The sequence below is a fragment of the Arthrobacter sp. B0316-1-20 genome (genome assembly GCF_059091865.1).
The window spans coordinates 341,513-397,737 of sequence record NZ_JBNHHC010000004.1 but is presented as its reverse complement, the minus strand read 5'-3'; the positions used below and the strand labels follow the sequence as shown (position 1 = coordinate 397,737).

General features: G+C 66.2%; 54 protein-coding genes and 1 other RNA gene (2 of these 55 running past the window's edge). 21 read left to right on the top strand and 34 right to left on the bottom strand.

Annotation, left to right across the window (positions count from 1 at the left end; translation table 11 throughout):
- From AC5RW2_RS09245 to guaB1, 6 genes are all read right to left on the bottom strand, one after another.
- On the bottom strand, window positions 1–822 hold the 5' portion of the coding sequence (locus AC5RW2_RS09245) for a metal ABC transporter permease (protein WP_493962845.1). 72 nt of this gene lie to the left of the window's left edge; the window shows 822 of its 894 coding nt (coding positions 1–822); it begins with the start codon at window positions 820–822; its stop codon lies off the left edge, out of view.
- A 2-nt stretch (window positions 823–824) separates the two neighbouring features.
- A complete protein-coding gene (locus AC5RW2_RS09240; RefSeq protein WP_493949829.1) occupies window positions 825–1,631 on the bottom strand; it encodes a metal ABC transporter ATP-binding protein in 807 nt (268 codons plus the stop codon).
- Window positions 1,628–2,569: a metal ABC transporter solute-binding protein, Zn/Mn family gene (locus AC5RW2_RS09235; protein WP_493949828.1), complete on the bottom strand. Its 942-nt coding sequence runs from the start codon at window positions 2,567–2,569 to the stop codon at window positions 1,628–1,630. Before AC5RW2_RS09235 ends, AC5RW2_RS09240 begins: the two co-directional genes overlap by 4 nt.
- A gap of 172 nt (window positions 2,570–2,741) precedes the next feature.
- A complete protein-coding gene (locus tag AC5RW2_RS09230; RefSeq protein WP_494073898.1) occupies window positions 2,742–3,800 on the bottom strand; it encodes a hemolysin family protein in 1,059 nt (352 codons plus the stop codon).
- Complete coding sequence (locus AC5RW2_RS09225) at window positions 3,800–5,140, bottom strand: hemolysin family protein (RefSeq protein ID WP_493962847.1); 1,341 nt, start codon at window positions 5,138–5,140, stop codon at window positions 3,800–3,802. The genes AC5RW2_RS09230 and AC5RW2_RS09225 overlap by 1 nt, the downstream gene beginning before the upstream one ends.
- Before the next feature lie 298 nt (window positions 5,141–5,438).
- On the bottom strand, window positions 5,439–6,893 hold the full coding sequence (guaB1, locus tag AC5RW2_RS09220; RefSeq protein WP_493962848.1) for a GMP reductase: 1,455 nt from the start codon (window positions 6,891–6,893) through the stop codon (window positions 5,439–5,441).
- A gap of 354 nt (window positions 6,894–7,247) precedes the next feature.
- On the opposite strand from guaB1, the gene AC5RW2_RS09215 reads away from it, so the two are divergent.
- From AC5RW2_RS09215 to AC5RW2_RS09195, 5 genes are all read left to right on the top strand, one after another.
- Complete coding sequence (locus AC5RW2_RS09215; RefSeq protein WP_493962849.1) at window positions 7,248–11,021, top strand: multifunctional oxoglutarate decarboxylase/oxoglutarate dehydrogenase thiamine pyrophosphate-binding subunit/dihydrolipoyllysine-residue succinyltransferase subunit; 3,774 nt, start codon at window positions 7,248–7,250, stop codon at window positions 11,019–11,021.
- Window positions 11,022–11,119: 98 nt separating this feature from the next.
- Window positions 11,120–11,719, top strand: coding sequence for a GDSL-type esterase/lipase family protein (locus AC5RW2_RS09210; protein ID WP_493949823.1), 600 nt, complete (start codon window positions 11,120–11,122; stop codon window positions 11,717–11,719).
- 220 nt (window positions 11,720–11,939) lie between these two features.
- A complete protein-coding gene (locus AC5RW2_RS09205; protein ID WP_493962850.1) occupies window positions 11,940–12,764 on the top strand; it encodes a DUF4097 family beta strand repeat-containing protein in 825 nt (274 codons plus the stop codon).
- Window positions 12,764–13,360 (top strand): PadR family transcriptional regulator, encoded by a 597-nt coding sequence (locus AC5RW2_RS09200; RefSeq protein ID WP_493962851.1) that lies wholly within the window; start codon window positions 12,764–12,766, stop codon window positions 13,358–13,360. Before AC5RW2_RS09205 ends, AC5RW2_RS09200 begins: the two co-directional genes overlap by 1 nt.
- A 92-nt stretch (window positions 13,361–13,452) precedes the next feature.
- Entirely contained in the window at window positions 13,453–13,527 is a 75-nt protein-coding gene (locus AC5RW2_RS09195) for a 50S ribosomal protein bL37 (protein WP_394940783.1), read from the top strand.
- A gap of 126 nt (window positions 13,528–13,653) precedes the next feature.
- Here the strand turns inward: AC5RW2_RS09195 and rsrA are convergent, their stop codons facing one another.
- Window positions 13,654–13,917, bottom strand: a complete 264-nt coding sequence (rsrA, locus tag AC5RW2_RS09190) for a mycothiol system anti-sigma-R factor (protein WP_493949820.1) — start codon at window positions 13,915–13,917, stop codon at window positions 13,654–13,656.
- Window positions 13,914–14,618, bottom strand: coding sequence for a sigma-70 family RNA polymerase sigma factor (locus AC5RW2_RS09185; protein ID WP_493962852.1), 705 nt, complete (start codon window positions 14,616–14,618; stop codon window positions 13,914–13,916). The genes rsrA and AC5RW2_RS09185 overlap by 4 nt, the downstream gene beginning before the upstream one ends.
- 330 nt (window positions 14,619–14,948) lie before the next feature.
- Between AC5RW2_RS09185 and AC5RW2_RS09180 the strand changes: the two genes are divergently transcribed.
- The 10 genes from AC5RW2_RS09180 (at window position 14,949) to AC5RW2_RS09135 (ending at window position 24,470) form a co-directional block, all read left to right on the top strand.
- The gene (locus AC5RW2_RS09180; RefSeq protein ID WP_493962853.1) at window positions 14,949–15,530 is read left to right on the top strand and encodes a DoxX family protein; all 582 of its coding nucleotides are present in this window, start codon (window positions 14,949–14,951) and stop codon (window positions 15,528–15,530) included.
- A gap of 5 nt (window positions 15,531–15,535) precedes the next feature.
- On the top strand, window positions 15,536–16,861 hold the full coding sequence (aroA, locus tag AC5RW2_RS09175; protein WP_493962854.1) for a 3-phosphoshikimate 1-carboxyvinyltransferase: 1,326 nt from the start codon (window positions 15,536–15,538) through the stop codon (window positions 16,859–16,861).
- A gap of 2 nt (window positions 16,862–16,863) precedes the next feature.
- Window positions 16,864–17,967 carry a ribosome small subunit-dependent GTPase A gene (gene rsgA / locus AC5RW2_RS09170; protein WP_493949816.1) on the top strand — a complete coding sequence of 368 codons (1,104 nt, stop codon included), beginning with the start codon at window positions 16,864–16,866 and terminating at the stop codon, window positions 17,965–17,967.
- 66 nt (window positions 17,968–18,033) lie between these two features.
- The gene (hisN, locus tag AC5RW2_RS09165) at window positions 18,034–18,915 is read left to right on the top strand and encodes a histidinol-phosphatase (RefSeq protein ID WP_493962855.1); all 882 of its coding nucleotides are present in this window, start codon (window positions 18,034–18,036) and stop codon (window positions 18,913–18,915) included.
- A 25-nt stretch (window positions 18,916–18,940) separates the two neighbouring features.
- A complete protein-coding gene (locus AC5RW2_RS09160; protein WP_493962856.1) occupies window positions 18,941–19,699 on the top strand; it encodes a class I SAM-dependent methyltransferase in 759 nt (252 codons plus the stop codon).
- Window positions 19,700–19,765: 66 nt separating this feature from the next.
- Window positions 19,766–20,680, top strand: coding sequence for a metal ABC transporter substrate-binding protein (locus AC5RW2_RS09155; RefSeq protein ID WP_493962857.1), 915 nt, complete (start codon window positions 19,766–19,768; stop codon window positions 20,678–20,680).
- Window positions 20,677–21,456: a metal ABC transporter ATP-binding protein gene (locus tag AC5RW2_RS09150; RefSeq protein ID WP_493949812.1), complete on the top strand. Its 780-nt coding sequence runs from the start codon at window positions 20,677–20,679 to the stop codon at window positions 21,454–21,456. Before AC5RW2_RS09155 ends, AC5RW2_RS09150 begins: the two co-directional genes overlap by 4 nt.
- Window positions 21,443–22,339, top strand: coding sequence for a metal ABC transporter permease (locus AC5RW2_RS09145; protein WP_493949811.1), 897 nt, complete (start codon window positions 21,443–21,445; stop codon window positions 22,337–22,339). Before AC5RW2_RS09150 ends, AC5RW2_RS09145 begins: the two co-directional genes overlap by 14 nt.
- Before the next feature lie 42 nt (window positions 22,340–22,381).
- Window positions 22,382–23,107 (top strand): metal-dependent transcriptional regulator, encoded by a 726-nt coding sequence (locus tag AC5RW2_RS09140; protein WP_493949810.1) that lies wholly within the window; start codon window positions 22,382–22,384, stop codon window positions 23,105–23,107.
- A 262-nt stretch (window positions 23,108–23,369) separates the two neighbouring features.
- Window positions 23,370–24,470, top strand: a complete 1,101-nt coding sequence (locus AC5RW2_RS09135; RefSeq protein ID WP_493949809.1) for a carboxylate-amine ligase — start codon at window positions 23,370–23,372, stop codon at window positions 24,468–24,470.
- A gap of 11 nt (window positions 24,471–24,481) precedes the next feature.
- On the opposite strand, the gene AC5RW2_RS09130 is transcribed toward AC5RW2_RS09135, so the two are convergent.
- Entirely contained in the window at window positions 24,482–25,240 is a 759-nt protein-coding gene (locus tag AC5RW2_RS09130) for an AfsR/SARP family transcriptional regulator (RefSeq protein ID WP_493949808.1), read from the bottom strand.
- A 508-nt stretch (window positions 25,241–25,748) separates the two neighbouring features.
- On the opposite strand from AC5RW2_RS09130, the gene AC5RW2_RS09125 reads away from it, so the two are divergent.
- Window positions 25,749–27,425, top strand: coding sequence for an amino acid adenylation domain-containing protein (locus AC5RW2_RS09125; protein WP_493962858.1), 1,677 nt, complete (start codon window positions 25,749–25,751; stop codon window positions 27,423–27,425).
- A gap of 103 nt (window positions 27,426–27,528) precedes the next feature.
- The gene (locus AC5RW2_RS09120) at window positions 27,529–27,900 is read left to right on the top strand and encodes a hypothetical protein (RefSeq protein ID WP_493962859.1); all 372 of its coding nucleotides are present in this window, start codon (window positions 27,529–27,531) and stop codon (window positions 27,898–27,900) included.
- 68 nt (window positions 27,901–27,968) lie between these two features.
- Here the strand turns inward: AC5RW2_RS09120 and ssrA are convergent.
- Window positions 27,969–28,338, bottom strand: a transfer-messenger RNA (tmRNA) gene (ssrA, locus tag AC5RW2_RS09115).
- Window positions 28,339–28,470: 132 nt separating this feature from the next.
- Here ssrA and AC5RW2_RS09110 point away from each other — a divergent pair.
- Window positions 28,471–29,610 (top strand): carboxylate-amine ligase, encoded by a 1,140-nt coding sequence (locus AC5RW2_RS09110; RefSeq protein WP_493962860.1) that lies wholly within the window; start codon window positions 28,471–28,473, stop codon window positions 29,608–29,610.
- A gap of 49 nt (window positions 29,611–29,659) precedes the next feature.
- Here AC5RW2_RS09110 and smpB read toward each other — a convergent pair whose 3' ends face one another.
- The 14 genes from smpB to prfB all read right to left on the bottom strand — a co-directional run bounded on the left by smpB (window position 29,660) and on the right by prfB (window position 43,830).
- On the bottom strand, window positions 29,660–30,133 hold the full coding sequence (smpB, locus tag AC5RW2_RS09105; protein ID WP_127511404.1) for an SsrA-binding protein SmpB: 474 nt from the start codon (window positions 30,131–30,133) through the stop codon (window positions 29,660–29,662).
- An 82-nt stretch (window positions 30,134–30,215) separates the two neighbouring features.
- Window positions 30,216–31,595 carry a peptidoglycan DD-metalloendopeptidase family protein gene (locus AC5RW2_RS09100; protein ID WP_493962861.1) on the bottom strand — a complete coding sequence of 460 codons (1,380 nt, stop codon included), beginning with the start codon at window positions 31,593–31,595 and terminating at the stop codon, window positions 30,216–30,218.
- Window positions 31,596–31,695: 100 nt separating this feature from the next.
- The gene (ftsX, locus tag AC5RW2_RS09095) at window positions 31,696–32,610 is read right to left on the bottom strand and encodes a permease-like cell division protein FtsX (protein ID WP_493938780.1); all 915 of its coding nucleotides are present in this window, start codon (window positions 32,608–32,610) and stop codon (window positions 31,696–31,698) included.
- The gene (gene ftsE, locus AC5RW2_RS09090) at window positions 32,607–33,308 is read right to left on the bottom strand and encodes a cell division ATP-binding protein FtsE (RefSeq protein WP_493962862.1); all 702 of its coding nucleotides are present in this window, start codon (window positions 33,306–33,308) and stop codon (window positions 32,607–32,609) included. The genes ftsX and ftsE overlap by 4 nt, the downstream gene beginning before the upstream one ends.
- 89 nt (window positions 33,309–33,397) lie before the next feature.
- Window positions 33,398–34,333: an alpha/beta fold hydrolase gene (locus AC5RW2_RS09085; protein ID WP_493962863.1), complete on the bottom strand. Its 936-nt coding sequence runs from the start codon at window positions 34,331–34,333 to the stop codon at window positions 33,398–33,400.
- The gene (locus AC5RW2_RS09080) at window positions 34,330–35,082 is read right to left on the bottom strand and encodes a 3-hydroxybutyrate dehydrogenase (RefSeq protein ID WP_493962864.1); all 753 of its coding nucleotides are present in this window, start codon (window positions 35,080–35,082) and stop codon (window positions 34,330–34,332) included. The genes AC5RW2_RS09085 and AC5RW2_RS09080 overlap by 4 nt, the downstream gene beginning before the upstream one ends.
- Window positions 35,075–35,719: a TetR/AcrR family transcriptional regulator gene (locus AC5RW2_RS09075; protein ID WP_493962865.1), complete on the bottom strand. Its 645-nt coding sequence runs from the start codon at window positions 35,717–35,719 to the stop codon at window positions 35,075–35,077. Before AC5RW2_RS09075 ends, AC5RW2_RS09080 begins: the two co-directional genes overlap by 8 nt.
- A complete protein-coding gene (locus AC5RW2_RS09070; RefSeq protein WP_493962866.1) occupies window positions 35,716–37,323 on the bottom strand; it encodes a class I adenylate-forming enzyme family protein in 1,608 nt (535 codons plus the stop codon). The genes AC5RW2_RS09075 and AC5RW2_RS09070 overlap by 4 nt, the downstream gene beginning before the upstream one ends.
- Window positions 37,320–38,540, bottom strand: a complete 1,221-nt coding sequence (locus AC5RW2_RS09065; RefSeq protein WP_493962867.1) for a branched-chain amino acid ABC transporter permease — start codon at window positions 38,538–38,540, stop codon at window positions 37,320–37,322. Before AC5RW2_RS09065 ends, AC5RW2_RS09070 begins: the two co-directional genes overlap by 4 nt.
- Window positions 38,537–39,412: a branched-chain amino acid ABC transporter permease gene (locus AC5RW2_RS09060; RefSeq protein WP_493949798.1), complete on the bottom strand. Its 876-nt coding sequence runs from the start codon at window positions 39,410–39,412 to the stop codon at window positions 38,537–38,539. Before AC5RW2_RS09060 ends, AC5RW2_RS09065 begins: the two co-directional genes overlap by 4 nt.
- Window positions 39,409–40,290: an ABC transporter ATP-binding protein gene (locus tag AC5RW2_RS09055; protein ID WP_493962868.1), complete on the bottom strand. Its 882-nt coding sequence runs from the start codon at window positions 40,288–40,290 to the stop codon at window positions 39,409–39,411. The genes AC5RW2_RS09060 and AC5RW2_RS09055 overlap by 4 nt, the downstream gene beginning before the upstream one ends.
- Window positions 40,287–41,051 carry an ABC transporter ATP-binding protein gene (locus AC5RW2_RS09050; RefSeq protein ID WP_493963150.1) on the bottom strand — a complete coding sequence of 255 codons (765 nt, stop codon included), beginning with the start codon at window positions 41,049–41,051 and terminating at the stop codon, window positions 40,287–40,289. Before AC5RW2_RS09050 ends, AC5RW2_RS09055 begins: the two co-directional genes overlap by 4 nt.
- A gap of 134 nt (window positions 41,052–41,185) precedes the next feature.
- Window positions 41,186–42,391 (bottom strand): substrate-binding domain-containing protein, encoded by a 1,206-nt coding sequence (locus AC5RW2_RS09045; RefSeq protein WP_493962869.1) that lies wholly within the window; start codon window positions 42,389–42,391, stop codon window positions 41,186–41,188.
- Between the two features lie 320 nt (window positions 42,392–42,711).
- Window positions 42,712–43,830 (bottom strand): peptide chain release factor 2, encoded by a 1,119-nt coding sequence (prfB, locus tag AC5RW2_RS09040; protein ID WP_493962870.1) that lies wholly within the window; start codon window positions 43,828–43,830, stop codon window positions 42,712–42,714.
- A 396-nt stretch (window positions 43,831–44,226) separates the two neighbouring features.
- Between prfB and AC5RW2_RS09035 the strand changes: the two genes are divergently transcribed.
- On the top strand, window positions 44,227–45,528 hold the full coding sequence (locus AC5RW2_RS09035; protein WP_493962871.1) for a S8 family peptidase: 1,302 nt from the start codon (window positions 44,227–44,229) through the stop codon (window positions 45,526–45,528).
- A 118-nt stretch (window positions 45,529–45,646) separates the two neighbouring features.
- A complete protein-coding gene (locus AC5RW2_RS09030) occupies window positions 45,647–46,528 on the top strand; it encodes an alpha/beta fold hydrolase (RefSeq protein ID WP_493962872.1) in 882 nt (293 codons plus the stop codon).
- Window positions 46,529–46,574: 46 nt separating this feature from the next.
- On the opposite strand, the gene AC5RW2_RS09025 is transcribed toward AC5RW2_RS09030, so the two are convergent.
- From AC5RW2_RS09025 to AC5RW2_RS08995, 7 genes are all read right to left on the bottom strand, one after another.
- Window positions 46,575–47,075, bottom strand: coding sequence for a pilus assembly protein TadG-related protein (locus tag AC5RW2_RS09025; RefSeq protein WP_493962873.1), 501 nt, complete (start codon window positions 47,073–47,075; stop codon window positions 46,575–46,577).
- The gene (locus tag AC5RW2_RS09020; RefSeq protein WP_494073897.1) at window positions 47,072–47,617 is read right to left on the bottom strand and encodes a hypothetical protein; all 546 of its coding nucleotides are present in this window, start codon (window positions 47,615–47,617) and stop codon (window positions 47,072–47,074) included. The genes AC5RW2_RS09025 and AC5RW2_RS09020 overlap by 4 nt, the downstream gene beginning before the upstream one ends.
- A complete protein-coding gene (locus AC5RW2_RS09015; RefSeq protein WP_493962875.1) occupies window positions 47,592–48,002 on the bottom strand; it encodes a TadE family protein in 411 nt (136 codons plus the stop codon). The genes AC5RW2_RS09020 and AC5RW2_RS09015 overlap by 26 nt, the downstream gene beginning before the upstream one ends.
- Window positions 48,003–48,030: 28 nt before the next feature.
- On the bottom strand, window positions 48,031–48,228 hold the full coding sequence (locus tag AC5RW2_RS09010) for a hypothetical protein (protein ID WP_494073899.1): 198 nt from the start codon (window positions 48,226–48,228) through the stop codon (window positions 48,031–48,033).
- Between the two features lie 85 nt (window positions 48,229–48,313).
- A complete protein-coding gene (locus AC5RW2_RS09005) occupies window positions 48,314–49,255 on the bottom strand; it encodes a type II secretion system F family protein (RefSeq protein WP_493962876.1) in 942 nt (313 codons plus the stop codon).
- On the bottom strand, window positions 49,252–50,109 hold the full coding sequence (locus AC5RW2_RS09000; RefSeq protein ID WP_493949787.1) for a type II secretion system F family protein: 858 nt from the start codon (window positions 50,107–50,109) through the stop codon (window positions 49,252–49,254). The genes AC5RW2_RS09005 and AC5RW2_RS09000 overlap by 4 nt, the downstream gene beginning before the upstream one ends.
- Complete coding sequence (locus tag AC5RW2_RS08995; RefSeq protein ID WP_493949786.1) at window positions 50,106–51,332, bottom strand: TadA family conjugal transfer-associated ATPase; 1,227 nt, start codon at window positions 51,330–51,332, stop codon at window positions 50,106–50,108. Before AC5RW2_RS08995 ends, AC5RW2_RS09000 begins: the two co-directional genes overlap by 4 nt.
- Window positions 51,333–51,538: 206 nt before the next feature.
- On the opposite strand from AC5RW2_RS08995, the gene AC5RW2_RS08990 reads away from it, so the two are divergent.
- Window positions 51,539–53,356 (top strand): ABC transporter ATP-binding protein, encoded by a 1,818-nt coding sequence (locus AC5RW2_RS08990; protein ID WP_493962877.1) that lies wholly within the window; start codon window positions 51,539–51,541, stop codon window positions 53,354–53,356.
- Between the two features lie 142 nt (window positions 53,357–53,498).
- Here the strand turns inward: AC5RW2_RS08990 and fdhA are convergent, their stop codons facing one another.
- The 3 genes from fdhA to AC5RW2_RS08975 all read right to left on the bottom strand — a co-directional run.
- On the bottom strand, window positions 53,499–54,713 hold the full coding sequence (gene fdhA, locus AC5RW2_RS08985; RefSeq protein ID WP_493949784.1) for a formaldehyde dehydrogenase, glutathione-independent: 1,215 nt from the start codon (window positions 54,711–54,713) through the stop codon (window positions 53,499–53,501).
- Window positions 54,714–54,796: 83 nt separating this feature from the next.
- On the bottom strand, window positions 54,797–55,582 hold the full coding sequence (locus AC5RW2_RS08980) for an MIP/aquaporin family protein (protein WP_493962878.1): 786 nt from the start codon (window positions 55,580–55,582) through the stop codon (window positions 54,797–54,799).
- Window positions 55,583–55,800: 218 nt separating this feature from the next.
- On the bottom strand, window positions 55,801–56,225 hold the 3' end of the coding sequence (locus tag AC5RW2_RS08975) for a glycosyltransferase (RefSeq protein ID WP_493962879.1). The gene runs 556 nt beyond the window's last position; the window shows 425 of its 981 coding nt (coding positions 557–981); the start codon falls outside the window, past its right edge — the gene reads right to left on this strand; its stop codon occupies window positions 55,801–55,803.

Below are 56,225 nucleotides of genomic sequence, written 5' to 3'. Positions count from 1 at the left end.
GACGAGCCGGCACACCACGTAGATCAGGAACGAAATCGTGGTCACGTAGGGGCTAATCGGCAGGCTGCCGCCCAGTGCCAGCAGGATCCCGCCCAGGGTTGCGGTCACGGCGAACAGCACGCTGAGCAGCACCACCACCCGCGGCGAACTGCTCACCCGGAGCGCGGCGGCCGCCGGCGTAATCACCAGCGACAGCACCAGCAGGGCACCGACCACCTGAATGGACAGCGCCACGGCCAGCCCCAGCAGGAACATGAAAACAATCGCCAGCGCACCCACCGGCACGCCGCGGGCCTCGGCCAAGTCCGGATCGGCGCTGGCAAAGGTCAGCGGACGCCAGATGGCCAGCAGCCCCAGGACCACTACCGCCGACCCTGCAGCCAGCAGGTTCAACTGCACGGTGTCCACGGAGACGATTTGCCCGGTCAACAGGCCAAACTTGTTCGCCGAGCGGCCCTCGTAGAGCGAAAGGAACAGGATGCCCAGGCCCAGACCGAAGGACATGATCACACCGGTGATCGAGTTTCGGTCCCGGGCGCGCATGCCCAGAACGCCCAGCACGACGGCGGCAATCACCGAGCCCACCAGCGACCCGAACACCACGTTGGCGCCGATCAGCAGGGCGAAAGCCGCCCCGGCGAAGGACAGCTCGGCGATGCCGTGAACCGCAAAGGCCAGGTCCCGCATCATCACGAACACGCCGATCAGCCCGCCGACCAGGCCCAGGATGGCGCCGGCGATCAGCGAGTTGCGCACCAGCGGAAGCAGGTCGCCGTAGTCGCTGAAATTGAAGACCGCGTTCAGCAGCTCCGAGGGATCCATGGTTACTCTCCCTCGCCGTGATGGTGCGTGGTGGCGTCCGGCAGGCCCACCACGACGATGCGTCCCTGGTTGTGGATGACTTCGACGTGGCTGTTGTACATCCGCGACAGCACCTCGGTGGTCATCACTTCTTCCGGCGTGCCCACCCGGAACTGCCCGCCCGCCAAGTACAGCACCCGGTCCACGTAGTCGATGATCGGGTTGATTTCATGCGTCACGAAGACCACGGCACTGTTCTTTTCGTGGCATTGCCGGTTGATCATCGCGCTGACGGCCTGCTGATGGTGCAGGTCCAGTGAAAGCAACGGCTCGTCGCAGAGCAGGACTTGCGGGTCGGAGGCCAGCGCCTGGGCCGCCCGCAGCCGCTGTTGCTCGCCGCCGGACAGCTGCCCGACCGGGGCTTCCGCGTACCCGGAGGCGCCCACCATCTCCAGCAGTTCATCCACCCGCCGGCGATGCTTGCGGGTGTTCAGACGGATCCCCCACCGGTGACCGTCCAGGCCCAGGCCCACCAGATCGCGGGCCCGCAGCGGCGTCTCCGGGGCGAAGGTCTTCTGCTGCGGAATGTAGCCGATGTCCCGGCTGCCGCGTTCCAGCGGCCGGCCATTGATCTCGGCGGTACCGTGGGTCAGCGGCTGCAGGCCCAGCAGCACGCGCAGGAAGCTGGTCTTTCCCGAGCCGTTCGGTCCCAGCACCGCAAAGAACTCCCCCGGCTCGATGGTCAGATCCAGGTCATGCCACAGCACGCGCTGGCCGAAGGACAGCGAAGCTCCCTGCAGGCGGACGGCGGCGGACGCAGCCCCGCTCATCCGCGCAGCGCCTTCTCCACCGCGTGGAGGTTGTCGCCCATCCAGCCCAGGTAGTCCTGGCCTTCGGGCAGGGTCTCGGTGAAGTTGACGACGGCGAGGCCCGCCTTGTCCGCCAGAAGGCGGAGGCGCTGTGTCTGCGGGCCCTCGGTCTGTTCGTTGTAGGCGACGAACCGGACCGACCCACCGGTCACCAAATCTTCGGCTTCTTTGAGGGCTTGCGGGGCCGCGTCGTTGCCTTCCTCGGCTGCCTCCATGAAGTCCTCGGGAGTCTTGTTCTCCAGCCCGAGGGCATCGAACAGGTGCAGCGGCACCGGATCGGTGGCCGCTACGGCTTCCCCGTGGGCGGATCCGGCGAGTGCGTCCACCTCGGCGTGCAGCTTGTCCAGTCCGGCATGGAACTTCCCGGCGTTGGCTTTGAAGGTGTCGGCCTGCTCCGGGTCCAGCGCGGACAGCTTCCCGGCAACGGCATCGGCGACCTTGGCCATGGTGGGGAGGTCGTACCAGACGTGTTCGTTGAAGCCGCCGTGGCTGTGGTCCGCATGGCCGTGGTCCGCGTGGCCGGCGTCGGAGCCGGTGGCAGCGGCGTGCGGTGCCTCATCTCTCGCACCAGGCAGCGGCGACAGTTCCACCGCAGTGATGATGTGGTTGTGGTCGACGCCGGTGTCGTCGGCGAGGGTGTGCATGAACGTGTCATAGCCGCCCCCGTTTTCCAGCACTAGGTCAGCCTTGGAAACCGCCAGCTTGTCGCGGGCGGTTGCTTCATAGGAGTGCGGGTCCTGGGCCATCCGGTCGATGATCGACGTGACCTCGACCTGGTCGCCGCCGATGCTGCGGGCCAGGTCTCCGTAGACGTTCGTGGAGGCGACCACGCTCAATCTGCCGTCCGCTTCGCCCTCGCCCCCGGCAGCGGCGCAGCCGGACAGCAACAATGCCGTCACGGCTAGACCTGCCAACACGGGGGTGGTACGGGAGTGCCTCACGGGCGACCTCGGTTCTACTCGCAGATGAGAATCAGTAACAATAAGGATTCCAGCTTAGCGCATTGCGAACCGTTCGCATTACCGCGGCCGAGGGCGCGGAACCGTCCAGCAGTTCCGCGCCCTCGAGTGCTTATTCGCCGGTCCGGCGCAGTCCCTGGGCCTGCGTCTCGTCGCGGATCTCGCCCACCAGCACTTCGATCACATCCTCGAGGAACAGCACGCCGTGGGTGCTGCCGTCGTTGCCCAGCACACGGGCCAGGTGCGAGCCGGTCCGCTGCATGACGCCCAGCGCGTCCTCGATCTCTTCGTCCAACGCCAGATTGGCCAGCGTACGGACCTTGGTGACCGGGATCGTTTTGTTGAACCGGTCCTCCGGGATGGTCATGACGTCCTTCAGGTGCAGGTACCCGGTCAGGTTGTCGTCGGCGTCGGCCACCGCAAACCGGGAGAACCCGGTCCGGCCCACCACCCGCTCGAACTGCTCCGGCGTGGTGTCGACGCCGATGGTCACCAGCTGGTCAAGGGGCACCATCACGGTGGCCGCCGTGACGGCCGAAAACTCCAGCGAACTGGAGATCAGTCCGGCGTCGTCGTCAACCAGTCCGTGCTTGGTGGACTCCTGCACGATCGACTGGACTTCCTCCAGCGTGAAGGTGGAGGTCACCTCGTCCTTCGGCTGGATCCGCACGGCCCGGAGAATGTGGTTGGCCGACCAGTTCAGCGTGGCGATCACCGGCCGCACCACCTTGGACACGGCCACCAGCGGTGGAGCCAGCAGCAACGCGGCCTTGTCCGCCACCGAAACGGAAATGTTCTTCGGCACCATTTCGCCAAACGTCACGTGCAGGAAGGTCACCACCAACAGCGCCACGGCGAAGGAAATCCCATAGGAGACCTCATGCGGAATGCCCAGCCAGCCCTCCAACGGGAGCAGCAGCAGTTCCTTGATCGCCGGTTCAGCCACGTTCAAAATCAGCAGCGAACACACGGTAATGCCCAACTGGGCACAGGCCAGCATCAGGGAGACGTGCTCCATCGCCCACAGGGTGGTCTTGGCACGCTTGGAGCCGGCTTCCGCCAACGGTTCGATCTGGCTGCGGCGAGCGGACATGACGGCGAACTCTGCGCCGACGAAGAAGGCGTTGCCGAGCAGCAGCACGACCAACCAGAAAATACCCATGGCCGCCATCAGAGCTCACCTGCCTTGCCGGCATCGGGCAGAACGGCACCCGCGGCCGGATCGGGAATGAAGCGCACCCGGTCCACCCGCCGTCCGTCCAGCCGCTCGACCTCGAGGGTGCCGCCGTCCACCGGGACCCTATCGCCAACGACGGCAATCCGGCCCAGTTCGGCCATGATGAAGCCGCCAACCGTTTCATAGCTGGCCTCGTCGGGCACGGTCAGCTGCGGGATCTGTTCGGTGACCTCGTCCGGGCGCATCAGACCGGGGAAATACCAGTTTCCGGCGGCGCTCTGCAGCACTCCGGGCTTGACCCGGTCGTGTTCGTCGGCGACCTCGCCGACGATTTCCTCCACCAGGTCCTCCAGCGTGACCACCCCCGCGGTTCCGCCGTATTCGTCGAGGACCACGGCGAACTGCAGGTTCGCGGCACGCAGTTCGGAGAGCAGCGAATCCAAGTGCACGGTCTCGGGCACGCGCAGCACGTCGGTCATGATGGTGGCCGCGGGCAGCACCGCACGCTTCTGGCGCGGGACGCCGATGGCTTTTTTGATATGCGCGACGCCGCGGACGTCGTCGGGCGATTCACCCAGCACCGGGAACCGGGAGAAGCCGGTGCGACGGGCCGCGGCGATCAGGTCTGCCACGGTCTGGTCCGCATCGATGAACTCAACGCGGATCCGCGGAGTCATCACATCCGCCGCAGTCCGGCCGGAGAAGGACAGCGTCTTGGCCAGGAAGTTCGCGGTGCCCGCGTCCAGCGTGCCCATTTCGGCGGAGCGGCGCACCAGCGATGCCAGTTCGGAGGGAGTCCGGGCCCCGGAGAGCTCTTCCTTGGCCTCCAGCCCGAACAGGTGGAGCACTTTGTTGGCAAAGCCGTTGAGCATCAGCACGAAGGGCTTGAAGACCGCGGTGAAGACCAACTGGGGCCGTGCCACCAGCTTGCCGACTGCCATCGGCAAGGCAATGGAAGCGTTCTTTGGTACCAGTTCGCCCAGCAACATGGAGAGCAGGGTGGCGATCACCATGGCGATCACAGCCCCGATGGGCTGGATGACCGCCTCGGCCAGGCCGAGCGCCGCCATCGGCGGACGCAGCAGGCTGCTGATAGCCGGCTCCATCAAGAAACCGGTCAGCAGTGTGGTCAAGGTGATGCCGAGCTGGCAGCTGGAGAGCTGCGTGGACAGCGACTTCAGGCATTTCATCAGCGGTACTGCGCCGCGGTCGCCGTTGTCGACGGCGCGCTGCACAGTGGGCTGGTCAAGGGCCACCAGGGCGAATTCAACGGCGACGAAGAAGCCGGTGCCGAGGATCAGCAGCAGGCCGGCGGCGATTTGGATCCATTCCATCAGCGCGCCGCCGTCCTGCAGGTCAGGCGGTCAGATGGAGGGTGGTCATCCGAGCCCGGACTAGAGGGCTCCTGACCGGCCGCGGTGGCGGACGGGGTGTGATGGGCACGTGCGCGGGATTTGCCGGTGCTGGGTGACGCCTCGCAGCCGGCAGCCGTTTGGGCTGCCTGTGCTCCCGCAGTGCGGCATGCACCTGCGGGGCGCGTCACGGACCGGCTCCTAGAATAGCTGTCCATTATGGGCACTAGCGTAGCAGTCACACCCCCGGGTCGGACCGCGGCGCCGACCCTCGGCGCCGCTACCAGCTCTGCGGAACCGGGCGGCCTTCTTCATAGCCGGCGGCGGACTGCACGCCGACAATCGCCCGTTCGCGGAACTGCACCAGGTTCTGCGCACCGGCGTAGGTCAGCGAGCTGCGCAGGCCGGCGGTGATCTCGTCCAGCAGGTCCTCGACACCGGGGCGCAGCGGGTCAAGGTACATCTTCGAGGACGAAATGCCTTCTTCGAAGAGCGCCTTGCGCGCCCGCTCGAACGCGTCCTCGCGCCGGGTCCGGTTCTGCACGGCACGGGCTGATGCCATGCCGAAACTCTCCTTGTATTTCCGGCCGCTGCTGTCGGTGAGCAAATCCCCCGGGCTTTCGTGCGTCCCGGCGAACCAGGAGCCGATCATCACCTGGCTGGCGCCGGCTGCCAGCGCCAGGGCAACGTCCCGCGGATAGCGGACCCCGCCGTCGGCCCACACATGCGCGCCAAGTTCCCGCGCGGCCTCCGCGCATTCCTGCACGGCCGAGAACTGCGGACGGCCCACGGCGGTCATCATCCGGGTGGTGCACATGGCGCCCGGCCCCACACCGACCTTGACGATGTCCGCGCCGGCTTCCACCAGGTCGCGCACTCCTTCGGCGCTGACCACGTTGCCGGCCACCACGGGTACCTGCGGATCCAGGCTGCGCACGGCGTCCAGCGCGTCGAACATCTTGCGCTGATGCCCGTGCGCGGTATCCACCACCAGCACATCCACGCCTGCCTGCAGCAGTGCCTCGGTCTTGCCCTTGACATCGCCATTGATGCCGACGGCAGCCGCCACCTTCAGTCTGCCCTGCGGGTCCAGCGTGGGGGTGTAAATGGTGGACCGGAGCGCGCCCGAACGGGTGAGCGCGCCCAGCAGCACGCCGTCGTCGTCCACCACCGGTGCGAAGTTCGCCGAGGCCGAGTCGAACAAATCGAAGGCCTGGCGCAGCGAGGTGTCCGCCCCGGCGTCGAACATGGAAGCCTCCAGCAGCAGCGGCTGGGCCGCCATCACCGACTCGAGCGAGGCGTAGCGGTCCACGCCTTCGCAGTCCTCAGCGCGCACCACGCCGAGGCACTTGCCGGCGTCGTCCACCACCGCAACAGCGCCATGCGCGCGCTTGTCCATCAGGTGCAGGGCGTCAATGACGGTGCTGCCGGCGGTCAGTTTCAACGGTGTTTCGAAGACAGTGTGGCGGCTTTTGACCCAGCCGGTGACCTCCGTGAGTACCTCCGACGGCACATCCTGCGGCAGCACCGCGAGTCCGCCCCGGCGCGCCATCGTCTCCGCCATGCGGCGTCCGCTCACGGCGGTCATGTTCGCCACCACCAGCGGGATCGTGCTGCCCGTGCCGTCGCCGGCGGACAAGTCCACGTCCAGCCTGGACGTGACGTCGGAGCGCGAAGGCACCAGGAAGACGTCCGAATACGTCAGGTCGGTCATGGGCTGGTTGATCAGGCGCATGGATGCTCACTTTCCTCGTCGCTGTGCCGGCCGGCGGAACGTCCGGGTACAGGTGGGTCGGGAACCGCATAGTGCCCGGGGGCCTGCGGCAGCGCACCGCAGTTGAACGGCGCAGCTCCCCCGGAAAGTCTAGAGGCACCTGCGCCGGGATCGAATCGGAGTGCTGTTCGGCGGCACAGGTGGTAAAGATTAGCCTGCGTTGCGAAAGTGTCATTAGACTGGCTACTGGTCCAGATCTAGTGCGCGCCAGACGCGCACTCGCAATTCCGCTGCTAGCCGGCAGGTCCGGAAGGCAGTCAGGGAAGCGTGTGATCTGCAGGGCAAGCGGCAACTCACGGAAGAGGCGTATTACAAGTGCCAGAGCATCCCAACCTTCGTCTACCCGAGGAATTTGGCGGTAACGAATGGCTCGTCGACGAAATCTACGAGCAGTACCTCCGAGATAAGAATTCCGTGGACAAGAAATGGTGGAGCATCTTCGAAGCAGCCAATGGTGCCGACAGTTCAAACGCTGCTTCTGCGCCGTCCCCGTCCCGCCCCGCTCCGGTGAAGGACACGCCCAAGGCCTCGGGTGAGAGCACTGCCACCCATCGGGCCGAAACCAAGCCGATTCCAGCCGACAACGAGCCGGCCCCTAACACCTCCACCGACACGGCCGCTGCCCCGGCCAAGCCCGCCGCGAAGGCGGAGCCGAAGCCGGCACCGATCCCGGCCCAGCTGCCCAAGTCAGCGCCCAGCGCAGTCGCCGAAGAAGACACCGTCTCCGTGCTCCGCGGACCGGCCAAGGCCATCGCCACCAACATGGACGCCAGCCTCAGCGTGCCCACCGCGACGACGGTTCGTGCCGTTCCGGCCAAGCTGCTGATCGACAACCGCCTGGTGATCAACTCCAATCTGGCCCGTGCCCGTGGCGGCAAGGTCTCCTTCACCCACCTGATCGGCTACGCCGTGGTCAAGGCGCTGGGCCAGTTCCCCAGCATGAACGTCCACTACGAGGAGATCGACGGCAAGCCGGCGGCGGTCCAGCCGGCCCACGTGAACTTCGGCATTGCCATCGACATGCCCAAGCCCGACGGAAGCCGCCTGCTGGTGGTGCCGAACATCAAACGCGCCGAGACCATGAACTTCTCCGAGTTCTGGCATACCTATGAGGACCTGATCAAGCGGGCCCGCGCCGGCAAGTTGACCGCCGACGACTACGCAGGCACGACCGTCTCGCTGACCAACCCGGGCGGCATCGGGACCGTGCACTCCGTGCCCAGACTGTCCAAGGGCCAGGCCGCCATCATTGGCGTTGGTGCCCTGGAGTACCCGGCCGAATTCCGCGGTGCCAGCGAAAAGACCATTGCTGCCCAAGGCGTCGGCAAGATCATCACGCTGACCTCCACCTACGACCACCGCGTGATCCAGGGCGCGGGCTCGGGCGAGTTCCTGCGTCTGGTCGAATCGCTGCTGCTGGGCGAGCAGGGCTTCTACGATGAGATCTTCGAAGCACTGCGCATCCCCTACGAGCCGGTCCGCTGGCGCTCGGACAACCAGGTGGACGTCGAGCTGCAGGTCAATAAAATTGCCCGCATTCAGCAACTGGTCCACGCCTACCGCGTCCGCGGCCACCTGATGGCGGACATTAACCCGCTGGAATACGTCCAGCGCAAGCACCCTGACCTGGACATCAACACCTACGGGCTGACGCTGTGGGACCTGGACCGGGAATGGGTCACCGGCGGGTTCGGAGGCGCCGACCGGCTGAAGCTGCGTGACATCCTCGGGGTGCTCCGTGATGCCTACTGCCGCACCACCGGCATTGAATACATGCACATCCAGGATCCGGCCGAGCGCGAGTGGTTCCAGAACGAACTGGAGCGCCCCTACGCCAAGCCCAGCCGCGAAGAGCAGCTTCGCGTGCTGGGCAAGCTGAACGCCGCCGAAGCGTTTGAGACCTTCCTGCAGACCAAGTTCGTGGGCCAGAAGCGCTTCTCACTGGAGGGCGGCGAATCCCTGATTCCGCTGCTGGATGCAGTGATTTCCGACGCGGCCGACGACGGCCTGGACGAAGTGGCCATCGGCATGGCCCACCGCGGCCGGCTGAACGTGCTGACGAACATCGCCGGCAAGACCTACGCACAGGTGTTCCGCGAGTTCGAGGGCACCCAGGACCCGCGCAGCGTCCAGGGCTCCGGTGACGTGAAGTACCACCTGGGCACCGAAGGTAAATTCACCTCCGACAACGGCAACGAGACCAAGGTCTACCTGGCCGCCAACCCCTCTCACCTGGAGGCCGTCGATCCGGTGCTGGAGGGCATCGTCCGCGCCAAGCAGGACCGGCTGGACCGCGGCGACGATTTCCCGGTGCTGCCGGTCATGATCCATGGCGACGCGGCCTTCGCCGGCCAGGGCGTGGTGGCGGAAACCCTGAACCTCTCCCAGCTGCGCGGCTACCGCACCGGCGGAACCATCCACATTGTGGTCAACAACCAGGTCGGTTTCACCACCTCGCCGCACTCCTCGCGGTCCTCCGTGTACTCCACCGACGTGGCCAAGATGATCCAGGCTCCGGTCTTCCACGTGAACGGAGATGACCCGGAAGCCGTGGTCCGCGTAGGCCAGATGGCCTACGAGTACCGCCAGCGCTTCCACAAGGACGTCGTCATCGACATGGTCTGCTACCGCCGCCGCGGGCACAACGAGGGCGACGATCCCTCGATGACGCAGCCGATGATGTACAACCTGATCGAAGCCAAGCGTTCCACCCGCAAGCTGTACACCGAGGCCCTGGTGGGCCGCGGCGACATCACGCAGGACGAGGCGGACCAGGCACTGCGTGACTACCAGGAACGGCTGGAGCGCGTCTTCGCCGAAACCCATGCAGCGCAGACCTCGCCGCTCCCGATCATCACCAAGGATTCCGCGGCGGTGTCCGATCTGGAACGCCCTCTGTCGCAGCAGGCAGAGGAGAAGGACAACGTCCCGTCCGACACCGCCATCTCGGCAGAGACCCTGGCGACCATCGGCAAGGCGCATCTGGACATTCCGGACGGCTTTACCGTCCACCCGAAGCTGAAGGCCCTGCTGGAGCGCCGCGAGCAGATGTCCCGCGAAGGCAACATCGACTGGGGCTTCGGCGAACTGGCTGCGTTCGGCTCGCTGCTGATGGAAGGTGTCCCGGTGCGCTTGGCCGGCCAGGACTCCCGCCGCGGTACGTTCGTGCAGCGCCACGCCGTTTTCCACGACCGCGTCAGCGGCGAAGAGTGGGCGCCGCTGAGCAACCTCTCAACTGATCAGGCCAAGCTGTGGATCTATGATTCGCTGCTGTCCGAGTACGCGGCCATGGGCTTCGAATATGGCTACTCGGTGGAGCGCCCGGATGCGCTGGTGCTTTGGGAGGCGCAGTTCGGCGACTTCGTCAACGGCGCCCAGACCGTTATCGACGAGTTCATCTCCTCGGCCGAGCAGAAGTGGGGCCAGCGTTCCTCGCTGGTGCTGATGCTGCCGCACGGGTACGAAGGCCAGGGCCCGGACCACTCGTCGGCCCGGATCGAGCGCTTCCTGCAGATGTGCGCCGAGGACAACATGATCGTGGCCAACCCGACCACCCCGGCCTCGCACTTCCACCTGCTGCGCCGCCAGGCCTACAACCGGCCGCGGAAGCCGCTGATCATCTTCACGCCGAAGCAGTTGCTGCGCTTGAAGGCCGCTGCCGCCCAGGTCGAGGACTTCACCACCGGAACCTTCCAGCCGGTCATCGGGGATGTCCAGAACCTCAGTGGCAATGAGGTGGACCGCGTGGTCCTGGTCTCCGGCCGGCTCTACTACGATCTGCTGGCCGCACGCCAGAAGAACTCGGATACCAAGACCGCGCTCGTTCGGGTGGAGCAGCTGTACCCGCTGCCGGCCGAGGAGATCAAGGCGGAACTGGCGAAGTACCCGAACGCCGAGGTGGTCTGGGCCCAGGACGAGCCCGGCAACCAGGGACCGTGGCCGTTCATGGGGCTGTACCTGCCGGAGGCTCTGGACCGGCCGTTGCGCCTGGTTTCCCGTCCGGCCTCCGCCGCGACCTCCACCGGCTCGGCCAAGCGCCACGCCGTCGAGCAAGACGTTTTGATCAAGCAGGTCTTTGAACGCCGGTAAGTAGGATGGTGGGCGGGGGCCGCAGGGCGCCCCGCCCACTTTCTTTTAAGCATTTCTCTTAAGAGACGTCTCCAGCCCGTCGAACCAGAAAGCTACTCGTGGAGCAACGCAGAATCAGGATCGCCGCAGTAGGTGAACAACTGCTGGCCGGCGTGGGAGACCCGCGCGCCCTCGGTTGGCTGGGCCGAACCTTGGCCCGGACCAACCCTGATCCAGCAACCCTGGAATCCTTCGTGCTGGCCTCGCCGAACGAAGGAACGGAGGAGCTGGCCGGCCGCTGGCTTCAGGAAGCCGGACGACGTTTCGACGACGGCTTTGAAAACCGGCTGATCATCGGCCTGTCCGGCCGCGACCTTGAGCTCGGCTTGTCCACAGCCCGCAGCCGCCTGAATCTGGCCAACATCCTCGACGGAGCGGCACAGCTCAGCGTCAAAGTCTTCGTGGTGGGTCCGCCCCCTGGACTGGATGCCGAGCGCAATGCCCAGCTGGCCGAGCTGTCCACCGCCTTCGGCGATGTGACCACGCGCCGCAAACACGTCTTCGTTGACACCTTCACACCATTGCTCAATCACGAGCAATGGCGCACGGATCTGGCCAGCAACGGCGGAACCCCGGGCCAGGCGGGCTATGGACTGCTGGCTTGGCTGGTCCTGCACCGGGGTTGGTATCCGTGGTTGGATCTGCCCGAACCCTTCTAGCCGCCCCAAGCTCCGCTGGACGGCGGGGCAACATTTTCAGCACCCAGACGGCGGGACCGGTCATGCCCCGGCCCCGCCGTCCTGTCGGTGCGGGCGGTACAACCGTAACCAAAGTCCTTCAGCCGCAACCCTTGCCAGCTGGTTGGTCGCGATATATCGTGTTTCGCATCACGAGATATATCGCGTTTGGAGCGGTATATCACCACAGGCAGGACAAGCCATGAACGATACCTGGAGCATCGACGGTCCACAGACCATCGACGTCGACGAGGTTCACGCGCTCAAGGCCTCCATCGTCAAAGGGCGGCTGGACATCATCGGGCACGACGAGCCGACCGTCAGGGTGGAGGTCTCCGAGGTCATCGGCGCACCGCTGGAGATGACGTTGCGGGCCGGCACGTTGGAGATCAGCCACCACAAGGGCGGCGAGGGCCCGTTGGGGTTCCTGGCACGACAGGTCAACCTTGCGGTCTCCGGCTACCGAGAGGAGGCCCTGATCAGCATCGCCGTGCCGCGGGACGTTACCGTCAAGGCCTCCACCGTCAGTGGGGACGGCCTGTTGTCCGGCACGGCCGCCAACGCGGATTTGAACACTGTGTCCGGATCCATGATGGCCGACCAAACTAGCGGAGTGCTCACGGTCAATACCGTCAGCGGCGAGATCATCGTCCGTCGGCACAGCGGCACATTGGCGGTGAAGAGTGTCTCCGGCGAGGTGACTGCCTCAGGCGGCCTGGACCACGTCCGGGCCAGCACGGTCAGCGGCGACCTGACCTTTGACCTGCAGGGCGCACCCCAGGATCTGGCCGTCAATTCCGTTTCCGGCAACGTCACAGTAAGGGTGCCCGAACAATACGGCGTGGACGTTGCTGCTTCTTCGGCTACCGGCAGCATCACCGTCAATGACCAGAAGTTCTTCGGCTTCTCGGAGAAGGTTAAGACCCGGATAGGTCCCGAGGGCCGCGGTCTCACCGTCCGGTCCTCCACCGTCTCGGGCACCTTGGCGGTTTTCCACCGGGACACAGCCGGAAGCCAGGTGAACTGATGCCTCCCGTCTTTGCCCACGGCGCCTTGCGACTCTATCTGCTCTCCTTGGTGGCAGAAGGAGACAAGCACGGTTATGACATCATCCGCGCCCTCAGCGACCGATTCGGGGGCACCTACTCCCCCAGCGCGGGCACCGTCTATCCCCGGCTGGCGAAACTTGAAGAGGAGGGGCTGGTTGCCACTGTCTCGGATGGACGGCGAACGGTCTACAGCATCACCGATGCCGGGCGGCAGGAACTGGCCGCCCGGCAGGACGAGCTGGCCGACGTCGAAGCTGACATCTCCGCGTCCGTGCGGCGCCTCGCCGACGGGTTGCGGGACGAACTGCGCAGCTCCATGAAAGGGCTGCGTGCGGATCTCGCAGCATCGGCCGAGGCCGCCCGCAGTACAGCCCGGAAGTCTCCGCGGGCGGCCGACGCCGCCGGACTTCGGACAGTGAAGGAACTGGAACACCTGCTCAACGACTTCCGCGACGAGGTCCGGGTGTGCTTGCGCCGGCGCAGCGCCACCGGCGCCGTCGATGAAGTCGCAGTGCAGACCATCAGGACGGTGCTGGACCAGGCCAAGGCATCCATCACCGCGGCGTTGCGCTGACGCCTACCCTGCAGCTCGCGTCAGTTAGGAGCAGACGCGGGCATGTGAAAGACTGGTGAGCAGTTCTTTTTTATCCAGCAAAGGAGGCAGCCATGAGCAAGCGTGCACGTAAGCGCCGTGACCGTAAGCGCGGCGGCGCAAACCACAGCAAGCGTCCCAACACCTAAGCGGTTGGGCACCAGCCCGCGCGGCTGATGCTGCTGAAGGAAGAACCCCCGTGCCCGAGTGGGCGGCGGGGGTTCTTCTCTTCTGTGCTGCGGGCCGGCCAGCCCGTGGCAGGCGAGCCGAAAGACCTAAACGGTGTCGGCTTCCCTGATGTGGCCGATCTTGTCCAGGATACGTTCCTTAAGGGTCTGCGGTGCAGCCTCCTGACAGGAGCGCTTCACCACCGAGCGGATCAGGCATTCCAGATTGTGTTCTTCGGCGCACTCTTGGCAACTGTCCAGATGCGCCTTGATCTCCGCGAGGTCGTCGCGGGAGAGTGCGCCGTCAACGTACTCGTAAATCCGCTGCATCCGGTCGTCTTCGCAGTCGCCCAGTCCGTGGCAGTCGCTCATTTGACGTTCTCCTGTTGTGTCCCCACCGCCGCTGCGGCGTCTTTCCTGTCTTTGGTACCTGTCATGCCGCGTTCGTGCGCATAATCCGCAAGCAGTTCGCGCAACAGCTTGCGTCCCCGGTGCAGGCGGGACATCACGGTACCGATGGGGGTGTTCATGATTTCCGATATTTCTTTGTACGCGAAGCCCTCTACATCCGAGAAGTAAACGGCCAGCCGGAATTCCTCCGGGATGGCCTGCAGAGCGTCCTTGACATCAGAGTCCGGCAAGTGGTCCAACGCCTCTGCTTCCGCAGACCGCAGTCCTGAAGAAGTGTGAGAGGCGGCTTGGAACATCTGCCAGTCCTCTACTTGGTCCGTATTGGACTGTTGCGGTTCGCGCTGGCGCTTCCGGTAGAGGTTGATGTAGGTGTTCGTCAGGATTCGGTACAGCCAGGCCTTGAGGTTAGTACCCGGCTTGTACTGATGGAATGCCGAAAACGCCTTGGTGTAGGCCTCCTGCACCAGGTCCTCGGCATCGCTGGGATTGCGGGCCATCCGCATGGCCGCGGAGTACAGCTGGTCCACATACTGCATGGCGTCGCGTTCAAAGCGGGCACGGCGCTGATCGGCAGTTTCCGTCTGGACGTCAACCTCATCCGGCTGCCCCGTTGTTCCGGGGTTGCTGCGGCTCTTGGTGGCGTCCGAATTCTCAGTCGTCATTGGCTCCCAGTCTACGCTGAGCTTCACGAACCCCTGGGCCGATGCTGCGCCGTCTACCCGCCCCGCGTGGGCCGGTTCGGCAAGCGCTGTAGTCACAGGCTTTCCCTTCATTCGGACACGTTCTGGACCGGAGACGATGCACCGGCATTCCCCACATACGTAACGATCGCTGCCGGCCGGCTATTCCCTGCCGATGATGGACAATCCGCTATGCAAGGTGTGCGGTGCCAACAAAAGTGCCAGACTAGTGTCCAGTGCCGCCTTCCCGCGGTTTGGCCGATGGGAAGGGCACAGATTCCTTCGACGCACGCTGACGCCCAGGAGGCCTCCATGTCAATCGTCCGCCTTGCCGCCCGTCCCCTGCTGGCCACCAGCTTTGTAGCCACCGGGATCGACCGTTTGCGACACACCGAGGAAACGGCTGAGTCCCTGCGGCCGCTGGTTCAGCAGACACAATCCGTCCTTCCCGCAGCAGGAGCGTTGGTCGGGCAAGAGAAGACGATTGCGCGCGTCATCGGCGCAGCCCAGGTGGGAGCAGGCGTCCTGCTGGCCATGGGCAGGTTCTCCCGGCTTGCTGCGGCTCTGCTGGCCGGCACCACCGCCGTTAACACGCTGGTGGAATACCGGACTGCCGATTCCGCTACACCAGAAGCCAGACGACTCCGCCGCAACCGGCTCTTGAAGAACCTGTCGCTGGTCGGAGCCGTCATGCTGGCAGCCGTCGACACCGCCGGACGGCCCGGATTGGTCTGGCGGGCGGAGCATCTGGCGGCCGATGCCCGGCGCAATGTCCGTTCCATCAGCAAGGGCGCGCGCCGCAGTGCGGGATCGGTGGGCAAAGACGCCCGCAAGCAGCTGAAAAAGGCGGAACGCGTAGTGCGGGAAGCCACCGCGGATGTGGTGGGATCCTGAACGCAATGCCCATTGTTCCCAGCAGTTGGCCGGCTCCCTATGCAGAGAGGCCGATCGACGCAACGGTCCAGATCCCTGCTTCCAAATCCCTGACCAACCGCTATCTGGTGCTCGCGGCGTTGGCCGACGGTCCCTCCCGGCTGCGCGCCCCGCTGCATTCACGTGACACCTTCCTGATGGTGGCAGCGCTTCGTTCCCTGGGAGCCCGGATCACCGAGGCGGAGGGGGACGGCCGGTTCGGCCCCGACCTGTTGGTGGAGCCGATTGATCCGGCACAACCGCTAGGCGGTGCCGGTGTCGACTGCGGACTGGCGGGCACCGTCATGCGCTTCGTGCCGCCGCTGGCAGCGCTGTGTACCGGCGACGTGGAGTTCGACGGCGACCCCGCGGCACGGCGCCGGCCGATGTCACCCACCATCGACGCCCTGCGCCAATTGGGCGTGCTGGTAGACGACGGCGGTCGCGGCAGCCTCCCGTTCCGCATTACCGGCACCGGCAGTGTGGCCGGAGGCCATCTGGCGATAGATGCCAGCGCCTCCTCACAGTTCGTCTCCGCCCTGCTGCTGGTAGGTCCGCGCTTCCGCGACGGTCTGCATCTGGAGCACGTCGGCGAGCGCGTGCCGAGCCTGGACCATATCGCCATGACGGTCCAATTGCTGCGCGACCTCGGCGTGAACGTGGACGATTCCACCCCGAACCACTGGGTGGTCTCCCCCGGCCCGATCCGTGCCTTCGATACCCGGATCGAGCAAGATCTCTCCAACGCCGGCCCGTTCCTGGCCGCCGCCTTGGCCACCCGCGGCCGGATCAGGGTGCCCAATTGGCCCGCTTCCACCACCCAGGTGGGCGACGCCTGGCGGGACATCCTGCCCCGGCTCGGCGCCACTGTCACGCTGGAAGACGGAACGCTGACCGTGGTCGGCGGCGAAAAAATCATCGGCGCAGACTTGGCCGATACCAGCGAATTGGCTCCCACCGCGGCGGCCCTGTGCGCGCTGGCCGACGGCGAGTCCCGGCTGAGCGGCATCGCCCACCTGCGCGGACACGAGACCGACCGCTTGGCCGCCCTGGTGGCGGAGATCAATCGCTTGGGCGGCGATGCAGAGGAGACGGACGACGGACTGCGGATCCGGCCCCGGCCGCTGCACGGCGGGTTGTTCCATTCCTACGAAGACCACCGCATGGCTACCGCCGGTGCCATCATCGGCTTGGCCGTGCGCGGCGTGGAGGTTGAGGACATTGGAACGACGGCGAAGACCATGCCCGAGTTCCCGCAGCTCTGGCAGGAAATGTATGCTGCCGCACCGGCGCCCTCGGCCACCGAGGGCTGACGGTGGCGCGTAGTACTGGAAGCTGGGATGAATCGGATGTGCGCATCCGCCCGAACAAGCGCGGAACGCGTCCGCGTACCAAAGACCGTCCGGCCCACGAGGATGCCGAGCTCGGCCGGATCGTGACCGTCGACCGCGGCCGCTACACCGCCGTCGTCGATGAAGACACTGAGGGCGAGCGCATCGTCGTCGCTGCCCGCGCCCGCGAGCTGCGCCGCACTCCGGTGGTGGCGGGAGACTTCGTGGCCCTGGTCGGCGATGTTTCCGGCGAACCGGACAGCCTGGCCCGGCTGGTCCGGGTGGAGGAACGCCGCACCCTGCTGCGCCGCAGCGCCGATGATACCGATCCGGTGGAGCGCGTGGTCGTCGCCAACGCTGATCAACTCGTCATTGTGGTGGCCGCAGCGAATCCCGAACCTCGTACCGGGTTCATCGACCGGGCACTGGTGGCAGCGTACGACGCCGGGATCAGCCCGCTGCTGTGCGTCACCAAGGCGGACCTGAAGGACCCGGCCGAACTGTTGTCCAACTACGAGCATTTGGAGCTGCCGGTGATCGTCAGCCGCACTGCGGCCGTGGACGCTTCAGGGGTGGACACGCTCTCCGACGAGGGCCTGTCCGCCCGGCTGGATACCGAGGCGGTGGCAGAGCTGCGCAGTTACCTGGACGGCAAGGTCACTGTCACTCTGGGCCACTCCGGCGTCGGCAAGTCCACCATGGTCAACGCACTGACCGGAGCGCAGCGGGCCACCGGCGGGGTGAACGCCGTCACCGGGCGCGGCCGGCACACCTCGTCGTCAGCTTTGGCTTTAAAAGTCCTGGACGCGCCGGCCGGCACCTGGATCATCGATACTCCGGGCATCCGCTCCTTCGGCTTGGCCCACGTGGATCCCGACCGCATCCTGTCGGCCTTCCCGGATCTTGAGCCCGGCACGGCCGACTGCGCGCGCGGCTGCAAGCACGACGCGTCTGCCGTCGACTGCGGACTAGACGCCTACGTGGCTGAGGGCGGTGCCGGTGACGCCGGGCCCGCCAGGCTGGCGTCGCTGCGCCGTTTACTCGGTGCCGAGGAACGACCGGAGACCAAAGAGCTCGGCACGGTCTAGGTTCGGCGCCCGGCTGCTGGCGCTGCCTCCCGCGTCCACCCTGCACTTACCGATAAGTTGAAACCTATGACCCACGCTCCGCAAACCTACAACGACGATCTGCGCCTGGCCCATGTGATGGCCGACTCCGTGGATGCGCAGACCATGGCCCGGTTCAAGGCCCTTGACCTGAAGGTGGAGACCAAGCCGGATCTGACGCCGGTCACCGACGCGGACCGGGCCGCCGAAGAAGCCATCCGCGGGCAGCTCTCCCGGTCCCGGCCGCGCGACGCGGTGCTGGGCGAAGAGTTCGGCAGCAGCGGCCACGGCTCCCGCCGCTGGATCATCGACCCGATTGACGGCACCAAAAACTTTGTCCGCGGCGTGCCGGTCTGGGCCACCCTGATCGCCTTGGTGGACGAGGGGCAGCCGGTGGTGGGCCTGGTCAGTGCCCCCGCACTGGGCAAGCGGTGGTGGGCAGCCAAGGGAACCGGTGCGTACACCGGGCGTTCGCTGGCCGCCGCCACCCGGCTGCAGGTTTCCGCCGTGGACCGGCTGGAGGATGCCTCGCTGTCCTACTCCAGCCTCACCGGCTGGAAGGAGCGCGGGAACTTGGACGATTTCCTCGATCTGACCGAATCGGTCTGGCGCACCCGCGCGTTCGGTGACTTCTGGTCCTACTGTCTGGTGGCCGAAGGTGCCGTGGACATCGCCTGCGAACCGGAGCTGAACCTCTACGACATGGCCGCCCTGGTCCCGATCGTGACCGAAGCCGGCGGCAGGTTCAGCTCGCTGGAGGGCGAAGACGGCCCGTTCGGCGGCAATGCGCTGGCTACCAACGGCCTGCTGCATCAGACAGCCCTGCACCGCCTCAACCCCGAACTGCGCGGACAGCGCCCGGCGGGTGCGGCGACGGCCGCGTACGACGAGGAAGCAGCCGGCAGCATCGACCGCGGCGAGGGCCGCTAACCGGCCGCTTGACAAGGAGCACCACGTGGCACACGGCGGCCCCCGGATGGACGACGAGCGGCGCCGCGCCTACGGCGACACCTTCCAGCAGGGCGGCGAACACTACGACCGCATCCGTCCCGGCTACCCGGACGACGCGGTGGACTGGCTGCTGCCGGGCAACGCCCGCACCGCCGCTGATGTGGGGGCCGGTACCGGGAAGTACACCGCCGCATTGGCTGCCCGGGGGCTGGAGGTGGTTGCGGTGGACCCGTCTGCGGACATGCTCGCCCAGCTTCAGCGCAATCTGCCCGGCATCGCCACTGTGGTGGGCACCGCGGAGCACACCGGGCTCGCCGACGCCAGCATGGATGTTGTCACCGTGGCCCAGGCCTGGCACTGGGCGGACCCGCTCCGGGCCAGCACCGAGGCCGCGCGCATCCTGAAGCCCGGCGGCGTCTTGGGACTGGTGTGGAACCAGTTGGATACCGGTGTGCCGTGGGTGCACCGGCTTACTCGCATCATGCATGCCGGCGACGTGCTCAAGCCGGATTTCCGTCCCCGGATCGGGCCGGAGTTCAGCGGACTGGAAGGGCACGAAACCCGGTGGCAGGATCCGCTCAGCACGCTCGATGTGATGGAGCTGGCCAAGACCCGCAGTTACTACCTGCGCGCCAACGCGGCGACCAGGACGAAAGTGCTAACCAACCTCGACTGGTACCTCCACGACCATCTCGGCCACTCCCCCGGTGCGCCGATCGGGCTGCCCTACCTGACCCACAGCTGGCGGGCCCGGGCGGCCTGAGCGCCGGTGCACCGTTAGAGGTCCTCACAGCTTGTGTTGAGGACCACCGTCCGGCAAAATTTAGGCATGCCGAAAATTTGGGTGAAGGTGTGCCTGCTGGCCGCGGCCGCCGTGCTGGCGGTGGCTGGCTGTGCCCGCCCGGCCGCACCCGCCGCCGCCGGGCCGGGCGAACGGCCGCTGGTGCTGACCACTTTCACCGTTTTGGCAGACATGGCGAACAAGATCGGCGGCGGCCATGTAGAGGTCATCTCCGTCACCAAGATCGGCGCGGAAATCCACGGCTACCAGCCCACGCCGTCGGACTTGGTCAAGGCACAGGATGCCGACCTCATTCTGGACAATGGACTGGGGCTGGAACGCTGGTTCGCACGCTTCGTGAATGCCGTCCCGGCCCCGCATGTGGTCCTCAGCGACGGCGTGAAGCCGGTGAACATCACTGCCGGAAACTATGAAGGCCGCCCGAATCCACACGCCTGGATGTCGCCCAAGGCTGCAAAAATCTACGTGAATAACATCGTGCACGCCTTCAGCGAGCTGGTGCCCGAACACGCCGACGATTTCCAGCGGAACGGCGCGGCCTACCGCCACGAACTGGACAAACTGATGGACGATCTGAAGGCAGCCTTCGCCGATCCGGCGGCCGTTCCCGCCTTGGTCAGTTGTGAAGGGGCCTTCTCCTACCTGGCTCGCGATGCCGGGCTGCACGAGGCGTATCTCTGGCCGGTGAACTCGGACGCCGAGGGCACGCCCCGGCAGATCAAAGAAGTTATTGGACAGGTCCGCGAACACCGGATCCCGTCGGTGTTCTGCGAATCAACCGTGAACCCGGAATCGATGCGGCAGGTGGCGGAAGCCACCGGCGCCCGGTTCATCACGCCGCTGTACGTGGACTCCCTCTCCGGACCGGATGGTCCGGTCCCCACCCATCTGGAGCTGATCAAGCATGACATCTCCCTGATCAAGGAAGGACTGGCGCCGTGAGCACGCACATCGTCCCGGCCGAGGCCCCCGCTATCTCGGTGGCCGGCCTGCGCGTGGCCTACAACGACGTCGTTGCCCTGGACGACGTCGGAATAACGGTGGCCTTGGGGACCATCTGCGGGCTGATCGGGGTCAACGGCTCCGGCAAGTCGACGCTGTTCAAGTCGCTGATGGGGCTGGCGCATCCGTCCTCCGGCACGGTGGAACTGTTCGGCCTCGCGCCCCGGCAGGCGCTTAAGTTGAACCTGGTCAGCTACGTGCCGCAGTCCGAAGATGTCGATTGGACCTTCCCGGTTTCGGTGCGGGATGTGGTGATGATGGGCCGCTACGGCCGGCTTGGCCTCATGCGCCGGCCACACCGCGGTGACCGTGAAGCTGTGGAGGCAGCGCTGGAACGGACCGGCCTGAGCCACCTGCAGCAACGGCAGATCGGCGAGCTGTCAGGTGGCCAGCGAAAACGCGCCTTCGTGGCCCGCGGCATCGCCCAGGACGCCGGGCTGCTGTTGCTCGATGAGCCGTTCGCCGGCGTGGACAAGGCCTCCGAAGCCAGCCTGATCTCCCTGCTGAAAGAGCTGCGCCGCGAGGGCAAGACGATCCTGATCTCCACCCATGACCTGGCCGGCATTCCGCAGCTCTGCGATGAGGCGATCCTGCTGCACCAGAAAGTCCTGGCGCACGGATCGCCGGCGGAGGTGCTGACGAACGACAACCTGGCCCTGGCTTTCGGCTCGGCGCTGGTTGGACCCGCGGAAGGAGTCCGCCGTGGACTTGCTTAACTGGCTGCTGGAACCACTGCAGTACGGGTTCCTGACCCGCGCCCTGCTGGTCACGCTGGCAGCCTCCATCGTGTCCGCGGTGTTGTCCTGCTGGTTGATTTTGATGGGCTGGTCGCTGATGGGCGATGCGGTCTCGCATGCGGTGCTACCAGGCGTAGCGTTGGCTTACATCATCGGCGTCCCCTTCTCGCTGGGCGCCTTCGTCTTCGGCGCTGCCGCCGTGGCGCTGATCGGCGGCGTACGCTCCTCCACCCGGCTGAAGGGCGACACCGTGATCGGCGTGGTGTTCACCGCATTCTTCGCCGCCGGCCTGGCCATCATCTCCAAAACACCCAGTCAAACCGACTTGCAGCACATACTGTTCGGCAACGTCCTGGGCGTCAGCGACGGCGAACTGCTGCAGGTGCTCGGCCTGGGCGCGGTGACACTGTGCGTGCTGCTGTTCAAACGCCGCGATCTCACCCTGTTCGCCTTCGACCGCGTCCACGCCCACGCCATCGGGCTTAACACCCGCTGGCTGTCCGTGCTGCTGCTCGGGCTGCTGGCGCTCACCGTCGTCGTCGGCCTGCAGGCGGTGGGCATTGTGCTGGTGGTGGCCATGCTGATCACCCCGGGCGCTACCGCCTTCCTGCTGACCCGGCGATTTGACGCCATGCTGGCCATCGCCGCCTCGGTCACCGCCGCAGCCTCGGTCGCCGGCATCTACGCCAGCTACTACCTGGACGTCGCTACCGGCGCGGCGGTGGTCCTGGCACAGGCTCTGGTCTTCCTGGTGGTCTACCTGTCCGCGCCGCGAACCGGGGTAATCTGGCAGTTGGTACGCCGCCGGTCCGCAGGGCAGCGCGCCGGCATGCAGCCGGAAACCAGCAGCACCAAACTGTGAGCCTGCCGTCCGTCAGGACGTACGACGAAAGGATGAAACCGCATGCCACCGGCCAGGAAAACCGCGCTCAGCAGCGGCTCGTCCAGCGTGCAGGACTACGTCAAGGTCATCTATGCCTTCACCGAGTGGCAGGATAAACCCATCACGTCCTCCCAGCTGGCCGTGCGCCTGGGCGTGGCCAACTCATCGGTCTCCGAGATGGTGCGCAAGCTGGTGGAACTGCAGCTGGTGGACCACCGGCCGTACAGCGCCATTGAACTGACCGACGCCGGCCGCCGGCTGGCGCTCACCATGGTCCGACGGCACCGGGTCCTGGAGACCTTTTTGGTCCAGGAACTCGGCTATGCCTGGGACGAGGTCCACGACGAAGCCGAACTGCTAGAACACACCGTCTCGGACACCTTCATCAACCGGATGGCGGCCAAGCTAGGCAATCCGCAGCGCGACCCGCACGGCGACCCCATCCCGTCTGCGGACGGCACGGTGCACGTGCCCAATGCCGTGCAACTGGAGGAACTCGACGGCGGGCACACCGGCCGCATCACCCGGATCAGCGACGCCGACGCCGATCTGCTGCGCTTTTTCAGCTCCGAGCGAATCAGGCTCGACGACCGGGTGGAAGTTGTTGGCCGCCGCCCCTTCGGCGGTGCGTTGGTGGTCCGTGTCGGTCCCACCGAATCCGCCCGGGAGCTGGACTTGGGCGACCAGGCGGCCGCCGCGTTGTGGGTGCACGCTGACCCGCACCCCGGCTGCCTGCTCGCTTCGTGAGCACGACGCCGCCCGGCCGGCTGCGGGTCGCAACCGCACCATCCGTCCCGCCCACCAGGGGCGTCTGAGCCGCCGTTGCCGCCGCGCTGGGCTCTGGCAGCCGTGGGCTGAACAGGGCTCTTTCCTGCTCCGCCCTGCCCCTTTCCGCACCTCGCCGGACGGGGTGTCGGAGGGCCGCGACGGCTCTGGCCCCGCACACAAGGGCAGGTTGATCGGTTAGGCTCGGCTGTATCCGAGCCTGGAAGCGGAAGAAAGGTGTCCCTTGGCAACTCTGGGAATTGAAGAAGAATACCTGCTGCTGGATCCGGCCACCGGCCTGCCGGCCCCCATGGCGGACAAGGTCGCCGAAAACCTTGAAGGATCGTTGCATGTGGCCCGCGGGGACATCCAACGGGAACTGCTCACGTGCCAGATCGAAACCGCCACCGCGGTCTGCTCCACGCTCACCGAAGCCGAGGAGTCGCTGCTGAACTTCCGCCGGGAACTTGATGCTGCGGTCCGCAAGACCGGCGTCCGGGCCGCGGCCACGGGCACGGCACCGCGGATCCAAGACGACTACCCGGAGGTCACGGACAAGGAGCGCTACCAGCAGCTCAAGGCCAGCGCCAAGGGCATCGTGGCCGATCAGTTCGTCAACGGCCAGCACGTGCATGTGTCCGTGCCGGACAAGGAAGCCGGGGTGCAGGCCCTGAACCGGATCAGGCCGTGGATGCCGGCAGTGGTGGCACTCAGTGCCAACTCGCCGTACTGGCTGGACCGGGATAGCGGATTCGATAGTTGGCGGACGGTGCACTACCGCCGCTGGCCGATCCAAGGCTGCGCGCCGGTCTTCCGCGACGCCGCCGACTACGAGCGCCGGATCCAGCGCCTGGTGGACTCCGGCGTCATTATTGACCGCGGTGTCCTCACCTGGCTGGCGCGGCTCTCTGACCGCTACCCCACCTTGGAAGTCCGGGCGGCAGATGTGCAGCTCGAGGCCCAGGACGCAGTGTTGATCGCCGCGGTGATCCGGGGCCTGATCTCCACCGTGCTGGCGGACGAGGCTGCCGCCCGCACTTTCCTACAGCCGGACCCCGAGTTGCTGGATGCTGCCGTCTGGCAGGCGGGACGGCAGGGCCTGACCGACCGGCTGGTGGACCCGGAGTCAGGGGTGCTGCTGCCGGCGCGGGATGTGGTGCGCATGCTGCTGCGCTACATCCGGCCCGCGCTCGAGGACGAAGGCGACTCGGCCTGGGTGGATGCCAGCATCGAACGGCTTTTCGCCACGGGAACCGGCGCCGAACGGCAGCGCAAAGCGATGGAGTCCGGCGGGCTCCCGGCGCTGATGGGTCTCTACGCCACGTCGCTGACAGCCGAACCATAGCCCGAAGGCACTCAGACGAACGGCCACCTGCCCGGCCTGTCGCTGCCGCCCGCCGAAGCCGGCTCCATGAGCAGGGGCGCCATGATGTTGGTGATCTTGGCCGAAGGCTCCACCCTGAACTCACTCCAGAGCCGCGTTCTGAAGACTTCGAACGCCCGCAGCGCCTGGGCATAGTTTCCATCGGCGATGTGCGTCTCCAGCAAGAGGCGCTGGGCGCTTTCCCGCAATGGCTCGATGGCGATGGCAAATCCTGCAGCGTCCGTGGCCAGGTCTGTCTCACCGCGGTCCAGATGCTGGCTGGCGAGACGCTCCAGCGCCGTCAGCCTCAGCTGCTTCCAGCGCTCCTGCTCAGCCACGACCCAGTCCTCGTACCATCCGGGCAGCAGCTCGGCTGTGCGCAGCAGGTCAAGCATGGCCGGCCGCAGGCGCACCGCCCGGTCCCCGTCCAAGGAGGCCAGGCGCTGGCGGACTTCATGGACATCCACTACCACGTCCTCAGCGAGCGCCAGCGGATCCCTGCTTTCGACCAGCAGCCCCGGCTGCTGGTGGGACACCATCCAAATGGTCTCCCGCAAACTCCCCGTTGCCTGCCTCTCGGAACTGTCCGGCCACAGCAGGCCTGCCAGGAACGCGCGTGGCTGGCTGCCAAGCAGTGCCAGAACGGCGATCAGCCGCTGCTGCCGAATGGTTACTTTGACCGGAAATTTTCCATGGCGGATCTGCCATCCCCCTAGTAATTGGATTTCCCAGGTGCGATCTTCTGCGTTCATTTTCGTGCCCCCCAAAGGCATTTATTAGGCACCCCTTGCCACTGCCGAAAACGTCTCCCCGTTCAGCTTCCCACCCTGTCGCTGGTTGTCAACGCGACTAAAGGATTCATCCAGAAACTACCTGAACGAGTAACTGCGCCACTAACGGCGGTCTCACTGCGTTGGCTCGTTGTCAATAACCAACCAGTAACGCTTCCGTAACACCCGTCAACATCCAATGTCGTCTACCCGCACGTCGCTCAGAAACCTTGACCGACACCGGTGCCGTCCGGCCTGGTGCCGGTCCGTCAGCTCAGGAGGACTGCCATGGCAGCCTACTCGGACTTAGCCGAGGTCCCCGCCCCGCAACTGTGCAGCCGGCTGCACGGCCCCAAGTCCGCGTAACTGCCGGCGTGCCACGGCAACCGGAAATCCAAGGCGCGGGCCCCGCCACGCCCCCTACCGCATGCCATCAAGCACGGGACCGGCGCGCTGTCCGGCCACTGGATCCGCTGCAGCAGGAAGCGGCATGAGCGCTCCGGCCAGCAGCGGGGCCAGGCACCGACTGCCAGAGACAGAGCACACACCGGAAAACTCGAACCGCGCCGTGGCTGCCAGCGGCATCCTCAGCTGTGCTTCGGGCCAGGGAAAGGTGCGCTGGCGCCGCGGGGACCGGCTGGAACGGCTCTTTGAGGACCGCTGCGACGAGCTACGGCGCGACGGCGCGTCGGGCCGGCTCGCCGTCGACAGTCCTGGGCAGTCATTGAGCTACGATCGGCTCGACGCCCGGGCGAACCAGCTTGCGCGCTACCTGATCTCCCGCGGCGCGCGGCCCGGCGACCGGATTGCGCTGCTCTTCGACCAGCCGGTCCGGGCCTACACTGGCGTCCTGGCAGTACTGAAGACCGGTGCCGCCTTTGTTCCCCTCGACCCGGGTTACCCGGCCGACCGCCTCGGCTACATCGTTGAGGACGCGGATGTGAGCCTTGTCCTGTCGCAATCCCACTTGCGTGACCGGATGCCTGAGACTGCCGCTACCTTTGTCTGCCTCGACGAAGAGGACCCGCTGGTGGCCGCACAGGAGTCCTCGCGTTTGGTTCCGGGAGAACGGGTCGCGCACAGCGGCGATCTGGCGTACATCATCTACACCTCCGGCTCGACCGGCCGCCCCAAGGGCGTGGCCATCGACCATCACAGCATCTGCAACTTCGTGCTCGTGGCGGCCGAAGTCTACGGCTACCAGCCGACCGACCGCGTCTATCAGGGCATGAGCATCGCCCAGGACTTTTCCGTGGAGGAAACCTGGGTTCCGTGGATGGTCGGTGCCACCCTGGTTCCCAAGCCCGGCGGCACCAGTCTTCTGGGCATGGATCTGGGCCGGTACCTGCGGGACCAGCACATCACCGCCCTGTGCTGTGTCCCCACCCTGCTGGCCACCTTGGACGAGGACCTGCCGGAGCTGCGGTTCCTCTTGGTCTCCGGTGAAGCCTGCCCGCGCGACCTCGTCACACGGTGGCACCGCCCGGGCAGGAGGTTCCTGAACGTCTACGGCCTCACCGAAACGACGGTCACGGCCACGTGGGATGTGGTTCATCCGGACAAGCCGGTCACGCTCGGCGCTCCGCTGCCCACCTATTCGGCCGTCATCCTACACCCGGAGGAAGCACGGGCTTTGCCGCCGGGAGAGCTGGGCGAAATCGGGATTGCCGGCATCGGCCTCGCCCGCGGATATGTCAACCGGGACGACCTGACGCAGAAGCTCTTCATCCCGGATTTCCTGGGCATTGACAACAATCCCACCGGACGGATTTACCGGACCGGAGATTTGGGCCGGTTCACCGACAGCGGCACCATCGAATATCTGGGCCGGATCGACAAGCAAGTTAAGATCGGCGGCTACCGGATCGAACTGGCCGACATCGAATCCGTGCTGCTCCAGCACCCCGGCATCGCCTCGGCAGTGGCCAGCACCTACGAGCCGGCGCCCGGAATGGTCGAACTCGTGGCCTATTACACGCTGCGGCAAGACACAGCCGAGATCGATGAGGCGGCTGTCACCGCCAGGCTGCGCGGGATGCTGCCCGGCTACATGGTGCCGGCGTATCTGGAGCGCTGCGCCGAGATCCCCGTGACGCCCAGCGGTAAGGCGGACCGCACACAGCTCCCGCCGCCCACTGGAGCGCGCCTGACCGGTGCAGAGTCATGAATGGACTCCCCCGGAGAGCGAGACGAGCTCGGCGCCGGCCGTATTGGGCCAGCCGGGGGCTTCAAGTTGCGGCAGGTGGCGCCCCGGTCCATGGTGGTAGGTGATGATGACCAGACGCGAAGCAGCCCAGTTCCTCGATATCCCACCGGAGATGGCGAAACGCCACGGCATACCCTCCCGCATATCCCAGGAGGAGCTCGCCGCGATGGACGCCAATCCACCGGCCTGGCTGGCCCAGTCGCGCGCCAACCGCACCGGGAAGCGGCCGGTCTGGACCTCGCTGCAGTGCACTGTCTGCGGCCACACAGAGGCCGCCCGACCGAAGAAATGGTGGCCGGAATTCACCTATGTCTACTGCCAGCATCATGATCCGGTGGAGCTGCCGGAACTGCCGGCGGGATGGGTCCGCAGCGAGTATGACGGTATCGGCACCAGATTCATCGGAATCGTCGATGTAGCGCTGCCCGGCTCCTGACTTCAGGGGTCGGGCCCTTGGGCCTGCCCGGCAGGAAAAGAAAAAGCCCCGGAAGTCCGGGGCTAAATCAGTGGAGATGGGGGGAATTGAACCCCCGTCCGATGTTGTGTTGCCAGGACTTCTCCGGGCGCAGTTTGCGTCGGGTTTTCTTGGCCCCAGCCATCCTGCAAACAGGTGGCTGACCCGGGCCCAGCCGTCTAAATGTCCCGAATACCCCAACGGCGAAGGTATCCAGCAGTGGCTCTCTTAATGACGCCAGCATCCGGGGCGAGAGCATCCCCGGGCTGACGGACTTGCAACGCTACTTAGGCAGCGAGTGCGAAGTCAGTGCGCTTAGATTCGGCACTTATTGGTTTGCAGAGAGCGTTTCCGAGATAACTCTGCATCCTCGGCCCGCTTCCCCTGGCGCGACTAACATCGTCGAAACCTGTCATCCCCGTATGTAGTTATCAAAATAACCGTGTGTGCCGGCCAGTTACCTGTCCGGACCATCCAGTGTAACCCATCCCCGCAGCTGTCTATTCCCGCCCCATTGTAGCCAGCGTGCGCGGGCGAGATTACTCTCAAACCATGGTCGTGCGTGCAACGGAAGCCACACCACGGGGACCGGCATCTATCTCGGCGACGTTCGGGATCGAGGAAGAGTTCCTGTTGATGGATCCCCGGTCTGCACAGCCGGTGCCGACGGGCCCGGAGGTGCGGGCGGCCCTGCGCCTGAATACCAATCCGGACTGGGTCAGCACCGAGTTGCTGAATTGCCAGGTGGAGACCGCCACACCGGTATGCCGCACGCTGGCCGAAGCGGCCGAGGCGCTGCTGGACTTCCGCCGCGATTTGGCCAGCAGCGCCGTTGCGACCGGGGCAGCCGCGGCCGGAATCGGAGTGATTTTCGACGCCGATTTGCGCCCGGCGTCCGTGACCGACACTCCCCGATACCGCGGTATTGCCGAACGTGCACCGGCCTTGGTCGCCGACCAGTATGTCACCGGCATGCACATCCATGTGGAAGTGCCGGATCCGGAGGTGCGGCTGCAGGTCCTCAACCGGCTGAGGCCCTGGCTGCCACTGTTGACCGCGGTCTCGGCCAACTCGCCGTTCTGGCGGCATGCAGACAGCGGCTTCGCCAGCTGGCGGACCATCCTGTACCGCCGGTGGCAGATCCAAGGCTGTCCGCCGTTCTTTGCCGACCTGCACGATTACCGGGTCCGCGTGCGGCAGCTGTATGCCTCCGGGGTAGTACCGGACCCGGGGCACATCTCCTGGCTAGCGCGGCTTTCAGACCAGTTCCCCACCGTCGAAATCCGGGCCTCCGACAGCCAGCTCACGGCCGCCGACAGCGTGCTGCTGGCCGGACTGTCCCGGGCGCTGGTGGCTACCGAACAGGCCGCCGCAGTCGCCGGCCGCCCGGCCGCCAACCACTTCCCCGAGCACCTGGACGTGGCACTCTGGCAGGCTGCCCGGTTCGGGCTGTCCGACAAACTGGTGCATCTCGACTCGGCCACGCTCTGGCCCGCGTTCGATGTCCTGGAGTTGCTGCTCCGGCACATCGACGACGCCCTGGAGCAACACGGCGACCGCGGCTGGGTACATGAGCAGTGCGCTCGGCTGAGGCTGGAGGGCAACGGTGCGCAGCGCCAGCGGGCGGCGCTGGCCAGCGGTGGGCTGGCCTCCTGGCTCGAACTGGTGAGCCGGTCCATCACGGCCGGCTGACGTTACCGAAGCGTTAAGGTGCCTGCCCGAATCGCCGGAGACCTGCGGATCAGGCCCCGCGGTTCTTTTCCCGCATGGCGCGCAGGGCCTCGCGGTTGTCCTGCTTCTCGCGCAGCGTCTGGCGCTTGTCGTAGTCCTTCTTGCCGCGCCCCACGCCGATCTCTACTTTGGCCAGGCCGTCATTGAAGTACAGCTGCAGCGGCACAATGGTGTAGCCGGACTCCCGGGTCTGGCGGGCGATCTTCTCCAGCTCGGCCCGGTGCAGCAGCAGTTTCCGCCGGCGCCGGGCGGCATGGTTCGTCCAGCTCCCGTTGAGGTACTCCGGGATGTAGACCGACTCCAGGTACAGCTCATCGTTGTAGAAGATGGCGAAGCCGTCCACCAGCGAGGCTCGGCCCTCGCGCAAGGACTTCACTTCGGTTCCCATCAAGGCCATCCCGGCCTCGTAGGTATCCATGATGTGGTAGTCGTGCCGGGCCTTTCGATTGGTGGCCACTACCTTTCGGCCACTTTCTCTGGGCACGGGGTAACTCCTTCGTCGTCGGAACGTTCCATTATAACGGCGCCGCGGCGTTTAGTCCCGCGCGCCCGCCCCAGCCGCAGGACTAGAGCAGGCCCATCGGGTTCACGAAGTCGCCATTCACGATGGTTTCGAAGTGCAGGTGGCAGCCGGTTGAGTTTCCGGTGCTGCCCACGTAGCCGATCAGCTGGCCGCGGGAGACGCTCTGGCCGGCGTAAACCACGTACTTGTTCAGGTGGTAGTAGTTCGTATCCAGGGCATTACCACCCACCACACCGTGGCTCATCGTGACGCTGTTGCCGCCGCCCCACACGCTGCCGTCGGCACGCACCACCACGCCGGCGGCCGGTGCATAGACCGGGGCGTTGCAGCCGGGTCCGTAATCGATCCCGCTGTGCAGGTAGCCGCCGGTGCCGAAAAAGTCGATGGTGCCGGGCGGCGTGCTCCGCCAACCGAATCCGGACGTGATCACGCCGCTGGTCGGGGCGATCAGACCAAAGGACGACGGCGCTTGGGTCACCGGTTTCGGCGGCTTGACCTTGGGAATGATCTGCGGCACCGGCTGGCCGTTGTTCCGTGCCGCCTGCTGTGCCGCCTTGATCCGGGCCTGTTCGCGCTCCCACGCTTCCTGGGCCTTGCGCTGTTCTTCGGCTTCCCGCCTGGCCTTCTCCTCCGCCTCGCGGCGCAGCCGTTCCTGCCGCTCCTTGATCTGTGAGAGCACTTGCTGCTGGGCCTGTTCGGTCTTGGCCAGTTCCTGCTCGATCTCCGGCTTGCGCGCCTGCAGGCTGTCCGAAAGCGCCGAGGTCTCGGAAATCAGCTGATCGACCTTCTGTTTCTCGGCCGCCGCCTCGTCGCGGGCGGTCTGTTCCGCCGCCAGCGCATCCTCGGCTTGCGCCTTCAGGTCCCGAATTTCCTCTTCCACTGCCTCCAGCCGCGCCTGCGAGTTCACATTGGTGGCGTTCTGCTGGGACAGCTTGTTCAGCGCCGCGTTCTGGCTGCGGAGCGCCTGATCTGCCAAGTCGATGGTGCTGGTCAGACTGGCATCGCCGTCGGACCCGAAGAACAGCGACAGGTTGGACGGCACGCCGCCCTGCTTGTAAGCCTGGGTCGCAATCTGGCCGATCACCTTCTTGGTCTCTTTGAGCTCTTCGGCATCGCTGGCCAGCTGCTGGTTGATCTTGTCCTTGGTCTGCAGGGCCAAGTCCACCCGCTGCGCCAAAGCCGCGACCTTGTTGGCAGCAGCGTCCACCCGACCCTCGGCCTCGGTCAGCTTCTGCTGGGCTCCGGGCAGCCGGCTCTGGTACTCCTTGAGCTCCTTGACGGTCTCCACGATGTCCGCGTCGAGGAACTCCAAGGAATGCTCGATCTCCTCGATTTCCTGTTCCAGTGCCGCCTTGCGGTCGTCCAGTTCATCCGCCTGGGCCGGTCCGGCAGAACCCAACGAGAAGGCGAGCAAAGCCGCCATGGCGGCACTCAGAATCCCCTGCGGAAGGCATTTCTTCCGCGGCGTTAAACGGCTCACAGCCTGGCTCCCCAATGTCAAGTTCTGCTCACGTTTCACGATTCTAGACCTTCAGGTAGCGACGCAGGGTTAGCAGGGACGATATTCCTGCCAGGACAGCCCCCAACAGCACCAGCGCGGGGCCGATGACCAGCATGGTGTTGGAGGAAATAAATGCAGTGTCGGGGTACTGGCTGGCCAGCCAGTCACCGATGAAGAAGTGCGCCACCGCCCACAGGGTGGCCGAGGCCAGCAGGGCGCCGACCACGGCGGCGATCACACCTTCCAGCACGAACGGCAGCTGGATCACTGCCTTCGAGGCTCCGACCAGGCGCATGATGCCGGTTTCCCGGCGGCGGCTGAAGGCCGAGAGCCTGATGGTGGTGGCGATCAGGAGGATGGCGCAGACAATCATGATGACGGCGATGCCGACCGCCACCAGCGAGGCGATGTTCATGACATTGAAGACCTTTTCCAGGATCTCGCGCTGGTCCACCACCACCTCCACGCCGGGCAGCGAGGAGAAGATTTCGTTGATGACCTCGTACTTCTGCGGATCCACCAGGGAGATACGGAAGGATTCCGGCAGCTGGTCGGCGGTCACCGAGTCAACAATCGGCGAATTGGCGAACTGGTCGCGGAAGTGGCTCAGCGCGTCCTCCTGCGATTCGTACAGGTAGGTGTCCACGTACTGCTGCACCGCCGGACTGCTCAGCGTCGCCTCGATCTCGGCCCGCTGCTCATCCGTCACCGGACCGGACGCGCAACTGGCCGCCGTCGAGGTGTCAACACACAGGAAGACGGCCACCTGGACCTTGTCGTACCAGTAGCCCTTCATCTGGTTGATCTGCATCTGCAGCATGCCGGCAGCGCCCACGAAGGTGAGCGAAATGAACGTCACCAGCACCACGGAAACCACCATGGACAGATTCCGGCGCAGCCCGGAACCGATTTCGCCGAGGATAAAAGCCAGTCTCATTTGGCCTCCTCCGGCTCGCCGAGGTAGATGCCTTCGGCCTGGTCCCGCACCAGCACGCCGTCGCGCAGTTCGATCACGCGCTTGCGCATTTCGTTCACGATCACGTCGTCATGCGTGGCCATCACCACGGTGGTGCCGTTCTGGTTAATCCGGTCCAGCACCTTCATGATGCCCATCGACGTGGTCGGATCCAGGTTGCCCGTGGGTTCGTCGGCCAGCAGGATCCCGGGCTTGTTCACCACGGCCCGGGCGATCGCCACGCGCTGCTGCTCGCCGCCGGAGAGTTCGTGCGGCATGCGGTGGTCTTTGCCTTCCAGGCCCACTGTCTTGAGCACCTCGGGCACCGTCTCCCGGATCACCGCACGGCTGCGTCCGATGACCTGCATGGCAAACGCCACGTTCGCGAAAACCGTCTTGTTGGGCAACAGCCGGAAGTCCTGGAACACGACGCCGATGCCGCGGCGCAGTTTGGGCACGCGCCAGCTGGGAATGTTGGCCACATTCTGGCCGGCGACGTAGACCGCGCCGCGGGTGGCACGGTCCTCTTTCAGAACCAGCCGGATGAACGTCGACTTTCCGGACCCGGAGGCGCCGACCAAGAACGCGAAGTCCCCGCGGTCAATCTCCAGGCTGATCCTGTCCAGGGCAGGACGCGAGTTCTGATCGTAGATCTTCGTGACGTTATCGAATCGAATCATGACTACTTTGTGCCTCAGTGCCGAGGACGAGGGCCTGTGCTTGGGGGAAGAAACCTCAGCCTCTCGACTATAAGCACGCAGCCTTGGGTTTAGCCTGCAGGACTCCGGGTGTGTCGTTTCACCTTCACGGCCAAGGCCTGGCGCACCGTATCGGCCACCGCGGCGGCGCCCGGGCTGTCCATCACGATCGTGTAGTGGTTGGTTCCGGGCACGTCGCGGACCTGCAGTTCAGGCAGCCGGCCGGCCCATTGGTCCACGTAGCCCGGCGTATACAGGCCCGCGTCCTCGTTCAGCAGGCCGCGCGGCGCCCGCAGCAGCACGGCCGGCACCTCCAGTGACTCCAGCGCGTCCATCAGCGCCGCCCCGCCGTTCAGGTCGGCGGTGTCACGGGCCATCGCCTCATAGTTGGTGGCGGGCCGCAGCAGCGGCGGTTCGCCGGCGAGGTCGTAGTCAATGTAGTCCTCCACGAGCGCGTTCCAATGCTCGGCGAAGGCCGGGTGCACGCGCCAGAAGTCCCGGTAAGCTTCCCGGCTGGGGAAGGTCGCCGCCAGCCGCTCGGCCGCCGGCCCCAGCACGGACTGGATGACCTCGTCGTCGCTGAGACCGGCGGGCACCTGCAGCGGCAGCCCGCCGTCCACCAGCACCAGCGACTGCACCAGCTCCGGATGGCGCCGCGCCAGCACCACGGAGGCGAACGCGCCCATGGAATGGCCGACGACGACGGCGTTGCCCACCCGGTGTGCCGCCATCACCTCAGCGAGGTCGTCGGCGTGTGCCGCCATGCCGAACGGTCCGGGCAGCTGGTTGCTGCGGCCACGGCCGCGCAGGTCCGGGGCGATCAGCCGCACGCCGTCGAGCTCCTGCGCCAGCAGGCCCCAGGTGCGGTGCGACGCCGTCACGCCGTGCACGGCCAGCACGGCCGGCGCTTCCGGGTCCTGCGGGCCCCACACGCCGGTGCGCAGGGCCCCGCCGCGGACCGGAACATCCAGCGTGGCGTAGGGCAGGGCTGCCGGTTCGGCGCTCATCGGGCAGACCACCCGCCGTCCATCGTGTAGGACGCGCCGGTGACCATGCCGGCGTCGGCACTGGCCAGCCAGCAGGCCAGCGAGGCCACTTCGTGCGGCTCGGTCAGGCGTTTGACGGCGCTCTCTGTGAGCATCACCTGGGCCACCACTTCCTCCTCCGGCAACTGGTGCAACCGGGCCTGGTCCGCAATCTGCTTTTCCACCAGCGTCGTCTTCACGTAACCGGGATTGATGCAGTTGCTGGTCACGCCGTGCGCCCCGCCCTCCAGCGCGGTGACCTTGGAGAGGCCTTCGAGCCCGTGCTTGGCGGAGACATACGCGGATTTGTAGGCGGACGCCCGCAGCCCGTGCACCGAGGAAATGTTGATGATCCGGCCGAAGCCGCGCTGGTACATGCCGGGCAGCGCCGCGCGGATCAGCAGGAACGGCGACTCCAGCATCAGGCGCAGCATCAGCCGGAAGTCCTCCGGCGCGAACTCCTCGATCGGGTTGATCCGCTGGATGCCTGCGTTGTTCACCAGGATGTCGGTGTCCACCGTCGCCGTTTCCAGCGCGCGGGTATCGCTGAGGTCCACCTGCCAGGCGACGCCGCCGATGTCCTGCGCCACGCGTTCGGCGGCCGCTCCGTCCAGGTCGGCCACGGTGACCTTGGCGCCGCGCTCGGCCAGCGCCCGGGCGCAGGCTTCACCGATGCCGCTGGCACCGCCTGTGACCACGGCGCTGCGGCCTGTCAAAGTCTGTTCAGCCATGGGGTTGTCCTTCCGTCCCGTGCGGTTCTCCGGGCGCCAGCGCCCGCTCGATAAACTGCATCATTTCTTCAAATACATGGTCGGGCACTTCCCGCGGAACGGGCTGCGCACCGGCGTCGTCCTCCCAGAGCACCCAGCGCATGCCGATCAGCTCGCCGATGCCCATCAGCGCCCAGGCCGCGACGTCCGGATCCATCGGACGGACCTCGCCGGTGGCCTGCGCCGCCTTCAGCCCCTCAATGTAGCCGTTGACGATGCGGGTGTAGTGCATCCGCAGCGCGCCCGGCGAGACGAACTCGGCCTGGCGGACAATTCGGTAGAGCGCGGGGTGCTCCGCGGTGAAGCGAAAGAACGCCTTGAACCCGGCCCGCTCGGCTTCCAGCCGGTTGCCGGCGGACTTGGCGGCCTCGGTCATCGCGTGGCGGACCCGCCGGTTGAGGTCCTCGACCACTTCGTCGAAGATCGCCTGCTTGCCTTGGAAATAAAGGTAGAAGGTGCCCAGGCCGACCTCGGCCTGCTCGGTGATCTTGACGATCGAGGCGTCGTGGTAGCCCACCGAGGCGAACACGGTTTCCGCCGCCTCCAGCAGCTTGGCGCGGGTCCTGGTGCCCCGGGCGGTGCGTGGTGCGGCGCTCATGATTCCTGCTCCGATCCTGCGAATGCCGCGCTCGCTGGGACGTGCCCGGGGCTGGCCGCCGCCTGCCGCAGCCGTCCGCGGGCCACCTTGTTCAGTGCCGTCCGCGGCAGGGTCGGGACAAAGTCAAAACGACCGGGGACCTTGAAGGAGGCCAGCTGTGCCCGGCAATGCTCGGCCAGCTCTTCGGCGTCGGTGATTTGCCCCGGGCGGACCACCACGTAGGCCAGTCCCGTCTCGCCCCAGCGTTCGTCAGGGACCCCGACGACGGCGGCCTCCGCCACCGCGGAGTGCGATAGCAGGACCTGCTCCACCTGGGCCGGCGACACGTTCTCGCCGCCGGAGATATACAGATCCTTGATCCGGTCCACGATCCGGTAGAAGCCGTCCGCCGTGCGTTCCACCAAATCCCCGGTGCGCAGCCAGCCGCCGGCGAGCGCCGCCGCCGTCGCCTCCGGGTTGCGGAAGTACCCGGCGAAGACGCCCGGGCCCGAGACCAGCAGCTCGCCGGTGGCGTTGCCGTGGAGGAGCTCGCCGGTGGCCGGATCCGCCACCGCCACGCTGACGTGCGGGTAGGGCTTGCCCGCGTAGCCGATCATGGACGCGGCCTCTTCGTTGGGCAGGCAGAGCACATTCGGCGACGCTTCGGTCAGGCCGTAGCCCTGGCTCAGCGCCACGCCGCGCTTGTGCCAGATCCGCAGCAGCGGCGCCGGCATGGACGCGCCGCCGACTATGGCGTGCTGCAGGCTGGAGAGGTCAGTGGACGCGAAGTCCGGGTGCTCGGCCAGCATGGCGTATTGGGCGGGCACGCCCATCATGGTGGTGACCCTGCGCTCGGCGATCAGCTGCAGCACCCGGCCCGCATCAAACGTCCGCTCCAGCACCACCGTGGCACCGGTCCACCAGGCCAGCAGCGGTTGGATGTTCCAGCCGCCCACATGGAACTGCGGCAGCGCCGCCAGCACCACGTCGGAGCTGGACAGCTCCATGGTGCGGGAGAGCGAGAGGTTGGTCCAGAAACAGTTGGCGTGCGTGAGGATGGCGGCCTTGCTGTGCCCCTCGGTGCCGGAGGTGAAAATCATCAGCAGGGCATCGTCGTCGTGCACGTGCCGCTGCACCGCGGCCTCGACCGCGGTGCCTGCTGCCCGCCGGGTGGGGCCTGGCACCTGCCGCTCCACCCCGGAAGGCCCGGGTGCCGCGGTGCGCGGCGGCAGCGGCAGCATGGCGGCGGCGGCCGCGGCGAGCGCGTCGAATTCGTGCTCCACCAGCAGCAGCGCCGGGTCGGCCAGCTGCAGCTGCTCGGCGATCTCCCGCGGCGACAGCCGCCAGGACAGCGGCACCAGGACCAGGCCGGCTTTGGCGCAGGCAAAGAAGAGCACCACGTGGTCGGCGGAGTTGCCGGTCAGGGTGGCGATCCGGTCCCCCACCCCATAGCCGGCGGCGCGCAGCCGGCCGGCCAGGGCAACGGCCCGGGCATCGAGCTCGCGGTAGCGCAGGACCACCCCGCGGTCGTCGATCGCCACCCGGTCCGGCGTGGACACCGCGCGGTCCGCGGTCCAGCGGCCCAGGGTGTGGAGCCCGTCCTGCGGGTTGTGCTGCTGGTTCACTCGGCATTCTCCAGTGCTTGGCGCTGCCGGGCGGCTGCCTGGCGGCGCTGGCCGCGGCTGAGGGTGGCCCTTTGCACCGCTCCGGTGATGCCGCCGGGCAGGAAGAGGACCACCAGAATGAACAGTGTACCGAGGATGAACAGCGGCTCCGAGAGCGGGATCCGCAGGATGTCCGGCAGGCCGGCGATGGCCTCCGACTGCGCCAGCGCGGTGAGCCGCTGGTCCAGCAGCGTGTAGAACACGCCGCCGATAATGGCGCCCCAGCGCGAGCCCACGCCGCCGAGCACCACCATGACCAGCAGGGTGATGGTGAAGTCGGCGGAGAGGCTGCGCGGGACGGCGCCGGACTGCAACAGCAGGTAGACCATGCCCACCGCGGAGGCCAGCACGCCGCCCACCACGAAGACCAGCAGCTTGATCAGATAGGGCTGGACGCCGATCACGCGCACGCGCAGCTCGTTCTCCCGCACGGCCGCGGCCACATGGCCGGCCCGGCTGTACTGCACCCAGGTGACCACGGCGAAGACCACCAGCAGCACGATCAGCGCCAGCCAGTACAGGTTGCGGGTATTGGCCACACCCAGCAGGGACTCGGGCAAGTTCTCGGTAGCCAGGGTCAGGCCCTCTTCGCCGCCGGTGGCCTGGCCCGGATTGCGGCCCACCAGCACGTGGCCGGCCTCGGCGAAGGCCAAGGTCACCATGGCGAACGGGATGCCGGTCACGCGCAGCCCCACCGCACCCACGACGTAGGCCAGCACGATCACCAGCAGCAGCGTCAGCCCCATGGCCGGCAGCAGCGGGATGTCGAACGTGTCCAGGATGACGCCGAGCCCGTAGACGCCGGCGCCGAAGTAGAGCGCGTGGCCAAAGGAGAGCAGCCCGGTAACGCCCAGCAGCAGGTGGTAGCTGAGCGCCGCGGCGGCCATCAGCATGCACATGGCGATCAGCTGCAGCGAACCCGGCGTGTAAGTGGGGCCGGGCAGCACGCCCGGCAGGGACAGGTTCAGCAGCGGCAGCAGGGCCAGCAGGACAACGCCCGCTCCCCCGGCAGCCCACTTGAGCAGGCTGCGGCCGCCGGCGGCAGCACCGCCGTCGTTCTTGCCTTTCCGCGGACCCCGCTGCCGCGCGGCTGTGGCGGCCGTGTCCGGGTGGGCGATGGTGCCCCCGACGGGTGCCGGCTGCGCTTCGGACTGCTGGTCGGTCTTGCTGGTGGTCATGATTTCCTCCCGAGCAGGCCGGAGGGCCGGAAGAGCAGGACAAGGGCCAAGGCGACAACGACGACGAAATCCCCGGTGCCGAAGAGGTAGAAGTTGGCGAACTGCTGCAGCAGCGCCACCACCACCGACGCGATGGCCGCGCCGGTGAGCGAGCCCAGGCCGCCGATCACGGTGACGATGAAGGCGAAGATCAGCAGCGAGCCGCCCAGCAGCGGCGAGACGTACTGGAAGTAGTGGCTGGCGAGCACGCCGCCCAGGCCCGCCGCGGCGCCGCCGATCGCGAAGACCAGCGTGAAGGCCTTGCGGACGTCGATGCCCAGCGCGGTGACCATGGAGCGGCTTTCCACGCCGGCGCGGATGATCATGCCGTAGCGGGTGCGCTTGAGGAAGAACACCAGGCCCAGCAGCACGATCACCGCGGCGATGATGGCCACGAAGCGGTCATTGGCGATCTGGGCGCCGAGGATGCTGGTGGTCTGGCGGAACCACTCCGGTCCGGTGATGTGGATGGTGTCGGTTCCCCAGATGCCGTCGAACAGCGCGACCGACGCCAGCGAGAGGCCGACGGTGACCAGCACCTGTTCGATATGCCGCTCGTACAGCCTGCGGATCAGCACGAACTCGGTGAAGGCGGCAAACAGCGCGCCCACCACGGCGCCGATTAGGAGCGAGCCGAGAAAGGTCCACCAGTTGTCGGCCCCGGCGCGTCGGGCGAATTCCCAGCCGGCGAACGCGCCCAGGGTCAGGAAGGAGCCGTGCGCAAAGTTCAGCACGCCCATCAGGCCGTAGATCAGGCTCAGCCCGGAGGCCACCAGGAAGTACAGCGCGCCCAGCCCCAGGCCGGTGACGGTCAGCAAGACGATGGTGCTCACTTCTGCGCTCCGTTCCGGTCGGTGTTGGCGTTGACTGTGTCCGCGCCTTCTGTGTCTTCGCCGTGCCCGGCGTCGGCGTGGACGCCCAGCAGCCGCTGGGTCAGGTCTTCGTTGTCCAGGAATTCCAGCGCGCTCTCGGTGGTGTGAACCACCCTGCCGCCGGAGAGCACCACCGCGCCGGCAGCCAGCTGGCGGACCACCTGCAGGTTCTGTTCCACCAACAGGATGGGCACCGTTGCTGCGGCGCGTTCCAACGTTTCGGCGACTTCCTGCACGATCTTGGGGGCCAGGCCCTTGGTCGGTTCGTCGATCAGCAGCAGCTTGTTCTCGTTCAGCAGTGCCCGCGCCAGCGAGACCATCTGCTGCTGGCCGCCGGATAGCGTACCGGCCATCTGCGAGGCGCGCTTGAGCAGGTCGGGGAAGAGTTCCTCCACCAGTTGGCGGCGCGGGGACGCGTCCCGTTCGGCCAGCCGCAGGTTCTCCGCCACGGTCAGCTTGGAGAAGACCTCCCGGTCCTCCGGGACGTAGCCCACGCCGCGGCGGATGATCTTGAACGTCGGTTCCTTATCGATCCGGGTCCCGTCCAGTGTGACGCTGCCGGTGCGCGAGATCAGGCCGATGACGGCCTTGATGGTGCTGGTCTTGCCCACGCCGTTGCGTCCGAGCAGGGCGGTGATGCCGGTGGCCGGGACGGAGAAACTGACGTCCTCCACCACCTGCTGGCCGGCAATGTGGGCGGTCAGGCCGGCGATTTCCAGCACCGGGCGGGCGGTGCCGCCGGACTGCCCGGCCGCCGGCTGCAATGCCGTGGCCTGGGCCGGTCCGCGGGCGGCTCCGGCGGGCGCTGCGTCCGCGCCTGGCTGCGGTTGCTGGCTCATACGGGTTCTCCCAAGTAGGCGCTCTGGACAGTGGGGTTGGCCATCACCGCGTCCGGGGTGTCGATGGCCAGCAGCTTGCCGTGGTGCATGACCGCCACCCGGTCCACCAGCCCGAGGACCACATCCATGTGGTGCTCGACCATCATCACGGTGCAGCCGCGGTCACGGTGCATTCTGCGGATGATCGCGCTGAGTCCCGGGACATCACCGGAGGCCACACCGGCCATCGGCTCGTCCAGCAGGATGACGGCGGGATCGCCGGCCAAGAGCATGGCGATCTCCACCTTGCGCTTGTCGCCGTGCGAGAGATCTCCGGCCGCGGTATGCAGTTTGTCCTCCAGCCCGACCTCGGCGATGTTCTTCTTGGCCAGGGAGGTGGCTGCGTCGGTCCGCGACGGGAACCGGAGAACCGACAGGCTTCCGCCTAACGCGGCCTGCGCTGCCAGCCGGACGTTTTCCAGCACGCTCAGCCGCGGAAACAGGCTTGAGGTCTGGAACGTCCGGCCCAGTCCGGCCCGTGCCCGGTGGTGGATCGACGCCGAGGTGACGTCTGCGCCGTTGAGCTTGACCGATCCTTCCGTCGGCTTGAGCACGCCGGAGATGAGATTAAACAACGTGGTTTTGCCGGCACCGTTGGGTCCGATCACGCCGACCATTTCGCCGGTCGCCACGGAAAATCCGACATCCTCGAGGATGCGGGCGCCGCCGATCTGCAGGCCGAGGCCGTGGACCAGGAGCGCGGGCTGATCTGGGGAGGTCATCATGTCACTTTCTGTGCGGTCACGGACCGAGGTCATTGCCGGGTCCGCGGCCAGGGGCGCCGCCCACCACGTGGGTCGGGCGGCGCTCCTGGCCTTGCGGTACCTGCAGCCGGAGCTGTGCAGCGGGGCTTCGGTTACTTGGCTTCCGGCGGAGCCACAGCGTCGGCCGGAATCGCCTTGATCAGCTCGGGCGCCCAGTCGCCGCCCTGCTTCACGAGCTTGGCCTGGTACATCTCCTGCAGCAGCGCGTGGTCGGAGGCGCGGACGGTCGTCTCGCCCTTGGGTCCGTCGAACGTGTAGCCCTCCAGCGCGGCAACCATGGCGTCGACGTCGGTGCCGCCTTCCTTGACCGCCTGGACGATCATCTGGCCGGCAACAAAGCCGTCCGGGGTGAAGAGGTCCGCCTTCTTGCCCTCGGCTTCGACCTTTTCGATCATGGCTTTCTCCACATCGTTTCCGGCCGCGCCGGGGAAGTAGTGGTTCAGGAAGCTGATCTTGTCCGAGGCGGCGCCGTAGGCACCGAAGGTGGCGGCGTCTCCCAGGCCGGTAACGATTGGAGCGGCGTCAAAGGCGCCCTGCTGGCTCAGTGCCTGCCACATGGATCCCGAGGTGGCCCCGGCCCAGGCAACGAAGACCAGGTCCGGCTTGGCATCGATGAGCTGGCGGGCGAACGGGGTGAACTCGGTGGCGTCTTCGGGCACCAGGACGTCATCGACCTCGGCGCCCTGCTCGCCGAGGACGGCCTTGACGGCGGCGAGGTTGCCCTGGCCGAACGCGTTGTCCTGGCCGAACACCACTACCTTCTTGCCCTTGAGGTCCTCCACGAAGGTTCCCGCGGTGGCCACGTCCTGCAGGCTCTGGCGGCCGGAACGGAAGGTGTATTCGTTAATGCCCTGCAGTGCGTCGGTAGCGGCGGGGCCGGAGATGTACAGCACCTTGTTCTGCGCGGCCTGCTCGGCGAGCTTGAGCGCGATGCCGGACACCACGGTGCCGGCCAGGATCTTGTAATCCTTGCCGATCAGGTCCTTGGCGACGTTGACCGCCTTGTCGGGGTCACCGCCGTCGTCGTGGTAAGTCAGGTTCAGCTTGGTGCCGTTGACCTCGCCGGTGCCTTCGGTGGCATAGTCAATGCCTGCCTGCAGGCCCTGGTGGTAGGCCGCGCCATAGGCGGCGAGCGGGCCCGATTCGGAATAGACGATGCCCACGTTGATGCTCTCGGGCGCACTGCTTGCCTCGCCGGCCGCACCGGCAGTCTCGCCGCCGGTGGTTGGCGCGCATGCGCTCACGGCAAGTCCGGTGGCCAGCGCTGCGGCCATCAGGAACTTCTTTGTTGCCTTCACTCCGATGCCTTTCGTTGAAGAATCTGCTGAGGAGAAACCTGGAACGGTCTGAACCTGATGGTCGGGTCACCCAAACCTGAAAGGTGATTCAGATTACGGCAAATCTATGGCGCGGCTCACAGCAGTGTCAACATCAGCGCCCTCGCAGTAGGTCACGATTCGGTTTCAGTGCTCGCTGGAGGTGCGGTGCCCGGAACCGGGGCGACCCAGCCGAAGCTACCTCGCAAACAAGCGAGCGGCTCCCCCTGCCGACCGGCCTCGGACGGCAAAAGCCCGGCAGCTCCAGAGGGAGCGACCGGGCTTTTAGGCAGCCTTGAGGTTTAGTTTTCCGCGTTGCGGCTGTTGGCGCGCCAACGGATGCCGGCGTCAATGAAGTCGTCAATTTCGCCGTCCAGCACGGCGCCGGTGTTCCCGACTTCATGTTCGGTGCGCAGGTCCTTGACCATTTGATACGGGTTCAGCACGTAGGAGCGCATCTGGTCGCCCCACGAGGCTTTGACGTCGCCGGCGAGCGCCTTCTTCTCCGCGTCCTGCTGCTCCTTTTTCAGCAGCAGCAGCCGCGACTGGAGCACGCGCAACGCGGCGGCGCGGTTCTGGATCTGCGACTTCTCGTTCTGCATCGACACCACGATCCCGGTGGGAATGTGGGTCAGTCGGACCGCGGAGTCAGTGGTGTTCACGGACTGCCCGCCCGGACCGGAGGAGCGGAACACGTCCACCTTGATCTCGTTGTCCGGAATGTCGATCGAGTCGGTCTGTTCAATCAGCGGTATGACTTCGACGGCGGCGAACGACGTCTGCCGGCGGCCCTGGTTGTCGAACGGGCTGATCCGGACCAGGCGGTGGGTGCCGGCCTCGACCGAGAGCGTGCCGAAGGCGAACGGGGCCTTGACTTCGAAGGTGGCCGACTTCAGCCCGGCCTCTTCGGCGTAGGACGTATCCAGCACCTGCGTCGGGTAGCCGTGGCGCTCCGCCCAGCGCAGGTACATGCGCATCAGCATTTCGGCGAAGTCCGCGGCGTCGACGCCGCCGGCGCCGGAGCGGATGGTCACCACGGCCTCGCGCTCGTCGTACTCCCCGGACAGCAACGTGACGACTTCGAGTTCTGCCAGTGCTTTCTTGAGCGAGTTCAGTTCGCTGGCGGCCTCGACCATGGAGTCTTCGTCACCGGCGTCTTCCTGGCCCAGTTCCACCAGGACTTCCAGATCGTCGATCCGTGCGGCCAGCTTCTCCAACCGTTCCAGCTCACTCTGGCGGTGCGACAGCTTGGAGGTGATCTTCTGCGCCGCGGCCGGGTCGTCCCACAGGTCCGGCACGCCTGCCTGCTCGCTCAGCTCGGCGATATCCTTGCGGATCGTCTCCACGTCGGAGACTGCTTCGATGGAGTCATACGTGGCGCGCAACGCGCGGATTTCAGCGGGAAAGTCGATCTCAGCCATGGTTCTCCAAGCGTACGCCATGGTGAGGAATCCTCTCCCCCGGCAGGTCAGCCCCCGTCCTCGCGAGACCCCGCGTCCCCGGTCAGCGTCGGTTCTGGGCGCGCCGCGGTGGCCGCGCCGGCCGGGAAAACCTGCCTGCACTTTCTGCCTGCCCCTAGCACCCGCGCGGAGCTTGCAATAACCTTTGGGAGTGCGAGGTGCGGTTGTTCACGCGCAGCGCACGGGGACGGGGGCATCCTGATTTACGTTCCACCTTGTGGGGAGGCTGCAATGTCCGGTCAAAGTCACGGTCAGGTGCAAACCCGGCGAAAAAGGCAGCAACCCGAAAGACGGCGAGACGGCCAGCCGCCGCATCCCATGCGGTCACGAAGACTTCTGGGGGCTGTTAGTGCGCTGGTGCTGGCTGCCGCAACCATTGTCACCGCTGCCGGACCCGCGGCCGCCGAGGAAGAAGACAGCTACACCGTCGTCCTCAATGACAGCGTCACGAACGTCGACTCCACCGCTGAGGCGCAGGGGAAGAAGTACGGGTTCACGCTCTCAAGCACCTACGAACACGCGCTGAAAGGCTACTCGGGGACCATGACGGCCGCGGAGGAAGCGCAGCTCGGTGCCGATCCAGCCGTTGATTTCATTGCTCCCGAGCGGGAATTCACGTTGGCAGCAGACGAGGCCGATGACAATCAGTCACCCTCGGTCACCGGATTCCTGCCCACGTGGTGGCAGCGAGTCGGCGGCACCGACCAAGAGGCGGCCGAGAACGGCCGGCAGATCATGGTCAACACCGCCGTCATCGATTCCGGCGTCGACGCCACCCACCCGGACCTGAACGTCGTTGGCGGCGTGGACTGCTCGTCTGGCACCGCGGTCGAGGTCACTCCCGTCGACCGGAACGGGCACGGAACAATGGTTGCTGGAGTTCTTGCGGCAAAGAACAACACCTTCGGGGTGATCGGCACCGCCTACGGCGCCCCGCTCTGGTCCGTCCGGGTCATGTCAGACGCCGGAACCATCTCAGAGGCTGCGCTGCTCTGCGCCGCCGACTGGGTAGTCTCCACCCGCACGGATGCGGACCCGCAGAACGACATCCAGGTCGCCAACATCAGCATCGGCGGTCCCGGCCAGGACCAGGGAAATTGCGGCAACGGCGTCGATGCCCTGCACAAGATGATTTGTCAGGGATCCGCGGAGGGAATCGCCTGGACGGTTGCCGCCGGCAATGCGGCGGCGGACTTGGCGAATACCATTCCGGCCACCTATGACGAGGTGCTCACCGCCACCGCCATGGCGGACTACGACGGCCGTCCCGGCGGCGAGGCAACGCCCATCTGCAGCGGAGGGTCCGTTCCCAGCGCCGACGACCATTTCGCCAACTTCTCCAACTTCGCGACTCAAGCTGCGGACATTGCGCATACCGTTGCAGGCCCCGGAGCCTGCATCACCTCCACCTACCCGGGAGGCCTTTACAACACGGCACACGGCACCAGCTTCTCCAGTCCGGCTGTCGCCGGCTCGGTGGCCCGGTGCATCTACAGCGGGATGTGCCAAGGCGACGGGCAGTCCGTCATTAAGGGATTTCTTGCAGCAGTCGAGGCGTACAACAATCAGAACAACCAGTACGGGTTCATCGGCGACCCGTTCCGACCGGCTTCCGGCCAATACTTCGGCTATCTCACCACCACCGAGTGGGGCGACTAGAGGATTTAAGCACAGTGCGCCTCTTCCGCGTCCTTCCGGTGACCGCCCACCGTCATTTCCGGCCCGTCCGGCTGCTGCTAGGCTGATCAGGTTTTGGCCGGACTGAACGGGGGGCACCGTGTACGAGGAAAAGTTCTGCACCGTGGACGATGGCCGCACGTTGGCCTACTTCGATCTTGGCGACCCCTCCGGCCCTCCGGTGGTGCACCACCACGGTGCGCCCAGCGGCAAGCTGGAAACCGCGTTCTTCAATCTGGCTGACGCAGCTGCGAAGGCCGGTGTGCGGCTGCTGGCGGTGGACCGGCCGGGCATCGGCGGGTCATCACCCAAATCTGGCCGCACCCTTCTCGAATGGGCCGACGACGTCGACGCGTTCGCGGACCGGCTGGGCCTGCAAAAATTCAGCGTGATGGGGTATTCGATGGGCACCCCGTCCGCCCTCGCCTGCCTGCAGCGCATGCCGCACCGGATCGACGGCGTCAGCATCGTCTCCGGCTCGGGCCCCTACGACGTCCCCGGCCTGGCCGACGACAGATCGCCCGACGTCGCCCGGGTCCTCAAGTTCGCGCAGCACCGCCCGCGTCTGACCTCCGCCGTGCTGGCCTTCATGAAGTTCGGCACGCGCAGCCCGGAGAAGATGATCGCCGCGTCAGGCAAGAGCATGCCGGAGGCGGACCAGACAGTCGCAGCCCGGCCCGAAGCCGCACCGCGCTTCGCCGCCTTCCTCGCGGACGCCATGCGACACGGCACGGCCGGAGTGCGCGACGACATGAGGCTCGCCGCGTCGCCTTGGGGATTCACCGTCGATGACCCCGGGGTACCGGCGTTCGTCTGGCACGGGACCGCGGACCGGAACGTTCCGGTGGCGACGGCGCGCTGGCTCTCCGACCGGCTGCCCTCCGCACAGCTGAAGCTGGTAGAGGACGGCGGGCACATTTCCGTGCTGGACGCCTCGGCCGAAGCGGTGCTGCGGCAGCTGCACCAGCAAGCGCTTCGGTAACCGCTCATCGAAACAACACTTGGCGGCCGCTGACGCGAAGTGCAGGTCAGCGTCTGAGCTCCGAGCGTGCGTCGCTGAAGACAGTCACCGGGATGCCGGCCGGGACCAGGAAATTGACGACCGGTGGCCGGACCACCGCGCTCAGCTCGACGTGCGCGGTGCGCCGCTCCGGGGAGCCGGTGCCGGCGCCAACGGTCAGCTGGTCGAATCGCCCGTAGGCATCAGTCTCTGACAGGTAGCGCAGGACCGATCCTCGCACGGATCCGCCGTCCAACGATGGGACGGGAGCGCCCCCGCCCGTCTCGACGTCGGCGAGAGCGAAAGTATCAGCGGCTGCGAGCGCTGCACCGTCCGCGACGGATAGCAGCTTCTTCCTTTCGACGTAGACGGTGGATGCCCCCATCACCACGGTCAGGATCAGCAGGCTCAGTAGGACGAAGCCGATGAGCAGGACCAGTACCTGGCCGCCTTCATCGATCCCCCGCAGGTTGCTGCCTCCCTTGAGGTCCCGTGGAACTCTGGTATCTGCGGGTCTCTTGGCTGTCATCCGTACCGTTCCACGATTTGGGTTGCCGAGGAGTTTACGGTCGCCATGCTCAGTCCGGTGCCGCTGAGCAGTGGCAGCGGCACCAGAATCGAGACTTCCGCCGTGACAGACGAGCCGGGTTCCAGGCACGCACCGTTGCCGCAGCTAATCCTGACATCGAGTTGATCCGGGCCCATACCGAAGTCTCCTGCGGCAAAGAGTGCCGCCTGATGCGCCGCCTGACCTCCTGCTGCGGCCTCATCGGATCCGGCATACACTTTCGCGGCCTGGTCCGCCGCGTTTACGACAGCAAATGAGGCGGCCTGCACCTGCGAAACTGCGATGACGAAATAAACCACCGGCACCAGGAGCAGCGTTCCCAGGAAGACAAACTCAACGACCGCACTCCCCGCTTCCCCGCCCTGGCCGTCGCCCAAGCGGGCCCTGAGCCGCTGTCGCAGGCGCATCATGGCGCCCTTCAGGGCTTCGGCATCCGCTCGGCGAACCCCTGCCCCCGGCCGCCCACCCGCTGTGCGGTTAGCGTGGAAGCGCAGCATGACCATGGACCTCCAAGGCGCCGGGTGGGCCGACCAGTCCAAGCGCTGGCAGGGGTGCTCGGACAGTGACCCGCATGGTGCGTACGCCGGACCGGGTGACCTCCTCGACGTGGACATCTTGGGCATAATCGTCGGTTAGGGCTGCGGTGATCAAGGCAGTAGTCCGCCCCTGCGCGTCGGCGGCGCCTCGATCAGCCAAGGTTCCGTAACGGGCACCGGACCCTGCAGCGTCGATGAGTGTGTTCCGGACATGCAGGATGAGGGTGAGCTGCATGATCGACACGAAAATCAGGGTGAGGACGCCACCGACCAGCACGAAGTCCACGCTCGCCGACCCGCGATCGGAGCGGTCCGGATCCTCGGGACTACGGCCGACAGCAGACTGCCGCAACCGGCGGGCCCTACAACTCGATCCCACGTCAGGGCTGCGTCACGCGACCAATGGCGTCATTGAACAGCCCTTCCAAGGCCGGTTTGGCGAGAGCCAGGATGCCTGCCACGAGGACCGCCGACATTAAAGTGATCATCACCCACCCCGGGACGTCTCCGCGTTCGCCGTCCACGGACCGAACTGACTTTCGCAAGCGATCCAGCCCTCCGCTCCACATCAGCGACATCGCGGCAACGACCCTGAGCGATAGTTTCGTCATGTCCTCGTTCCTTCCCAGTTAGCGACTTGGCTCATCAGGTTCCATCTGTGCTTCACCAGCCGAGATTGATCAACGCAATTCCCGGGAACACGGCAAACAAGACCGTGAGCGGTAAGACGCCGAAGACCAACGGGACCATCATGCCGATTTCCTTCTTGCCGGCCGACTCCATCAGATTCCGTTTCGCCATATCGCGCACGTCCTGCGCCTGTGCCCGCAGCACATCCGCCAGCGGTGTTCCGCGTTCAACAGCAACCGTGATCCCATCGACGAAGCGCACCAGCGCAGGCAAGCGGGTCCGGTGTGAAAACTCCTGCAGCGCCGTCAGCACTGGCGTACCGGAGCGGGTCTGGGCGAGCACCACGGCAAATTCCTGAGCCAGCTCGCCGCGAGCGCTGCGGCAGATTCTCTCCAGTGCGCCGGTCGCGCTTTCCCCCGCGCTGACCGCAAGTGCCATCAACTCCGCCAAACTGGGAAATTCCGCCAGCATCTTTGCCTCGCGGCGACGAATCTGGGCCGTCAAGAGGGAGTCCCGCAGCATGAACCCGCCAGCGGCCAGCCCCACGGTCAGAATCACCGCAAGTACTGGATCCAGCGAGCCTGCTGCCGCCAAGGCAATCATCCAGGCGATGCCGATAAGGAAACCGGCCACTGCCCACAGCACTTGCTCGGCGCGGAAATCAACCGTGCTTTGCTTGCTCCCGGCCTGCAGCAACCGCTTTGAGAGCAAGGTCGAGCCGTAATTGAATCGCCCCAGCCATGCGACCGAATCACGGAGGACCGGCCGGAAAATACGCTCCAAGGGGCCGAACGGCGTGACATTTCCCGGCCCGCTGTCCAACAGCCGCGACTTCAGCTCAATCGCCTTCAGCTGCGGTGCAATACGATCGGCAAATCTCGTTGGGCGGAAGAACGGCAACCGGCTGGCCGTCAGCCACAGGCCCAGCCCGAGGGCAGTGCCTATCAACACAGTCAATGCTCCCGTCTGGTTCATCGGAGTACCCGCTCTTCTTCGGGCAGCGAGCCGATGCGCAGCATGAGCCGGTAACACACCAGCGACACCACCAGGCCGCCCAGCAGGACGGCCGCTCCGGGCGGAGTGTTGTAGGCCGCCACCGCCTCCGGTCTGGTGGCCAACAGCATCAAGATGATCCAAGGGGCAGCAACGGCGAGCCGGGCAGCGTTGACCGTCCACGACTGGCGTGCCTCGAGTTCGCTGCGGGTCCGTGCGCTGTCGCGGAGGAAGTCGGCCAAGGTCCCAAGCAACCTGCCCAGATCGGTACCGCCAACCTCACGCGTCATGCGCAGCGCCTCAACAATCCGGTCAGCCACGGGGTCGGCCAGTCTGGCTTTAAGCCGTTCCAGCGCATCGTCGAAATGCCCGCCTGCCCGATAATCGGCGGCGAACCCGCTAAAGGCCGGCCGCAACTCCACCGGTCCGCGCGTGCCCAACTGAACCAGCGCCTCGGGCAGCGACAGTCCTGCCCGGATCGCCGACCTAAGATGGTCGACGACGTCCGGCCAGATTTCGCGTAAAGCGGCGGTGCGGCGGCGCGCCGTCCAACGCACAAGAACGAGCGGAAGCCAGCCTCCGAACAAGCCGAAACAGGCTGCGATCGGGCCCGACGCCGCCAGCGCAAAAACGATCAGGAAAGTAGCCGCTGCCATGCCCACACAACTGGCCAGGAGCGCCCTCGACGAAACCTTCTCAATACCCGCTTGATTGATCAGCAACTGGAGCCGGCCAAGCCGCTTCTGCCGCGAGGGTCTGACCGGCGTTCTTTCCCAGCAAGACCACCAGATCAAAAACAACCCGATACCGCCTACAAGTCCCGCCGCTGCCGTCATGGCACGGGTTCCAGCAGTTGCATGACTTCGTATCCGGCGCGCACAAACTTTTCCTCCGCTGGACTTGCGGAGGGACTGACCTGCAACTGGCCACCCCGCCGGCTGAAAACGGTGGACGTCTCGATGACGCCGTTCTCCACTCGGCGGCCCAGCGAAACAATCTCTACGACCTGCCTCCGGCCGTCAGCCCTACGGGCACAATGGACGACGAGGTCGATGCACGAGGCCACAGTTGGGACCACAAAGGCTGACGAGATGTTCTGACCCGCCAACAGCGGCAGCGTGCAGATCTTGGTGATGGCGTCATGAGCACTGTTCGCATGAACCGTACACATGCCGGGGAGTCCGCTGTTAAGCGCCACGAGCATGTCGAGGCTTTCGGCTTCCCTGACCTCTCCGACAATCAGCCGATCTGGCCTCATCCGCAGGGCCTCTTTGACCAAGCGCCGCAGCGGTATGGCTCCTTCGCCTTCCAGATTCGGTTGTCGGCACTGAAGTCCGACGACGTCGCGCAGGGGCAATTGCAGTTCGAAGATTTCTTCCACGGTGACAACGCGCTCCCGGCTGCCAATAGCGGCCGCCAGGCAATTGAGCATCGTGGTCTTCCCCGCCTGTGTGGCTCCGGAGATTAGGATGTTCAGCCCGCTGCTAACTGCCGCCCCAAGGAACCGGGATGCTTCCGGCGTTAGCGATCCCAGTTCCACCAAGTGCTCCAACCGGGACGCGCGGGCGATGAACTTCCTGATGTTGACGGCCCAGTGTTGGCGGGTGATATCGGGAATGACCACATGCAGCCGCGACCCGTCTGGCAGGGCGGCATCGACAAAGGGCGAGGACAAGTCCAACCGGCGGCCGGAGGACTTGAGCATCCGCTCCACCAGATCCCGCACCTGCTGCTGCGCGAGCGTTACCGACGTCAGCTCGGATTCGCCGCCTCGGGCTACATACACTTCCGACGGCGAGTTGATCCAGATCTCCTCAATCGAGGGATCGTCCAGTAGCGGCTGCAAGGGTCCGAAGCCGGCCACGGCATCGAAAATGTACTTACGGGCATGGTCCAGGTGCCCGAGCGGAGGAAGGGATCCCAGCAAGGACCGTTCGTCATAGTCGGTCACCGCAGCTTCGACCAGCCGGCGGACCTCCGGACCTTGGCGGGCAGGGTCCAGTCCCCGTTGGCGGATCAGTTCGCGGACCTCACCCTCGACGATCCGGATGCCATCCATCCGTTCCCCCTTTTCAACCCCCAAGCGCAGCCGCCCCGCGAAGTTGAGACCGGCGGGCAGTCGCTTGCACCGACCCTAAACGACCAATCTTTCGACGGGCTAGCCCCGGCCCTCGGATTGTGGAAAACCCGTCCGAACTTTCATCAGCCACTGGTCAGAAGCCGCCGCGGGTGATAAAGACGCGATGCAATAGGCTGAGGGGCAGTATGAAAAGCATCTACGACGTCCTTGTGCCGCTGTTGCGTACCTTGCCGGCCGGCAGCCGGCGTTTCCTCACCGGCTACGGCACGGCGTCCGCGGGGCTGGCCCTGCTGGACGTGGTCGCGCTGGGTTTGATCGCAGCGCTCCTGCCGGCCCTGGTGGGAAGCTCCGGCGCGGAGCTTCCGCTGCTGGGCAACGTCGCCGAAAACGGGATGGCGCTGCCGATCCTGACCTTCATCTGCCTCCTGATCGTGCTCAAGGGCATCTTGGCGGTGCTGCTGCTGCGCTTTGCCACCAAGCGCTTCGCCCGGCACGAAGTGGCCATCGGCGACCGCCTGTTTGCCGCCTATCTGGCATCGCCGTGGGAGAAGCGGCTGGGGCGCAACTCCGCTGAGATTGTCCGGTCGGTCGATGTTGGCGTCGGGATCACGGTCTCCGGCGTGCTGATGCCGGCGATGAGCCTGTTCGGCGAGCTGGGCACTTTGGCCGCGGTCGTCGTCGTGCTCTTTGTGGCGCAGCCGCTGATCGCGGTGGTGACCATGATCTACCTGGGGCTGGTGGCGCTGCTGCTGGCGAAGGTGATCTCGCCCCGCGCCGTGGCGATCGGCCGGGAGAACCGGGAATGGTCAAACCGGACGGCCAAGACCCTGTACGAGGCGCTGGGTGCGCTCAAGGAAATCACGTTGGCTGGTCGCGGGCCCGAGGTGCAGGAGCAGGTGCACGGCACCCGCACGAAATCCTCGATAGCGCGCGCCGGCGCCATCCAGATTTCGCAGATCCCGCGCTACGTGCTGGAGACCGCGCTGGTTCTGGGGTTCGCGCTGCTGGGCGGCGTGGGCTATCTGACCGGCGGCCCCGCGGGCGCGGTCAGCGCGGTCGGCCTGTTCGCCGTCGCGGGTTTCCGCTTGATCCCCTCGCTGACCCGCATGCAGGCGGTGCAGTCCTCGGTGAACACCAGCGCGTCCTTCGCCCGGCAGATCGTCGAAGACATCCACGAGGGCGAAGCCGAAATGTCCCGGCAGCGCGATGAACGCCCGCAGCACGAACTCCCCGACAACGCCGCGGACATTGAGCTCCGGGACGTCGCCTTTAGCTACCCGGGTGCGGCGGCACCGGCCCTGCACAACGTGAACATCAGGATTCCCGCCGGCAGCCACGTGGCCTTCGTCGGTGCATCCGGCGCCGGCAAATCAACCCTGGTGGACCTGCTCCTGGGGCTGCTTGAGCCAAGCCACGGACACATCATGGTCGGCGGCGAACCGATGGAGTTCGTGCTAAATTCCTGGCGCAGTCGCATTGGCTATGTGCCGCAGGAAGTCTCGCTCTTCGACGCGTCGATCGCGCAGAACGTCGCCTTGGCCTGGGACCAGGCCCGCGTGGACCCGGAGCGCGTGACCATTGCCCTGCGCCGTGCACAACTGCTGGACACGGTGATGGAGCGCGACGGCGGCCTGGACGCCTTGGTGGGTGAGCGCGGCATGGCGCTCTCCGGCGGACAGCGCCAGCGGCTTGGCATTGCCCGCGCGCTCTATGACAACCCCCGGGTGCTGGTCATGGACGAGGCCACCTCCGCCCTCGACACCGCCACCGAGGCGGCCGTAACGACGGCGATACGGCAGCTGCACGGCGACGTCACCGTCATCACCGTGGCTCACCGGCTGGCGACGATCCGGGACGCGGACATCGTCTTCTTCATGCGCGGCGGAACGGTGGAGGCCGCCGGAACCTTCGACGAGGTGGTGGCCAGCGTGCCGGATTTCGCGGAGCAGGCTGCACTGGCGGGCCTGGGCAAGACCGAGAAGCCGGTAGACGAACACCGGTAAGACGACGGACGGCGGCGGCGGACCTCAGGCGCGACGGGCGGCGGCGGCTGCAGGCGGCAGCGGCGGCTGCCTCGGGCCCCCGACCGAGTTGCAGCCGCCGCTACCTGTTGGACGGGCCGACCCACGCGTTGGACGGGTCGACCTACGCGGCAACCATCCCGTGCGGATCGATCACGTACTTCTTGGCCGCTCCCTGGTCGAACTCCCGGTAACTCTGGGGCGCCTCGTCCAGGCTGATCGGCGTGGCGTTCACGGCCTTGGAGATGTTGGCCTTATCGGCCAGGATCAGGTCCATTAGCCTGCGGTTGTACCGCTTCACCGGGCACTGCCCCGTGGTGAACGAAAGCGACTTCGCCCAGCCGGTGCCCAGCTGCACACCAATCTGGCCGATCTTCGCGTTCTCATCGATGCCGCCCGGATCGCCGGTGACATAGAGGCCGGGGATGCCCAGGGCACCGCCCACCTGCGTCACCGACATGATGTCGTTCAGCACCGTCGCCGGCGCTTCCTCGGCGTTGGCCCCATGCCCTCGGGCCTCGAACCCGACCGCGTCCACCGCCGCATCCACCACGGGGACGCCGAGGATCTGCTCGATCCTTTCCGGCAACGAGCCTTCCTGGCTCAGATCGATCGTCTCGCAGCCGAAGCTTTCGGCCTGCCTCAGCCGGTCGGCGTTCATGTCGCCGACAACGACAGCCGAGGCGCCCAGCACGTGCGAGGAGAAGGCCGCGGCCAGTCCCACCGGCCCCGCTCCGGCGATGTAGACCGTGGAGCCCGTGGTGACGCCGGCGGTGAACGCACCGTGGTAGCCGGTGGGGAAGATGTCGGAGAGCATGGTCAGGTCCAGGATCTTCTCCAGCGCCTGGTCCCGGTCCGGGAACTTGAGCAGGTTAAAGTCCGCGTAAGGCACCATCACGTACTCGGCCTGGCCGCCGATCCAGCCACCCATGTCCACGTAGCCGTAAGCCGCGCCGGGCCGGGCGGGGTTCACATTGAGGCAGACGCCGGTTTTGCCTTCGTTGCACATCCGGCAGCGGCCGCAGGCGATGTTGAAGGGCACCGAACAGATATCGCCCTCCTTCACAAAGAGCACGTCGTCACCGGTCTCGACCACCTCCCCCGTAATTTCGTGACCGAGCGACTGGCCGACCGGCGCGGTGGTGCGCCCGCGCACCATGTGCTGGTCGCTGCCGCAGATATTGGTAGCGACCAGCTTAAGGATCGCGGCGTGCGGTGCCTTCTGCTGGATTCCCATTTTGTTGGCGACTTCGGAAGGCAGTTCCAGCTTGGGGTAGTCGATCGTTTCAACCGCAACTTCCCCTGGGCCTTTATAAACGACTACACGATTTCCCGTCATGGTTTTCCCTCTCCGTTTTATCCTTAAACCGCGCTAAAGCCGTCGGCCCCTGCGCAGCCGCATATTTCCCTTGATTTGGTTGTTCATTCCTTGTCGGTACCCGGTTTTTTGTCCTTTTCCGCCGACATTGACGCGTCGTCGGCGCGTGGCTCGCCTGCGGGGACCTCGCGCGGGCGGACGACCAGGTCGTAGACGAGGGCGGCGACACAGCTGCCGATGAAGGGACCGATGATGTACAGCGGGAACTGGGCCCATTCGACCGTTCCGCCGAAGATGGACTGCACCAGATTCGGGCCAAAGGTACGCGCCGGGTTGAGCGAACCGCCTGTCAGCGGCGCCAGGACCAGGATGGCGCTGGCTACAGCCAACCCGATGATCAGGCCCGCCCAGCCCTTGGGCGCCCGCTGGTCCACGGCCACCGCCATGATCGCGAGCATGAGCAGGAAGGTTCCCACCGCCTCCGCAACAATCCCCTGGCCGTAGGAGACTCCCGGACCCAAAGTGGTCGCACCACCACCAAAGTCCACGGCCTGCGTGCCGAATGACGCCACCAACAGGAGGCTGCCGACCGTCGCTCCGACGAGCTGGGCGAGAATGTATGGAGCCACTTCCACCCAGCGGAACCGCCTGGTCACCGCCAGCGCGAAGGTCACGGCCGGATTGATGTGCGCCCCGGAAACCGCCAGGAACGCATAGATTGCTACGGCAATGGCAATGGCAAAGCCCAGTGAGATGAAACCTATTCCCGCATAATCCAGGTCCCCGGCACCCACAGTTAACGCCGCCAGCACCGAGCCGACTCCGAAAATCACCAGTACTGCCGTGCCGACGACCTCGGCCGCCAGCCGCCGCATCAAAGTCGGGGTCATTTTGCACCATTTCTTGTAGCAAACGAGAAAATGTTACGAAAATGGAACGAGGTGGAATGGCTGCGAGTCTAGGCCGGGCTTCCGAAGGCCGTCAATAGGGGCTCAAAGGCGCATCCTTTAACCCAGAGCAAGTAGCTTTCGGGACCCCCAGCGCCGGGAGCCGCACCGCTGGGCGCCCTCCGGAGGGCCCCCCGTTCGGCGGTGGGCCAGGCGGCCCGCTATCCGCCCGTTGCGGCGTAGATCCCGGCCAGACGGCGCACCAAGCGTGCCGGGTCGTGGTGCTCCTGAAGCCAGGTCCGGCCGGCTAGGACGGCGGACGTGCCGGACGGGTCAGCCAGCGCGGAGGCTGCCGCAGCTGCCAGCGCCTCCACCGATTCCGCCTGCAGCACCGGCGGAGACTGGTAATACCCCTCCCCCAGCTGCATGACGACGGGAACACCAACGCCGACGGCCTGCAGTTCGCTCATGGCCAGGATGCCGGCGCTTTGGCCGACCACCACATGCGCAGACGCGAGCCAGCGCAGGTATTCCGGCTTGCGCATCTTCGGCACCAGGACCACGCCGAGCTCCGCCGCCTGCGCCGCCCCGTCGCCCCAGTCCAGCCCCTGCAGCTCGACGTCGGGCCCGACGGCTGACCGCAGCG

Coding starts and splice junctions, on each gene's coding strand:
- AC5RW2_RS09075 (WP_493962865.1), bottom strand. CDS start 35,719: ATGAGCGCCGCACCACGCACCGCCCGGGGCACCAGGACCCGCGCCAAG.
- AC5RW2_RS09020 (WP_494073897.1), bottom strand. CDS start 47,617: ATGGTCATGCTGCGCTTCCACGCTAACCGCACAGCGGGTGGGCGGCCG.
- ftsE (WP_493962862.1), bottom strand. CDS start 33,308: ATGATTCGATTCGATAACGTCACGAAGATCTACGATCAGAACTCGCGT.
- ftsX (WP_493938780.1), bottom strand. CDS start 32,610: ATGAGACTGGCTTTTATCCTCGGCGAAATCGGTTCCGGGCTGCGCCGG.
- hisN (WP_493962855.1), top strand. CDS start 18,034: ATGACCCACGCTCCGCAAACCTACAACGACGATCTGCGCCTGGCCCAT.
- AC5RW2_RS08980 (WP_493962878.1), bottom strand. CDS start 55,582: ATGACCCCGACTTTGATGCGGCGGCTGGCGGCCGAGGTCGTCGGCACG.
- AC5RW2_RS09085 (WP_493962863.1), bottom strand. CDS start 34,333: ATGAGCGCCGAACCGGCAGCCCTGCCCTACGCCACGCTGGATGTTCCG.
- AC5RW2_RS09010 (WP_494073899.1), bottom strand. CDS start 48,228: ATGTCGCTGATGTGGAGCGGAGGGCTGGATCGCTTGCGAAAGTCAGTT.
- AC5RW2_RS09100 (WP_493962861.1), bottom strand. CDS start 31,595: ATGGCGGCTTTGCTCGCCTTCTCGTTGGGTTCTGCCGGACCGGCCCAG.
- AC5RW2_RS09065 (WP_493962867.1), bottom strand. CDS start 38,540: ATGACCACCAGCAAGACCGACCAGCAGTCCGAAGCGCAGCCGGCACCC.
- AC5RW2_RS09050 (WP_493963150.1), bottom strand. CDS start 41,051: ATGACCTCCCCAGATCAGCCCGCGCTCCTGGTCCACGGCCTCGGCCTG.
- AC5RW2_RS09155 (WP_493962857.1), top strand. CDS start 19,766: ATGCCGAAAATTTGGGTGAAGGTGTGCCTGCTGGCCGCGGCCGCCGTG.
- AC5RW2_RS09240 (WP_493949829.1), bottom strand. CDS start 1,631: ATGAGCGGGGCTGCGTCCGCCGCCGTCCGCCTGCAGGGAGCTTCGCTG.
- AC5RW2_RS09110 (WP_493962860.1), top strand. CDS start 28,471: ATGGTCGTGCGTGCAACGGAAGCCACACCACGGGGACCGGCATCTATC.
- guaB1 (WP_493962848.1), bottom strand. CDS start 6,893: ATGCGCCTGATCAACCAGCCCATGACCGACCTGACGTATTCGGACGTC.
- AC5RW2_RS09130 (WP_493949808.1), bottom strand. CDS start 25,240: ATGAACGCAGAAGATCGCACCTGGGAAATCCAATTACTAGGGGGATGG.
- AC5RW2_RS09180 (WP_493962853.1), top strand. CDS start 14,949: ATGTCAATCGTCCGCCTTGCCGCCCGTCCCCTGCTGGCCACCAGCTTT.
- AC5RW2_RS08990 (WP_493962877.1), top strand. CDS start 51,539: ATGAAAAGCATCTACGACGTCCTTGTGCCGCTGTTGCGTACCTTGCCG.
- fdhA (WP_493949784.1), bottom strand. CDS start 54,713: ATGACGGGAAATCGTGTAGTCGTTTATAAAGGCCCAGGGGAAGTTGCG.
- AC5RW2_RS09005 (WP_493962876.1), bottom strand. CDS start 49,255: ATGAACCAGACGGGAGCATTGACTGTGTTGATAGGCACTGCCCTCGGG.
- AC5RW2_RS09225 (WP_493962847.1), bottom strand. CDS start 5,140: ATGGAATGGATCCAAATCGCCGCCGGCCTGCTGCTGATCCTCGGCACC.
- AC5RW2_RS09080 (WP_493962864.1), bottom strand. CDS start 35,082: ATGGCTGAACAGACTTTGACAGGCCGCAGCGCCGTGGTCACAGGCGGT.
- AC5RW2_RS09120 (WP_493962859.1), top strand. CDS start 27,529: ATGATGACCAGACGCGAAGCAGCCCAGTTCCTCGATATCCCACCGGAG.
- AC5RW2_RS09185 (WP_493962852.1), bottom strand. CDS start 14,618: ATGACGACTGAGAATTCGGACGCCACCAAGAGCCGCAGCAACCCCGGA.
- prfB (WP_493962870.1), bottom strand. CDS start 43,830: ATGGCTGAGATCGACTTTCCCGCTGAAATCCGCGCGTTGCGCGCCACG.
- AC5RW2_RS08995 (WP_493949786.1), bottom strand. CDS start 51,332: ATGGATGGCATCCGGATCGTCGAGGGTGAGGTCCGCGAACTGATCCGC.
- AC5RW2_RS09025 (WP_493962873.1), bottom strand. CDS start 47,075: ATGACAGCCAAGAGACCCGCAGATACCAGAGTTCCACGGGACCTCAAG.
- AC5RW2_RS09125 (WP_493962858.1), top strand. CDS start 25,749: ATGAGCGCTCCGGCCAGCAGCGGGGCCAGGCACCGACTGCCAGAGACA.
- AC5RW2_RS09140 (WP_493949810.1), top strand. CDS start 22,382: ATGCCACCGGCCAGGAAAACCGCGCTCAGCAGCGGCTCGTCCAGCGTG.
- AC5RW2_RS09000 (WP_493949787.1), bottom strand. CDS start 50,109: ATGACGGCAGCGGCGGGACTTGTAGGCGGTATCGGGTTGTTTTTGATC.
- aroA (WP_493962854.1), top strand. CDS start 15,536: ATGCCCATTGTTCCCAGCAGTTGGCCGGCTCCCTATGCAGAGAGGCCG.
- AC5RW2_RS09205 (WP_493962850.1), top strand. CDS start 11,940: ATGAACGATACCTGGAGCATCGACGGTCCACAGACCATCGACGTCGAC.
- AC5RW2_RS09055 (WP_493962868.1), bottom strand. CDS start 40,290: ATGAGCCAGCAACCGCAGCCAGGCGCGGACGCAGCGCCCGCCGGAGCC.
- AC5RW2_RS09200 (WP_493962851.1), top strand. CDS start 12,764: ATGCCTCCCGTCTTTGCCCACGGCGCCTTGCGACTCTATCTGCTCTCC.
- rsrA (WP_493949820.1), bottom strand. CDS start 13,917: ATGAGCGACTGCCACGGACTGGGCGACTGCGAAGACGACCGGATGCAG.
- AC5RW2_RS09230 (WP_494073898.1), bottom strand. CDS start 3,800: ATGGCGGCCATGGGTATTTTCTGGTTGGTCGTGCTGCTGCTCGGCAAC.